The organism is Methylotenera mobilis JLW8 (assembly GCF_000023705.1).
Taxonomy (GTDB): domain Bacteria; phylum Pseudomonadota; class Gammaproteobacteria; order Burkholderiales; family Methylophilaceae; genus Methylotenera; species Methylotenera mobilis.
This window is the reverse complement of the sequence record NC_012968.1, coordinates 1,960,830-2,018,500: the sequence shown is the minus strand read 5'-3', so window position 1 is coordinate 2,018,500 and position 57,671 is coordinate 1,960,830. Positions and strand designations below refer to the sequence as shown.

At 42.5% G+C, this 57,671-nt stretch carries 56 protein-coding genes and 2 tRNA genes (2 of these 58 cut by a window edge); 24 read left to right on the top strand and 34 right to left on the bottom strand.

Going from position 1 to position 57,671, the window contains the following annotated elements:
- The 5 genes from MMOL_RS09355 to MMOL_RS12330 form a co-directional block, all read right to left on the bottom strand.
- On the bottom strand, positions 1 to 477 hold the 5' portion of the coding sequence (locus MMOL_RS09355) for a PD-(D/E)XK motif protein (RefSeq protein ID WP_187287222.1). Its footprint begins 435 nt before the window's first position; only the first 477 of its 912 coding nucleotides appear in the window; it begins with the start codon at positions 475 to 477; its stop codon lies beyond the left edge, outside the window.
- A 22-nt stretch (positions 478 to 499) separates the two neighbouring features.
- Complete coding sequence (locus MMOL_RS09350) at positions 500 to 3,154, bottom strand: Z1 domain-containing protein (RefSeq protein ID WP_015832783.1); 2,655 nt, start codon at positions 3,152 to 3,154, stop codon at positions 500 to 502.
- Positions 3,151 to 4,581 carry an ATP-binding protein gene (locus MMOL_RS09345; protein ID WP_015832782.1) on the bottom strand — a complete coding sequence of 477 codons (1,431 nt, stop codon included), beginning with the start codon at positions 4,579 to 4,581 and terminating at the stop codon, positions 3,151 to 3,153. Before MMOL_RS09345 ends, MMOL_RS09350 begins: the two co-directional genes overlap by 4 nt.
- A 520-nt stretch (positions 4,582 to 5,101) precedes the next feature.
- On the bottom strand, positions 5,102 to 5,218 hold the full coding sequence (locus MMOL_RS12335; RefSeq protein ID WP_420794746.1) for a DUF4113 domain-containing protein: 117 nt from the start codon (positions 5,216 to 5,218) through the stop codon (positions 5,102 to 5,104).
- Between the two features lie 165 nt (positions 5,219 to 5,383).
- Positions 5,384 to 5,560, bottom strand: a complete 177-nt coding sequence (locus MMOL_RS12330; RefSeq protein WP_148207863.1) for a DinB/UmuC family translesion DNA polymerase — start codon at positions 5,558 to 5,560, stop codon at positions 5,384 to 5,386.
- A gap of 34 nt (positions 5,561 to 5,594) precedes the next feature.
- Between MMOL_RS12330 and MMOL_RS09330 the strand changes: the two genes are divergently transcribed.
- Together MMOL_RS09330 and MMOL_RS09325 are read left to right on the top strand one after the other, a co-directional pair.
- A protein-coding gene (locus MMOL_RS09330; protein ID WP_420794735.1) for an IS3 family transposase occupies positions 5,595 to 6,733 on the top strand; the annotation gives its coding sequence in 2 pieces (ribosomal slippage) (positions 5,595 to 5,850 and positions 5,850 to 6,733; 1,140 coding nt in all).
- A gap of 104 nt (positions 6,734 to 6,837) precedes the next feature.
- The gene (locus MMOL_RS09325) at positions 6,838 to 7,107 is read left to right on the top strand and encodes a thioredoxin domain-containing protein (protein ID WP_148207862.1); all 270 of its coding nucleotides are present in this window, start codon (positions 6,838 to 6,840) and stop codon (positions 7,105 to 7,107) included.
- Between the two features lie 81 nt (positions 7,108 to 7,188).
- On the opposite strand, the gene MMOL_RS09320 is transcribed toward MMOL_RS09325, so the two are convergent.
- The 14 genes from MMOL_RS09320 to MMOL_RS09255 form a co-directional block, all read right to left on the bottom strand.
- Positions 7,189 to 7,812, bottom strand: coding sequence for an SLATT domain-containing protein (locus tag MMOL_RS09320; protein ID WP_148207861.1), 624 nt, complete (start codon positions 7,810 to 7,812; stop codon positions 7,189 to 7,191).
- Between the two features lie 189 nt (positions 7,813 to 8,001).
- Complete coding sequence (locus MMOL_RS09315; protein ID WP_015832776.1) at positions 8,002 to 9,468, bottom strand: reverse transcriptase domain-containing protein; 1,467 nt, start codon at positions 9,466 to 9,468, stop codon at positions 8,002 to 8,004.
- A 316-nt stretch (positions 9,469 to 9,784) separates the two neighbouring features.
- Positions 9,785 to 9,861: transfer RNA gene (locus MMOL_RS09310), tRNA-Met, on the bottom strand.
- Between the two features lie 155 nt (positions 9,862 to 10,016).
- A complete protein-coding gene (locus tag MMOL_RS09305) occupies positions 10,017 to 10,478 on the bottom strand; it encodes a chemotaxis protein CheX (RefSeq protein WP_015832775.1) in 462 nt (153 codons plus the stop codon).
- The gene (locus tag MMOL_RS09300) at positions 10,471 to 10,845 is read right to left on the bottom strand and encodes a response regulator (protein WP_015832774.1); all 375 of its coding nucleotides are present in this window, start codon (positions 10,843 to 10,845) and stop codon (positions 10,471 to 10,473) included. Before MMOL_RS09300 ends, MMOL_RS09305 begins: the two co-directional genes overlap by 8 nt.
- Positions 10,842 to 12,974, bottom strand: coding sequence for an ATP-binding protein (locus tag MMOL_RS09295; RefSeq protein WP_015832773.1), 2,133 nt, complete (start codon positions 12,972 to 12,974; stop codon positions 10,842 to 10,844). Before MMOL_RS09295 ends, MMOL_RS09300 begins: the two co-directional genes overlap by 4 nt.
- Positions 12,975 to 13,642: 668 nt before the next feature.
- The gene (gene ychF / locus MMOL_RS09290; protein ID WP_015832772.1) at positions 13,643 to 14,728 is read right to left on the bottom strand and encodes a redox-regulated ATPase YchF; all 1,086 of its coding nucleotides are present in this window, start codon (positions 14,726 to 14,728) and stop codon (positions 13,643 to 13,645) included.
- Positions 14,729 to 14,871: 143 nt separating this feature from the next.
- A complete protein-coding gene (pth, locus tag MMOL_RS09285; protein ID WP_015832771.1) occupies positions 14,872 to 15,447 on the bottom strand; it encodes an aminoacyl-tRNA hydrolase in 576 nt (191 codons plus the stop codon).
- Between the two features lie 122 nt (positions 15,448 to 15,569).
- The gene (locus MMOL_RS09280) at positions 15,570 to 16,178 is read right to left on the bottom strand and encodes a 50S ribosomal protein L25/general stress protein Ctc (protein WP_015832770.1); all 609 of its coding nucleotides are present in this window, start codon (positions 16,176 to 16,178) and stop codon (positions 15,570 to 15,572) included.
- 72 nt (positions 16,179 to 16,250) lie between these two features.
- Complete coding sequence (locus tag MMOL_RS09275) at positions 16,251 to 17,186, bottom strand: ribose-phosphate pyrophosphokinase (protein ID WP_041928824.1); 936 nt, start codon at positions 17,184 to 17,186, stop codon at positions 16,251 to 16,253.
- 128 nt (positions 17,187 to 17,314) lie between these two features.
- A tRNA-Gln gene (locus tag MMOL_RS09270) sits at positions 17,315 to 17,391 on the bottom strand.
- Between the two features lie 13 nt (positions 17,392 to 17,404).
- A complete protein-coding gene (gene ispE, locus MMOL_RS09265) occupies positions 17,405 to 18,283 on the bottom strand; it encodes a 4-(cytidine 5'-diphospho)-2-C-methyl-D-erythritol kinase (protein WP_015832768.1) in 879 nt (292 codons plus the stop codon).
- 62 nt (positions 18,284 to 18,345) lie between these two features.
- Positions 18,346 to 18,957 carry a lipoprotein insertase outer membrane protein LolB gene (gene lolB / locus MMOL_RS09260; RefSeq protein ID WP_015832767.1) on the bottom strand — a complete coding sequence of 204 codons (612 nt, stop codon included), beginning with the start codon at positions 18,955 to 18,957 and terminating at the stop codon, positions 18,346 to 18,348.
- A 41-nt stretch (positions 18,958 to 18,998) separates the two neighbouring features.
- Positions 18,999 to 20,774: a tetratricopeptide repeat protein gene (locus tag MMOL_RS09255; RefSeq protein ID WP_015832766.1), complete on the bottom strand. Its 1,776-nt coding sequence runs from the start codon at positions 20,772 to 20,774 to the stop codon at positions 18,999 to 19,001.
- Between the two features lie 351 nt (positions 20,775 to 21,125).
- Here MMOL_RS09255 and MMOL_RS09250 point away from each other — a divergent pair, with 351 nt between their 5' ends.
- The 5 genes from MMOL_RS09250 to mutM all read left to right on the top strand — a co-directional run bounded on the left by MMOL_RS09250 (position 21,126) and on the right by mutM (position 26,184).
- Positions 21,126 to 22,061 (top strand): ABC transporter ATP-binding protein, encoded by a 936-nt coding sequence (locus MMOL_RS09250; RefSeq protein WP_015832765.1) that lies wholly within the window; start codon positions 21,126 to 21,128, stop codon positions 22,059 to 22,061.
- Between the two features lie 87 nt (positions 22,062 to 22,148).
- A complete protein-coding gene (locus MMOL_RS09245; RefSeq protein WP_015832764.1) occupies positions 22,149 to 22,895 on the top strand; it encodes an ABC transporter permease in 747 nt (248 codons plus the stop codon).
- A gap of 14 nt (positions 22,896 to 22,909) precedes the next feature.
- Positions 22,910 to 24,295 (top strand): GldG family protein, encoded by a 1,386-nt coding sequence (locus MMOL_RS09240; RefSeq protein WP_015832763.1) that lies wholly within the window; start codon positions 22,910 to 22,912, stop codon positions 24,293 to 24,295.
- Positions 24,296 to 24,382: 87 nt separating this feature from the next.
- On the top strand, positions 24,383 to 25,279 hold the full coding sequence (locus tag MMOL_RS09235) for a DUF4340 domain-containing protein (RefSeq protein WP_015832762.1): 897 nt from the start codon (positions 24,383 to 24,385) through the stop codon (positions 25,277 to 25,279).
- An 89-nt stretch (positions 25,280 to 25,368) separates the two neighbouring features.
- Positions 25,369 to 26,184, top strand: a complete 816-nt coding sequence (gene mutM, locus MMOL_RS09230) for a bifunctional DNA-formamidopyrimidine glycosylase/DNA-(apurinic or apyrimidinic site) lyase (protein ID WP_015832761.1) — start codon at positions 25,369 to 25,371, stop codon at positions 26,182 to 26,184.
- Positions 26,185 to 26,238: 54 nt separating this feature from the next.
- On the opposite strand, the gene MMOL_RS09225 is transcribed toward mutM, so the two are convergent.
- The 6 genes from MMOL_RS09225 to MMOL_RS09200 form a co-directional block, all read right to left on the bottom strand.
- Positions 26,239 to 26,517 carry a GIY-YIG nuclease family protein gene (locus MMOL_RS09225; protein ID WP_015832760.1) on the bottom strand — a complete coding sequence of 93 codons (279 nt, stop codon included), beginning with the start codon at positions 26,515 to 26,517 and terminating at the stop codon, positions 26,239 to 26,241.
- Between the two features lie 26 nt (positions 26,518 to 26,543).
- Positions 26,544 to 28,007 carry a high affinity choline transporter 1 gene (locus MMOL_RS09220; protein WP_015832759.1) on the bottom strand — a complete coding sequence of 488 codons (1,464 nt, stop codon included), beginning with the start codon at positions 28,005 to 28,007 and terminating at the stop codon, positions 26,544 to 26,546.
- 167 nt (positions 28,008 to 28,174) lie between these two features.
- The gene (ubiB, locus tag MMOL_RS09215; protein WP_015832758.1) at positions 28,175 to 29,725 is read right to left on the bottom strand and encodes a ubiquinone biosynthesis regulatory protein kinase UbiB; all 1,551 of its coding nucleotides are present in this window, start codon (positions 29,723 to 29,725) and stop codon (positions 28,175 to 28,177) included.
- A gap of 3 nt (positions 29,726 to 29,728) precedes the next feature.
- Entirely contained in the window at positions 29,729 to 30,364 is a 636-nt protein-coding gene (locus MMOL_RS09210) for a ubiquinone biosynthesis accessory factor UbiJ (RefSeq protein WP_015832757.1), read from the bottom strand.
- Positions 30,364 to 31,104: a bifunctional demethylmenaquinone methyltransferase/2-methoxy-6-polyprenyl-1,4-benzoquinol methylase UbiE gene (gene ubiE, locus MMOL_RS09205; protein ID WP_015832756.1), complete on the bottom strand. Its 741-nt coding sequence runs from the start codon at positions 31,102 to 31,104 to the stop codon at positions 30,364 to 30,366. Before ubiE ends, MMOL_RS09210 begins: the two co-directional genes overlap by 1 nt.
- A gap of 13 nt (positions 31,105 to 31,117) precedes the next feature.
- A complete protein-coding gene (locus MMOL_RS09200; RefSeq protein ID WP_015832755.1) occupies positions 31,118 to 31,498 on the bottom strand; it encodes a gamma-butyrobetaine hydroxylase family protein in 381 nt (126 codons plus the stop codon).
- Between the two features lie 201 nt (positions 31,499 to 31,699).
- Between MMOL_RS09200 and MMOL_RS09195 the strand changes: the two genes are divergently transcribed.
- On the top strand, positions 31,700 to 33,664 hold the full coding sequence (locus MMOL_RS09195) for a dynamin family protein (protein WP_015832754.1): 1,965 nt from the start codon (positions 31,700 to 31,702) through the stop codon (positions 33,662 to 33,664).
- Between the two features lie 112 nt (positions 33,665 to 33,776).
- Here the strand turns inward: MMOL_RS09195 and rpoH are convergent, their stop codons facing one another.
- Entirely contained in the window at positions 33,777 to 34,634 is an 858-nt protein-coding gene (gene rpoH / locus MMOL_RS09190) for an RNA polymerase sigma factor RpoH (protein WP_015832753.1), read from the bottom strand.
- 372 nt (positions 34,635 to 35,006) lie between these two features.
- Complete coding sequence (locus MMOL_RS09185) at positions 35,007 to 36,056, bottom strand: NAD(P)-dependent alcohol dehydrogenase (protein ID WP_015832752.1); 1,050 nt, start codon at positions 36,054 to 36,056, stop codon at positions 35,007 to 35,009.
- Positions 36,057 to 36,524: 468 nt separating this feature from the next.
- On the opposite strand from MMOL_RS09185, the gene MMOL_RS09180 reads away from it, so the two are divergent.
- The 6 genes from MMOL_RS09180 to MMOL_RS09155 all read left to right on the top strand — a co-directional run bounded on the left by MMOL_RS09180 (position 36,525) and on the right by MMOL_RS09155 (position 41,237).
- Positions 36,525 to 38,735: an OsmC domain/YcaO domain-containing protein gene (locus MMOL_RS09180; protein ID WP_015832751.1), complete on the top strand. Its 2,211-nt coding sequence runs from the start codon at positions 36,525 to 36,527 to the stop codon at positions 38,733 to 38,735.
- 93 nt (positions 38,736 to 38,828) lie between these two features.
- A complete protein-coding gene (locus MMOL_RS09175) occupies positions 38,829 to 39,167 on the top strand; it encodes an ArsR/SmtB family transcription factor (RefSeq protein WP_015832750.1) in 339 nt (112 codons plus the stop codon).
- Entirely contained in the window at positions 39,167 to 39,652 is a 486-nt protein-coding gene (locus tag MMOL_RS09170; protein WP_015832749.1) for an ArsI/CadI family heavy metal resistance metalloenzyme, read from the top strand. Before MMOL_RS09175 ends, MMOL_RS09170 begins: the two co-directional genes overlap by 1 nt.
- A gap of 5 nt (positions 39,653 to 39,657) precedes the next feature.
- Positions 39,658 to 40,311, top strand: coding sequence for an aquaporin (locus MMOL_RS09165; RefSeq protein ID WP_015832748.1), 654 nt, complete (start codon positions 39,658 to 39,660; stop codon positions 40,309 to 40,311).
- Complete coding sequence (locus MMOL_RS09160) at positions 40,308 to 40,781, top strand: arsenate reductase ArsC (protein ID WP_015832747.1); 474 nt, start codon at positions 40,308 to 40,310, stop codon at positions 40,779 to 40,781. The genes MMOL_RS09165 and MMOL_RS09160 overlap by 4 nt, the downstream gene beginning before the upstream one ends.
- Before the next feature lie 240 nt (positions 40,782 to 41,021).
- Positions 41,022 to 41,237 carry a glycine zipper 2TM domain-containing protein gene (locus tag MMOL_RS09155; RefSeq protein WP_238524372.1) on the top strand — a complete coding sequence of 72 codons (216 nt, stop codon included), beginning with the start codon at positions 41,022 to 41,024 and terminating at the stop codon, positions 41,235 to 41,237.
- Positions 41,238 to 41,398: 161 nt separating this feature from the next.
- Here MMOL_RS09155 and MMOL_RS09150 read toward each other — a convergent pair whose 3' ends face one another.
- From MMOL_RS09150 to epsA, 7 genes are all read right to left on the bottom strand, one after another.
- Entirely contained in the window at positions 41,399 to 41,887 is a 489-nt protein-coding gene (locus MMOL_RS09150; RefSeq protein WP_015832745.1) for an arsenate reductase/protein-tyrosine-phosphatase family protein, read from the bottom strand.
- Between the two features lie 261 nt (positions 41,888 to 42,148).
- On the bottom strand, positions 42,149 to 42,427 hold the full coding sequence (locus MMOL_RS09145; RefSeq protein WP_015832744.1) for a ubiquitin family protein: 279 nt from the start codon (positions 42,425 to 42,427) through the stop codon (positions 42,149 to 42,151).
- Positions 42,428 to 42,432: 5 nt separating this feature from the next.
- On the bottom strand, positions 42,433 to 43,617 hold the full coding sequence (locus tag MMOL_RS09140) for a WD40/YVTN/BNR-like repeat-containing protein (RefSeq protein WP_015832743.1): 1,185 nt from the start codon (positions 43,615 to 43,617) through the stop codon (positions 42,433 to 42,435).
- A 426-nt stretch (positions 43,618 to 44,043) separates the two neighbouring features.
- The gene (locus tag MMOL_RS09135) at positions 44,044 to 44,670 is read right to left on the bottom strand and encodes an FxDxF family PEP-CTERM protein (RefSeq protein ID WP_049764486.1); all 627 of its coding nucleotides are present in this window, start codon (positions 44,668 to 44,670) and stop codon (positions 44,044 to 44,046) included.
- A 133-nt stretch (positions 44,671 to 44,803) separates the two neighbouring features.
- On the bottom strand, positions 44,804 to 45,172 hold the full coding sequence (locus MMOL_RS09130; RefSeq protein WP_015832741.1) for a VanZ family protein: 369 nt from the start codon (positions 45,170 to 45,172) through the stop codon (positions 44,804 to 44,806).
- The gene (locus tag MMOL_RS09125; RefSeq protein WP_238524371.1) at positions 45,162 to 46,490 is read right to left on the bottom strand and encodes an undecaprenyl-phosphate glucose phosphotransferase; all 1,329 of its coding nucleotides are present in this window, start codon (positions 46,488 to 46,490) and stop codon (positions 45,162 to 45,164) included. Before MMOL_RS09125 ends, MMOL_RS09130 begins: the two co-directional genes overlap by 11 nt.
- Before the next feature lie 83 nt (positions 46,491 to 46,573).
- The gene (epsA, locus tag MMOL_RS09120; protein WP_015832739.1) at positions 46,574 to 47,365 is read right to left on the bottom strand and encodes an XrtB/PEP-CTERM-associated transcriptional regulator EpsA; all 792 of its coding nucleotides are present in this window, start codon (positions 47,363 to 47,365) and stop codon (positions 46,574 to 46,576) included.
- 372 nt (positions 47,366 to 47,737) lie between these two features.
- On the opposite strand from epsA, the gene MMOL_RS09115 reads away from it, so the two are divergent.
- From MMOL_RS09115 to MMOL_RS09070, 10 genes are all read left to right on the top strand, one after another.
- Positions 47,738 to 48,265 carry a cyclic nucleotide-binding domain-containing protein gene (locus MMOL_RS09115; protein ID WP_015832738.1) on the top strand — a complete coding sequence of 176 codons (528 nt, stop codon included), beginning with the start codon at positions 47,738 to 47,740 and terminating at the stop codon, positions 48,263 to 48,265.
- A gap of 13 nt (positions 48,266 to 48,278) precedes the next feature.
- The gene (epsL, locus tag MMOL_RS09110) at positions 48,279 to 49,460 is read left to right on the top strand and encodes an XrtB/PEP-CTERM-associated polysaccharide biosynthesis outer membrane protein EpsL (RefSeq protein ID WP_238524370.1); all 1,182 of its coding nucleotides are present in this window, start codon (positions 48,279 to 48,281) and stop codon (positions 49,458 to 49,460) included.
- A gap of 173 nt (positions 49,461 to 49,633) precedes the next feature.
- A complete protein-coding gene (locus tag MMOL_RS09105; RefSeq protein WP_015832736.1) occupies positions 49,634 to 50,650 on the top strand; it encodes an EpsD family peptidyl-prolyl cis-trans isomerase in 1,017 nt (338 codons plus the stop codon).
- 89 nt (positions 50,651 to 50,739) lie between these two features.
- Entirely contained in the window at positions 50,740 to 51,534 is a 795-nt protein-coding gene (gene epsE / locus MMOL_RS09100) for a polysaccharide export protein EpsE (RefSeq protein WP_015832735.1), read from the top strand.
- A 34-nt stretch (positions 51,535 to 51,568) separates the two neighbouring features.
- Positions 51,569 to 52,999 carry a chain length determinant protein EpsF gene (gene epsF, locus MMOL_RS09095; protein WP_015832734.1) on the top strand — a complete coding sequence of 477 codons (1,431 nt, stop codon included), beginning with the start codon at positions 51,569 to 51,571 and terminating at the stop codon, positions 52,997 to 52,999.
- 11 nt (positions 53,000 to 53,010) lie between these two features.
- The gene (gene epsG, locus MMOL_RS09090; protein WP_015832733.1) at positions 53,011 to 53,898 is read left to right on the top strand and encodes a chain length determinant protein tyrosine kinase EpsG; all 888 of its coding nucleotides are present in this window, start codon (positions 53,011 to 53,013) and stop codon (positions 53,896 to 53,898) included.
- 3 nt (positions 53,899 to 53,901) lie between these two features.
- Positions 53,902 to 54,813 (top strand): exosortase B, encoded by a 912-nt coding sequence (gene xrtB, locus MMOL_RS09085; RefSeq protein WP_015832732.1) that lies wholly within the window; start codon positions 53,902 to 53,904, stop codon positions 54,811 to 54,813.
- Positions 54,810 to 55,490, top strand: a complete 681-nt coding sequence (gene epsI, locus MMOL_RS09080; protein WP_015832731.1) for an exosortase-associated protein EpsI, B-type — start codon at positions 54,810 to 54,812, stop codon at positions 55,488 to 55,490. The genes xrtB and epsI overlap by 4 nt, the downstream gene beginning before the upstream one ends.
- Positions 55,491 to 55,524: 34 nt before the next feature.
- The gene (locus tag MMOL_RS09075; protein WP_015832730.1) at positions 55,525 to 56,772 is read left to right on the top strand and encodes an MATE family efflux transporter; all 1,248 of its coding nucleotides are present in this window, start codon (positions 55,525 to 55,527) and stop codon (positions 56,770 to 56,772) included.
- On the top strand, positions 56,744 to 57,671 hold the 5' portion of the coding sequence (locus MMOL_RS09070) for an O-antigen ligase family protein (RefSeq protein ID WP_148207859.1). 455 nt of this gene lie beyond the right edge of the window; the window shows 928 of its 1,383 coding nt (coding positions 1-928); the start codon lies at positions 56,744 to 56,746; the stop codon falls past the right edge of the window. The genes MMOL_RS09075 and MMOL_RS09070 overlap by 29 nt, the downstream gene beginning before the upstream one ends.

Sequence of the window (57,671 nt, the reverse complement as noted above, 5' to 3'; positions counted from 1 at the left end):
ATCTTGTTTATCAAATTCAGGCCCAACCCAAGAAATTATAGCTGATTCAATATTTAATTCTCTTGAAAGATAATCTTTCAAAAAAACCAACTCTGAAAAAAGCCCCATCTGCAATTCCACAGACATTACGTTGCTATGGCCTTTTCTTAATAGCTCCTGCCATCTTTGTAACCGAACTTCAACACCAATTATCATCGCATCATTATTTTCATGCTGCTCTATAGACGAAATTAAATCCTCACAAATTTTATTAAATATAGGGGCATCTTTTATATCATTTAGCAATAAAATTAATTCACCAGTACCCGTTGAGTTTCTTTTAATTAAATCAATTCCGTTCAAGCTAATTGACGTCTTAACATTAGCAAATTCAGATCTTGATTTAATAAATATCCCACAGCGACCTTCCAGGTCAGTTATCCAATAGACATTATGATTTGTAATGGTGCTTATTCGCCGACGAGAGGATTCTGGCATACCCTCCCAGGGTAACGTAAGGTTAGTCATCAGAATCCTCATCAATTAAGTCATTAATGTTTTCTAGATATACTTTATTAATTTTTAACTTTACTGTTTTTTCAGTTCCACTATTAATCCCACCAGGGAAGCTAATGCCAAAAGCAGCAAACGTATTACTATTTCCAACCGGAAACTCATTACTATTTTGTAGCAGATGTAACATTAACAAAGGCTTATTCATTTTCATCCGAATGTCTTTGCGTTTGCTGCCAAGACTTTTTGCAATCTCAGGCTCAAGTACAATTGATTCAGCAGAACCAGATGACACTTGACGATTCAGAACTTCATAATGATCACCTTTGGGATCTAACTGTCGTTTTTCTTTATTTATTTTTATAAATTCATTGACCTGAAACTCTTCTCCTTCCCCACTATATAAAGCAACATCCCAATATGAATCTATATCCTCTACATATTTCAAAATAAACTTAATAGGCATTCTTGTTCTGAAACCTAACTCATCATTAACATCGTAGAAATTAAAATTTGTTAGCAAGTGTAGAATTAAGCTCTTATTAACATTTTTCCAAAGAAAACTTTTTCCTTTATTTTGATATTTATTATCAATATTTATCTTTTTAAGAGTGGATACAATTAATTCTATGTTTTCTTTTGACTGCTCTTCATTTTTTATCAGCCATGCAGTTTCTTTGGAATGCCCATCCAATTTCATTTCAAAATAAATATCTTTGGCATTTTTTTGTTTATTTCTGGCCGTTACCTGCAAGCCACTGTCAGGATGGTATTTAACTGCTAATCCAAACTGCTCTGGGGTCATTTGTTCTGCTGACATTCGTTTGAAGTCATCTATTAAGTCTTCAGTTGCTTCAATAATTTGACCAAAACTTTCAATTGAAAGGTCTGGTAAATAGATTTTACATAAGTCCTCATAACCTGTTCTGTAACCAAACCACCTACCCATTTGCATCAAGGTGTCATAAAAAATTGTATTCCTGAGGAAATAGCTAATACTCAAACCTTCAAGTGTGTAACCCCTAGACAAACTAGTTCCGCCGATCACAATTGCATTCGTTGGCATGTCTTTTCTATACACAAGCGGAACAGTTGTACTTTGATGCACCTCGCGAACAACTACATTGGAAACTAGATTTGTAAGCGTTATTAATACCTCTTCCCATTCAAACTCTTGTTTGCTTAGATAAATATCATAAGTTTTTTTAATATCTGAGATTAATAAACTTTGTTGAGAAGCATCTGGTAATTTTCCGTATGATTTAACTTCCCGTTTAATTTGACTCAAATAGCTCTCTACTAAGCTACTAAGGCGTTGGTGAACATTGGTGAACCTTGATGCATGAACCAGCATGCTGTTATGCATGCTTCCCTGACCACGTAAATAACGTATGGCAATATTCAATAAGAAGTGTCTTGTGGCATCTTTTAAGCTTTCAGGTAAACCTATGACATACCAATCTTTTTTATGTTTTTGTGGGAAAGTTTCTAAATAATCATCTATAGAAATTAAGTTTTTTCTCTCTGGATCCAAAAATATTTTTCTAGCCCCAAAATAATTTGTCGGTGCATCTAGTGCATATATGAAATCTCGGGGAAATAAGTCCTTACCAAGCTCATCATGACCTACCTGATGGTCAATAAAAATATTTGCATATGGTGTGGCGGTATAAGCTACATATGCACTTTTCTTAAATAAACTAATAAGCTTTCTGATTCTCTCATTAATTTTTGTTGGATCATTTTCTTCTTTCGTATTTATAGATGCATAATCTGATTCATCGTCGATAACCAACATGGAGTGCTTGGCAATTTGGTTTTTATATTGTTTTTCTAACCATCCAATTACATTCGATAATGTTTTTGTATTTTTTTTAATTACCAAAAGAATTGGTGCTTTTATATTATCAAAATTTAATCCTTGAGCATTTTTATCTGCATCTTGCTTATTAAAATCTTTCTCCTTAGTCGTTAGACTAATAGGTAATTTTGTTCTATTTACATTACCAATTCCAACGCCTACTTGTTGCCCCATGTCTTGACCGACAAAAGATTCATTAAGTCTTTCTTGTGTTTGGTCACGTAGATTGTTCATTCCGCCTGCAATTACAACAATAAAGTTGTATCCTGCGTCAGCAGCTTTACAGATTAAAGCTGAGTAATTACCAGTTTTACCTGATTGAACATGCCCAACAACCATCCCATACCTACTAAACGTGTCAATAGATGGGTCTTCTATATTGTCCATTACAACATCAGTGTCTTTATTTATGGTTTTAATTACCTCATCATTTAGAGTGTTATTAAGATAGTTTTCATAACGATCCCAATAAAAACTATCGCAAGTTTGCTTTGCCTTACTCGTCCACCAATAAGGGTCTCTGTTTATTTGGGATGTATCCTTTATTAAGAATCCTTCAGCCATTTTGACGTCAAATTGTGTCTCAAGCTCATACTCCATCCTTTCCCAATCACTATTAGAAAGCTCTTGTAAAATAGATTTGTCAGCAAGAAATTTTGCAAATATTTCAAGACCTAGCTGATTTATCAGCTTTTTAACTGAATCTATCTCATTTCGAATAAGACTGTCAGGAATTGGCGCAGGTTGTTTTCTTAAGTTGCCAAAAATAAAATCTTTAATACGTTGGTATGAATTATTCATTTCTCTAAACCTAATAAATTGTTATGTTTTTTTAAAACTTCCGTTTTTAGTAATAACGAGATTGCGTCTTGGTCCAAATTCATTCCATTTATAATTTCAATGAGTTTGTAAATATCATTTTCGGCTATAAGTTCATCTTGTTTTATAGCGTGTGGGTTTTGATTCAATTGCGCCTGGATAGCATCTAGTGGTAGATAGGCCTGTACTCCCTTTAAATAAAGAATTAATAATTGACGGGCATCTTCATTTAGAGAAATTAGGATACTTTGAAGGATTGGATGTTCTAAATCCAATATGAAACTAATGGAATCTGACTCGGGCTTTAAAAGCCAAAAATTTTTAGTTGTTTTATCTTCAATTTTTTTACCTCTTCCTGTAAATGGTCTAGATCCTTTCTCAGTTACTTGAGCAATAATTCGTTTCAAATCGTCCCTAATAATACCGACTGGCTTTGCAGTTGATTTTTTTATATCAATACCCCAGTAGGTGTCTTGGGTATTTGATATATCTATGCGAATTCGAACTAGTTTATGGGCATCACTCATTTTATGAAGCCCCCACCAAGTGCCATAAATTAATAGTCTATTACCCCTATACAGATAAAAGCCTTGTGATTTTGTATAGCCGTCTTCAGTTGCATATCTCTCAAATTCTTGCTGGGAGATTTTAGAATGATGAGGAAGAATATAGGGTTGTATTGCTACAAATTCGTCGAAAACTTTAATTTTTTCTTCATTAATTTGTTGCGTTGCATTATGAGTTACATTAAATGGATTAAAGGGTTCCAGTGAATGATTGTTGATGGAAATTTTAAGCTTTTTATTTCCTGTAGCTTCCATAAATCTATGGAAAACTAATGATAGATGCGAGCGCAATTTGTCAATTAAAGAACTGAATTCGAAACCTTCTATCCTATCCAAATCCTCCCAAATCACTAGCGTTCCACTTTGTGATTTTTTCAACAAATCAAATGCCGGCAATTTTCCATAGGAGAATAAATCAGGTGTAAGTAAAAGCCATTCATTTTTTTTTGAAATGAACTCAAGATCCCACTGCCTAATATTTATAATCTCATTTTTTTTAGATGCAACTGTGAGTTTCTTGCACTGGGAAAAAGATGCCGTTTTGAGACCAAGGCCAAATCTACCTAAATCTCTCTCTGAGCGTTCAATTAATGGGTGTTGCGTTGCTAATCTCATCGCTTCAATTAGTTCAGCTTCATCCATTCCGTCGCCATCATCTAGAATGCATACTTTGTTTTCTGGGTATTGAAGTGCGAAAATTTCAACATTCTTGCAATCTGCAGAAATGCTGTTGTCAACAATATCGGCTATAGCAATTTCAAAGTTATAGCCGATATCTCTTAGTGAAGTTATTAAGTTGGCAACATTAGGATTTACAACCGTTGATTCATATATATCGTGCATCCTTGCTTATTCCTTTTTATTTTTACGATACTTCTGAAAACTCTGATTATGAAATATTCAGATAAGGTGTTTTTCTTAGAGGATTTATTTTTACTGATTAATTCATATTTATTAGGCCATGTTTTTATATTTTTACTCTCTTGAATAATAGAGACTTATTTTTTCAGTTCGATAGTAAACCTATTTAATTTTGCTTTCCACTATGATTGTTTAGTTGATAGTCAATTCTCTTGTATAAGATAAATTTTTAAGAAATCAAAAATTAAATAAGCATAGCTTTTGGACTCTTACATTAATGATTACGACATCCGATTATTCAGCTATTTACGCTAATCTGAAAAACATCAAAATCCTATTGCATTTCACTTGCGTTTCTATTGCATTTCATTAGCCGATAAATGTTAAATTAGTTAACTAATTCATGAACCTACAGATAAAACGCAATAGGATGTAATTTTTTACTGATTTTTTATTAAATTTGTCCCATTTATCGTCATTATTTTACAATCACCAGTTGTTCTCAGTCAGACGTATAACTTGGACTCTTATTCTCCTGCCGCATCCTCCACGGTCTTTTGAATCCCTCTCTTGCAAGCTTGATAGATTCTTTTCCCATCTTACGGTTAATGCTATCCATCGTCTGCATCAGCATAGCGGATTTGTCTGATATTTCCGTCTTGGTAAACATATCCATCTGCGCACCAGTTATCGGCACAAGTTCACTGAGCATTACACATGCCTTTGCGTAGTTGTAATGGGATCTGTAAAGCTGTTTTAAGGCCCATAGCGCGACGTTTGCAAGCTACCTGCTATCATACGTTGGACTAGGTAATGGCACCGTCATGCCGCTGCTATAGAACGCCTCATCCAATTTGAATGGGCTGGTTCTGATATAGACATACACCGATCCAGCCACTGATTGCTGACGTCGCAGCCTTTCAGCAGCTCTGCTTTGGACTTCCCAGAATTTAGTAGACATTCAATAATGTCGAAACTGAACTGGAGAGTAGTAAATGAGAGGTACCAGATATACAGCTGAATTTAAGGCTGAAGCAATCAAACAAATCACTGAGCGCGGCCATGGCGTCGTTGAAGTATCAAAGCGCTTAGGTGTTTCAGATAAAAGCCTTTACGCTTGGCTTAAGCAAAGCCAACAAGACGATCTACCAAACGCAAAAGACCTCGTTGCGCTCAAACTAGAACTGCAACGAATGAAGGCAGAACTCAAGCGCACCACTAAAGAGCGCGACATCCTAAAAAAGGCCGCCGCGTACTTTGCCAAACTGTCCGATTAAAGTACGCATTTATTGACCAGCATCGTCAGCAATTTCAATTGATCAGTATGTGTCGAGTATTAAAAGTACATCGTAGCGGCTACTACGCATGGAAATTAAAACCACTATCTAATAGAGCGATAGAAGACTCTGCATTGCTGATTGAAATCAAGCGATCATACGAAGATAGCTACGGCATTTATGGCAGCCCACGTATTCACTACGACTTACGAGAGGCTGGCATTAAGTGTAGTGAGAATCGTGTCGCTAAAATTATGCGCAATGCCAAGCTCAAATCCATTCGAGGCTATCGTAAACCACGCTATAAATCTGGTATACCATCTGTAGCATCACCCAATAGGCTTCAGCAAGTGTTCACGGTATCGCAACCTGATTTAGCCTGGGTGACGGATATTACTTATATTCGCACCTATCAAGGCTGGTTATATCTTGCTGTGGTGATTGATCTGTACTCTAGATCAGTGGTGGGTTGGTCAATGAAGTCTACGATGGCAACGGAAATAGTACTAGATGCGTTAACAATGGCGGTATGGCGACGGAAACCAAAACAGTCCGTGATTATCCACTCCGATCAAGGTAGTCAGTTTGGTAGCGATGACTTTGTGAGATGGTGCAAAGATAATCGTCTAGAACCTAGCATGAGTCGTCGTGGCAATTGCTATGATAACGCGGTAGCAGAGTCCTTCTTCAGTAGCCTGAAGAAAGAGCATATCAAACGTAAGATTTACGTATCGAGAGAGGAGGCTAAATCAGAGATATTTGAATACATCGAAGTGTTTTACAATCGTAAACGTCGGCACAGCCATCTAAATCAAATGAGCCCGATGATGTTTGAGAAATTACAAAACGGAAACTAATAAACGTCTACGATATTCTGGGAAGTCCAGTTCATGCTAAGAGTCCAGAGTTGCCCATAGGAACCTCTACTCCACCTATCAGAATGCATTATAAAAGAAAGAATTTGAGATTTGAATGGATACTAGATGCACAGTATTTATATTCAATGTCAGCAATTGCTCGTATAGGTGGAACTAACCGCTACATAATATACTGCTTGGTGAGAACAGTAACTCAGAACGATTCAGGTGAAATTTTAATAAGTGGTAGTCCTTATTTGATTGCACAACCGACAGCATATATCCATAAAAAACCTGATATAGCTTATATTAAAGAGTATGAGAAGTATGTAGAAAAGGGGCTGGTGGATGAGGATGGCAACTTATATGTATAAATATCTATCTTTTTTAAACTAACACTGAATCGTAATTCTCTTCATGAGTGATATTTAAATACCCCTATTAAATGTAGTCAACTACCATAAGCCATAGAGAATTAGAAATGGTAACGCCAGTAGAATTATATATAAACCATTACAAGCAAAATGCCACCTTATAATAGCCAGTACTCTCTCAGTGGTGGTAAGGTTAAATGGAGTGCTAGATTCATTTTTGTGATGAGCTCTAAAATACAAATCGTCGATAGGCTCATGATTTGGATTGTTCCCGTTAGTAAGTGTTTCGTAGGCTTGGCGAACTCTTGTAAGTAAAGCTGCTAACTCTTGTGAGTTTAGTCCTTCGGATAACCCTTGTTCTAGTTGCAATCTTTGATCTTTAATATCATTAGCATTTTCGAATAGTTGTTCTGACTTCAAGGAAAAGTCACTAGCCCACTCAATCAAGCTAATAACTATAATAAATACCGCACCAACTACAGAAATAAAAGTTAAATGATTATCCAAATCAGGACAGATATCACTTAGTTTATATATTTTCTGAAAAACTGTAATAGCAATTAAATATATGGACAAAACAGAGATTGAGAATACAGACATAGTGTTTCTGTATTTCATTCTTCGTTGTGCATTAAATCGTGCACCAGATGTTCTCCACATTTTTGTGCAAAACTCAGCTACTTGTTCTTCAATAGTTTTTTTCAATCAATAAACTCAACTTAAATGTGGGGAATCGAAATAAATCAGTGTAATAATCTCTCTAATTTGCATTTTAATCAATTCAATGCATAGAGGTTTTTGCCTTAGGCTAGGTGTCTTGTTAACCACCATTGGTCACTGCCACTCTTTACTTAAAGAGCTGTTCTAAATAGTTAATTTAGAACCGACACCCCACTAATATAGTGTAGCATCATCAGGTTCAAGGTCAGAAAGATTTTTATTTTTGTAGTATATAAAAAGCTCACTTATTTCGCTTTCATCATAAGAGCGATCAGGATTCAGTCGTCCACGTTCACTTAAGAAAGCGATTTTTTTCTCATTAGTATCTAAAATATCATAATTATTAATGTAGCCTCTTTGAGGTGAGTAACTCATTTCATAATATGTACGAACTAGCCGCTTCAAAGATTTGGGTGGCTTATTATTAAAGTCATCAAGTCTCGAAAAGAAACCACTAATTGCATTATCTAATTTAGTTAAGAGTTCGAGATCTGTAATTTCTGAAAAATAAGCGACCCAACCATATTTTTTTTGCTCACTGATTGCACCAGTGATTCGTTCATTTAACTCTAATAAAAATATTCCTTTAAGTAAATCTTCTGTCAAATACTTGAATTTATTTAGTCTATAACTTTTGTTGTGCAAATAATCGCTAAATTTGCCCACAATTGATTGTAGAAATCGTTCCACTGTGGATTGTCTAACCGAAATTTTAGGGATTTTGAATAAATAACCTAAATAACCAAACTCTTCTGATAACTTACTAAAATGAGTTTTTCCAGAGCCTAGGGGGTGAATTTGCAAACCCAACAGATTCAATTTTGATTCAATAATACTTTTTACATTTTCAGCATCATTCGACTTATGAATAACAAGAATGTCATCAACATATCGGAAATAATGATTTGAAACTTTACGAATTTCTGTATCAAACTCGCTTAAATATATTGCAGCTAAAATATTAGAAATAGCTAAGCCTTGCGGAACACCTTTTTCAGTTGTGAAATCGTCTAAGTTTTTATTGCGATAATTTCTTGGTACTATTGGGTTACTTATAGCAGACAAAATAAGCTTTATAACTTTAACTGATTTGATTCTTTTTTTTAAAATTTCCAAAAGAATATTACGGTCAATTTCATCGTAAAACCCTTTTATATCGCATCCAAATACCATAACTTCTTCATCATTTGCTTGGTAATTAAGTTGCTTAATTTCTCTAGAAATTTTATGGATTAGAGTGTTCGCTCTAGTTTTTGGTACACAGTCTGGAAAAATGTGAGCTAAAACATCTTTCAACTGGTTTAAAACTAATCTGTCTCGTAGGGTTGGTATTCCAATAAGTCTTGGCGACTTACCCCTTCCTTTTAGCTGTAAGACCTCAGCATATGGGGAGAATTTATATGTGCCACTCAAGCACTTTTTATTTATAGTTTTCAGGTGATTTACAGACTGTTTTTCAAACTGAGAACCATTTAACCTATCAATTCCCTTTGCTTTTGAGTCTTTGAACTTGTTATCAAATATCTTCTTTAGCTCAATTTGACTGAAGTAAACTTCAAGCAGTTTTGATGGAGGTAAAGTCTCATGAAGTTGGGAGCCGTTGAAAAAATATTTTTTATTATCAATTTCTAAGATTTGCATTGTTTGCCTTGTTTGCAATTAATACCTACTCAGATGATTGTCTTTCTTATGAAGCGAAAAGTAAACCATGCAGGTTTATTAAAGACTATTTGAGCACAGGACTCTAGTCCTTAGGCTCTAAATTTTTGAGAGTTTTATGAGCTGAAAAAATTATTTTGAAGAGATTTTGATAGTGAAAAACTAATAATTTGATATAAAAATGATGAATTAAATTACTTAAATCCATGTATTTTTATTTTCTGCCGTTGCCCATATGTTGCCCATAGTATTTTGGGGCAAACAAAAAAAGGCTCCCATCGCTGGAAGCCCCGTAGAATGGTGGTGAAAGAGGGACTTGAACCCTCGACCCCAGGATTATGAATCCTGTGCTCTAACCAGCTGAGCTACATCACCTTGTAAACTGTTTGCTTTAATTTCAGCAAGGCCGCAATTCTAGTGTTTTAGTGGTGAATTGTCAAAAGTAGTTTTCACTTTTTTACGTTATTTTTGATAATTAGCTGTTTAATTTGTAGCCTGCTTGCTTTTCATCTCGCGGTTAGGTGTTTGCATTAGAATTTTCTTGAAATGTCTACGATGAGTGATGCGCTGTAGTGCTTCCATTTAATAATGATCACGTAAGCATATGAGCGCGCTTGTTGCGCTAAGTTTTCAGATAGATTTGCTATTTTTTCTGGGATGGAGATCACCATGTTTTCGCCAAAATATTTCCGTGCATTGCCGGAGATGGTGTTGGCGATTTCGCCTACGACATCGAGCAGGTTCTCTTCTGATTGGTTAGTTTCTTTCATCACCGTTAGCAGGTGTCGCAACATGGCACTGGGTGCAGAGAAGTAGAGTGCACCTTCGTAGCCATCACTCACTTTGATTTTTCCGGTGTAGTCGTTCATTGGAAATGCGCTTTGCGCAAGGTAGGCTACTTTAATGGCTGCGGCTTCTTTGGTTGCTTGTTTGAAGTAGTTACCAATGGCTTCAATAAAGACTTCAATGTCTTTTTCGCTTAAGTCACTCATTTTCTTTTATTAGCTCCAGTATCGCGTTAACGAGTTCTTCATCCGTAAATGGTTTATATAGGAAGCCATTGGCGCCATTTTTTAGCGCTTCAATCGCAGTGGCTTTGTCGCTAAGCGCAGAGATGATGAGGATTTTGATGTTAGGGTCAAACTCAACGAGCAGAGCGGTACATTCCACGCCATCCATTTCCGGCATGGTGAGGTCCATGGTGACAATGTCTGGGCGCTTTGCCACGCATAGTGCAAATGCATCGGTGCCATTGGCTGCGGTACCAACAACTTCGATAGGCGGAAGTTTTGAGTCTGCAATAATTCTGGAAATTCTGCTCCTGATAATATTGGAGTCATCGACTATCATTAATTTCATATTACGGCCTCTGTCGAATTCAGGTTGATAGATGGTTTAGCGTGCTTGGAAATACGGAAGGCGAATTGTGTAAATACATCGGCTTTGGTGTCTATTTTTAGCTCGCCACCAATTTCATTGATAAGCGATTGCACTAAATCCATACCTACACCGCGGCCCGCATCTTGATCGACGCTGCTGGCGGTTGAGAAGCCTGGTTCAAATAATTTGGCGACAATTTCCTTATCGGATAGCTTGTGTACTGTGTCACTGGCGTAGCGCCCTGAGGTAAGCATGGCAGCGCGGATGCGGTTGGGAACAATGCCTTGGCCGTCATCACGCACAATAAAATCAATAATGCCCTCCTGATTTATGCGGGTGGTGATAGATATTTCGCCATGTGCTGATTTTCCTTGTGCCAGCCTAATGTCAGTTGACTCTATGCCATGACAGATAGCATTACGGATTAGCTGGATGCCAATCTGTTGCAGTTGATGCACGGTTTTTGTGTCCATTTGGTCTAGTAACGCTAGCTCTAAGTTTAGCTGCACGTTCTTATTTTGGCTTTGACTTACCTGTTCTACGAGGCGCTTTAGGTTATTAGCAACATTGGTAGAGATAGATTGAGGGGCGCTTGGGCTGTTGTTGGCCTGGTGGTGTGCCTGCATGAAGTCTACAATCATTTCAATTTGTGTAATTTGCTCAAGCAAGGCGCTTAACATTACCGGTAGACTTAAAATCTCTTGGGCATCCCATTCGTTCTTGTTGCGTAGCGATACCAAGTGCTCTTCAAATTGATGCGCTAGCGTTTCAATGGCCTGTAAGCCTATGGCCCCAGACTCACCTTTAATGGCATGGATGATGCGGAAGCATTGATTCACCATATCACTATGCGTAGCAGCGCGTTTATCTGCATTGGCTAATACTTCGTTAATCACATCTAAACTACTGTGTGCCTGCGTCAAGAATTGGCGCAGTTGGGTGATGTCGGCTTGCAGCAAGGCTTTCAGCAGATCGAGATTGATGCTGGATTGACCCTTGAGCTTAGTTAGCTCCTCACCCTGCGTTACTTGCTCGGTTACGTCTTGCACCGTTACTAAGAGGTGCAAGACTTGTTTATTCTCTACCACGCGGTTGAACTGGAAGCTAAGGTAGCGTGGCGATGCGTCGTCTCTTGTTTGTACCTTTACCTGCGTGAGCGGGTTAAGGCTTAGCATCAAGCTCTCTTTTACCTTGTTGCCAAACAGTAGCTGTATGTAATCTTTGGAAGAAGTGAAAATGTCATCGGAAACCAGTTGCTGCAGTATGGGCATAAACGGCATGTTTGCGCTTACTTTATGCTGCAATATTTGTTCAATAGAGCGTGAAATCTGGCTACCAACTGCGAGTTCATGGTCTAACAAAAACAGACCTTCTTTAACGGTATTGAGAATCTCGGTAGTTTCGCGCTGTGCTTTTTCAATCTCGCCATCGGCAGCACGCAGCTTGCGTAGCGCGTTGAACACAATATTGGCAAACAGTAACAGTGATAATACCAATGCAATTGTTTGAATCAGTTGCAAATGACTGGCTTTGGTTTTGGTGTTTTGTTCTAGTTGCGTCGTCAGGTTGTTCATCAGCTTTAGCAGCTTCAGATTATTTTCACGTGCATAATCTGTGGCAAGGTCTAGCCGTGTTTCGTCTATCACTCGGCTTAGTATCACTGACTCCAGCAGCTTTTTGTAGGGCTGCCAGATAAGCAAGGCATCATTCACGGCCTGAATAGAGGCAGTATCAGTTACTTTAGGTAGGAATACTGGTTTCTCGTTACCACCCATGACCGTGCCGCCGGTTTTAAAGGCATTCAGCGTAGTGTCAAACAGCGTACTGACTTTTTGGAGCTCTTCCATATTTTTTGCATCAAACTTGCCCTGTGCTGCATCGACCTGAATTGACAGCAATACTTTTGCGGTGCGTTGTGAGAGCATGCGCTGCCGACCTGAAAGATTGATGGAAACGGCATCGCTATCTAACGTAGATGAGGTGTAGAAGTTAAGGCCAAGCACTGCCAAGTTAAATACCAGAAAGAGAGTGACGGCCAATATAATGCCGCGGTATTTGTTCAACGTACCTAGCTGCCTCTTTTGATTATACGTACTGTTGCTGGACATGCCTGCTCCTTATGCAATGGTTAAAATATATTTGGTAATGCAGCTCACCGTGCTAACGCAGAATTGAAGTTATGTTTATGAAGCTATCTATATAGTGCGGATTTTTCACTTCAGTTAATCGTGTTTGCTTCATCCCATGTTTTCGTTAAATCTAAATACTTAAAGTGCCAACAAAAAAGGCGTCTTCCAGGCCAAGTGATATCTCAGCCAGAAAGACGCCTTTGTCTTAAATTTATTACACTCAAGTTTTGAGCCACTTTGATGTCGCCATTGACATCAGTGTTTATCTGTAAAGCGATTTACATACCCACGCATTGAGTTTGTAAATGTTGTCGCAGTATTCACAATTGTTATATGTGTCTGCATATGTTGCTAAAAGCAATAGCCGTGCCACGGTTATGGTTGTGTGTAACCTAATGATATTTAATGTTAATTTCTATGAATTATTTTATTTTTGCTGGATGAGTATGTGCTTGTATGCACAAAGACGGTGCAATAGCACGGCTAACTACAAGGTGTCGCTACGAAAATATAGCGATAATAGTAGTTGGTAATGGCGGTGATTGGGTGCGTAGGTTAGAGGAGTGCAGGGTGACGTACTTGAGCCATGAGTGTCTGTGTCGGTTAACACATGCACTCATGGCATGATGGTGTAATACGTTGAATCTTTATACGTTAAATCTAAAGTGCATCACATCGCCATCTTGTACGATGTACTCTTTGCCTTCCAAGCGCATTTTACCGGCTTCTTTTGAGCCTTGCTCGCCCTTGTTTTTCACGTATTCGTCATAGGCAATCACCTCTGCGCGAATAAAGCCACGTTCAAAGTCGGTGTGGATCACGCCAGCTGCTTGAGGTGCTGTTGCGCCTTTTTTAACGGTCCAGGCGCGAACTTCTTGTACGCCAGCGGTAAAGTAGGTTTGCAAACCAAGTAAATCATAGGCAGCGCGAATCACGCGATTTAGGCCTGGCTCGTCTTGGCCTAGCTCAGCTAAGAATTCTACTTTGTCTGCGTCATCCAGCTCAGAAATCTCGCCTTCGATTTTTGCGCAAATACACACGACTGGTGCGCCTTCAGCTTTGCCTAATGCGACAACTTTATCTAGGTAAGGGTTGTTCTCAAAACCTTTTTCATCCACGTTAGCGATGTACATTACCGGTTTAACTGTAATTAGGCAGAGTGGTTTGATGATGTTGAGTTCATCAGCATCTAAGCCTAAGGTGCGCACTGGTGCGCCAGTATCTAAGTGTTTTTGGATTCTTTCACATAAGCCAGCAAGTGCAATCGCTTCTTTGTCACCAGATTTAGCTTTTTTGCTTTCACGTTGTAATGTTTTTTCAACGGTTTCCATATCGGCAAGCGCCAACTCGGTGTTAATCACTTCAATATCAGAAAGTGGATCTACCTTGCCCGCAACGTGCACCACATTGCCATCATCAAAACAGCGCACTACGTGAGAGATCGCATCTGTTTCACGGATGTTAGCTAAGAACTTGTTACCTAAGCCTTCACCTTTAGATGCGCCGGCTACTAGGCCTGCGATGTCCACAAACTCCACAATCGCTGGTTGTACGCGCTGTGGTTTTACTATGTCAATCAATGGTTGCAGGCGGGTATCTGGTACCTCAACGATGCCAACATTAGGCTCAATGGTGCAGAATGGGTAATTTTCGGCCGCAATCCCAGCCTTGGTAATTGCATTGAATAAGGTTGATTTGCCTACGTTAGGTAAGCCTACGATTCCACACTTCATATTTTTCCAATCATCTTTAACGCAAGCATTGCGTTGTATTCGTATTCATCGATTCGCCGTATCTTTAGCGCTGTCTTTTCTAATATGATTTACGCTTTTTTTGCATAAAATATAAATATAAAACAGCTGCTTAGGTAAGGTGACTATTTCTTTGTGTGCAATTTTAACATGGCGCTATCAAATTCGCCTTTAAGCATTAAATCTACTAATTTACAGCTGTCATAAATGCTATCGTCAATCACATGCTGTTCATCTTTAGTGGGTGCTTTGAGTACAAAGTTAACCACTTCATTTTTTGAGCCAGGGTGACCAATGCCTACGCGTAAGCGCCAATAGTCTGCTGTGCCTAACGCTGAATGTATATCGCGTAACCCATTGTGGCCGCCGTGGCCGCCGCCAAATTTCATTTTAATACTGCCTGCAGGTAAATCTAATTCGTCATGAATCACTAAAATTTCTGCAGGTGATATTTTGTAATAATTAGCTAGTGCGGCAACTGCCTTGCCACTTGCATTCATAAAAGTGGTGGGTTTGATCAGCCAGCTGTCTGCGGTTGGGCTTAACTTGCCAGCAAAGCCAAAGAATTTAGCATCAACTGCCAATTTGCTATTGGTGGCCGCCGCTACTTGGTCTATCCACCAAAAACCTGCATTATGGCGCGTAGCTGCATATTTTTCGCCAGGATTACCTAGGCCTACAAATAATCTAATTCCGCTCATATAGTGACTTTAAGTTGGTGCATCGTGCATTTTTGCATAGATGCAATTTAGTTTGCACCTAAAAAAAACGCGCACTTTAATCAAAAAGTGCGCGCTATTTAGCTAGCTTACGTAATGAATACTTAAGCTTCTGGTGTTTCTTCAGCAGTTGCTGAAACGCTACCGCGTGTTTTAGCGATAGAAGCTACAGCTGCGTCATCACCGTGTGCTAATTGCACAAACTCAACACCTTTTGGTAGTTTGATTTGTGACAAGTGGATTGATTGACCCACTTCTAAAGCTGAAACGTCAACTTCGATAAACTCTGGCAAGTCTTTTGCCAAGCAGCTTACGTCAGCTTCAGTTTGGATATGAGCAACAATACCACCACCTAATTTAACACCTGGCGCTGCATCAGCGTTAGTGAAGTGGAATGGCACTTTAACGTGGATTTTTTCAGTTGCACTAACGCGTTGGAAATCAACGTGTTGAATTGTGTTGCGCACTGGGTGCATTTGGAAATCACGTAATAGTACGCTTTCTTTTTTACCTTCGATAATCAGCGTTAACACTGAAGCATGGAAAGCTTCGTGACGGAATTGTAAGAACAATTCTTTTGCGTTGATTTCTAGTGGGTATGCATCTTTACCACCACCATATACTACACCAGGCACAGAGCCAGCATGACGTAGGCGGCGGCTCGCACCCGTACCTTTAGCGTCACGTTTTACTGCATTGATTTCAATAGCCATTTTACTACTCCTAAATTTACTGCTTTACTACAACGAATCTGCCTTCCGCGACCAGAAGACAGGGTGAAATACTTAGTCCATAAACAATGAGCTTACAGAATCTTCACTGCTGATGCGGCGAATTGTCTCTGCCAGCAATGCTGCTGCGCTCAATTGACGGATTTTTTTACAATTAATGCTATCTGCTTGCAATTGAATAGTGTTGGTAACAACTAACTCATCCAACTCAGAATTCATAATGCGTTCTGCGGCGCCACCAGATAAAACTGGGTGGGTTGCATACGCTACTACTTTTACTGCACCATGCTTTTTCAATGCGGCAGCAGCTTCACATAGTGTGTTGGCTGTATCAACCATGTCATCCATAATCACACAGGTACGGCCAGCAACATCACCAATGATGTTCATCACTTTAGCGACGTTTGGTTTTGGACGGCGTTTATCAATAATCGCCAAGTCTGAACCTAGCTGTTTTGCACATGCACGTGCACGCACAACACCACCAACGTCAGGAGAAACCACTACTAGGTTCTCATGTTTTTGCTCTAATAAATCAGCCAATAAAATTGGTGTGGCATAGATGTTATCTACTGGGATATCAAAAAAGCCTTGGATTTGGTCTGAGTGTAAATCCATCGTCAATACACGGTTAACACCAACGCCGGTCAGCATGTTGGCAACCACTTTAGCGGTAATTGCAACGCGAGCAGAACGTGGACGACGATCTTGTCTTGAGTAACCGAAATATGGGATAGCAGCAGTAATACGGCCAGCAGATGAGCGACGTAGCGCATCCACCATGACCATTACTTCCATTAAGCTGTCGTTAGTTGGGTGGCTGGTCGATTGCAATACAAAAACATCGCGACCGCGTACGTTTTCAAGCAACTCAACCATGACTTCGCCATCGCTAAATTTACCTACATGCACTTGGCCAAGATTAATGCCTAAGTGTTTTGCAACTTGCTGCGCGAGCTCTGGGTTGGCGTTGCCAGTAAAGACCATCATGTTGCCGTTAGACGCCATTCGATTTCCTATCGTGCTGGCTTATCAAGATTGTCCAGCTAACTAATAAAAAAAACTCACTAAAAAATAAAAGCGTGTAAATCAAATAATCTACACGCTTCTACAAAATTTGGCTGAGGAGGAAGGATTCGAACCTTCGCATGCCGGAATCAAAATCCGGTGCCTTAACCAGCTTGGCGACTCCCCAATATTTAACCAGTTTATTTACACAGTAAAGGGTGCTGATTTAACCCTTTTGCAACAAACCCAAAATATTCTTTCGGTTTTTGTTGGTAAATCCTGTTCGCAGTTTCTGCGTCATTTACTTCTAAAAACACCGAAGCACCTGAGCCGCTCATTCTAGCATCTCCGAATTGTTTTAGCCAGTCTAAACTCGCTTTTACTTCAGGGTAGATGCTACAAACTACTTTTTCCAGTTGATTTATAAATTCATCGTGTATGTTTTTACCCGCTGAATTTTCAGTGCTTAATTGCGCTATCCCTGAAAAGGCCGCTATTGTCTTAGGAATCGTATCCTTTGTCAATTGCTTATTAGCAAAAATTTGTGCGGTTGATACATGTACATTAGGCGTAAGCACCACATAATAGGCATCATGCAGCGTAAGTGCTTGTAATTGTTCACCAACGCCCTCTGCCCATGCATTGCTACCATAAATGAAGAAAGGTACGTCTGCGCCCAACTGCAATCCTAGCGTTAGTAGTTCTTCGCGGGGCAGGTTAAGCTGCCAGCGCTGATTTAAGGAAAGCAGTACGGTTGCTGCGTCTGAGCTGCCGCCACCTAAACCGCCGCCCATGGGGATTTTTTTATCGACCAATATCTCGGCCCCTAGCTGGCAGCCTGTGTGTTTTTGCAATAATAGGGCAGCACGCACGCATAAGTCTTGTGCTTCTGGTACGCCAGCTACATCGTTCACGCGTTTAATGATGCCGGTATTGGTGGTTTTGATGTGAATGGTGTCGTAATAGTCCAGTAATCTAAATGCGGTTTGTAGTAGATGGTAGCCATCGCTGCGTTGCCCCACGATGTGTAAAAACAAATTAATTTTGGCTGGCGCTAAAAAAGCTTCAAAGTCGTGCATGGCTATGGTTGTGAGTGCTTGAAAGGTAGATTGATATTAAAAGGTGTTAAGTGGATGGCTGTTTAGTTGGTGATGTTGTTCCAGTTTTCTACCAGCAGCTTAAGGTTAACTTGGTCACTTTTCAGAAATATCTTACCCGGTAGCCAGTAGCCATTTTGTTCGGTGTAGTTTGTGAACTCAATTTTCCAGCCGTCTTGCTCTAAGGTGGTGAGTAAGCCTTGCTCATCCCATGTGCTGGCTTGAATTGGGCTGCTTGAGGGGCGGCCTAATGACCAGTCGGCTAATCCTGTGAGTGGTAGTGACCAACCTAAAGCATTATAGGTGAGCGTTTCTGCATTGGCTGCAGATACTTGTTTGCCATTGGCATCGATAAGCGTGATTTGATTGCTGGATTTGGTAATTTGCGCCACCTGGCCGCCGAGCGGTGAATAGAGCGCGATATTGTCGTTGGCTAATGTGTGTTGCCATTGTAGGCCGCCAGAAAATCCCTTGCTATTGGTTTGTACGCCGATTCTGCCCTGTAGCGAGAATTGCTGGATTTTGGCATTGCGCTGTAAATGTGCCTGATTACGTATCGACGAATCTGTGCTCATGGACACTCGCTGCGGCGTGCTTGCGCACGCGGCTAATAAAGTGACCATGCACAGTGCTAAAAAGTGGCGGGTTGGCGGCATTTGCATCGCTAGTGTAGTTTGGGCTGCGGCTACGCTGGCGCTTAGGATTTAAACTTGTTTGCAGTGGTTAGTAGAATTTCGTTATCCGGATCTGCAGTCAAGGCGTCGCTCCATACTTTCTTGGCTTTCTCGAACTCGCCTTTTTGCCATAATACTTCCCCTAGATGCGCTGCAATCTCAGGGTCTGGGTTAATGCGGAATGCCTGCTCCAGATATTGTATGGCTTTGTCTAGGTTGCCTTTGCGGTAATGCGCCCAGCCTAGGCTGTCTAGCATGTAGTGGTCATTCGGGGCAAGCGTTAATGCCTTTTCAATTAAATTGATGGCTTCTTTTAGCTTAATGTTACGGTCGGCAAATGAGTAGCCCAGCGCATTGTAGGCAGCTGCAAAATCTGGTTTTTCTGCAATCGCTCTACGTAGTTCTGACTCCATGACGTCAAATTTAGCTAAACGCTCTGCCGCAAGAGCGTAGTCGTAAACCAGCTCTGGCGTGTTAGGGAGGTTTTTTACCGCTTTTTCTAGCAGATCAAAAGCTTCCTGATTGCGCTTGTCTTTAGCAAGTAAAGCGGCTTGGGCTTTAATTACTAGGATTTGTTGTTCCACATTCAGGTCTTCTAAATTGTCTAACAGCTCAATCGCTTTATCTGTAGATTGCGTGCGTGCAATCAGATTGGCTAAATTAAACTGTGCCTCAAGATAACGTGGCCCGCTTGATACTTTGTTATACCAGGACATGGCGGCTACATCGTGTTTTTGCTTTTCAGCGGTTTGCCCCAGGTAAAGGTAAATCTGGTCAGTATCTTTAAAGTTGTGGGCAATCGCTTGTTTAAAGTCCTTTTCTGCTTCGTTGTAGTCGTTAGTTTGAAAAGCCAGCAAGCCCACAATGGCGTAAATTTCAGCACCGTTGTTTTCTGTTGATTGCTTAGCATTCTCTAAAATAATCGGAAACTCGGCTTTGGCTGCGGCATATTGTTTCTGATTCACCAGGATTTTTGCCAGATTAATGCGAACCTCGTTTGCATCTGGCTGCACTTTTAAATATTCATAATAAAAGGCTGTCGCTTTAGCGGGGGATTGGCGAAATAGCACCTGGCCTTTTAGCAAGGCAACAATAGTCCAGTTTGGGCGTGACTCTTCAGCTTTTGCCAATGCATCTAATGCTACGCTATCTTGATTAGCCACGTATGCAGCTTGTGCAATGGCAAAGTTTGCCTCTGCTAGTTCAGGGTAGGGTTTGGCAAGTGATTGGATCAGTTTTAATACCGCGTCCTTATCTGGGCTGCGGTTTAATAGCGAGTTAATAAATAAAAAGCCACCGGCTCTGGTGTCTTCTTTTACCAGTAATTGCGCCAAGTAAGGCTCTGCTTCGTGTAGGCGACCCGTTGCAATCAGCATCTCGGTCATGGCTTGCTGTGCTTCTGTTGATGCCGGGTCTAGCTCAGCCCAAAGCTTTACCGCAGGGATAGCCAAACTTGGAATGTTGGCAAATGCCCCGATTTTGGCTGCGCGCTCGGCAAGGCGAGGATCTTGCTCGGTACGTGCCAAGTCGTAAAAAATTGCGCCAGCGGTGCCGACCTCACCGCGTTGCCCAGCGACCTCTGCGACTAGATACTTGTATACAAACTCTGCGCTGAGTGTTTTTTCGGCTGGGCTGGCTGGCTCGTTGTTGGTCGCCAACGTGTCTGATTGGTAGCGATTGGGGGTGTTGCTGGCGCAGCTGCTTAGTCCGAGCGCAAGTAAGCACAAAGTAACATTTACCGCGGTAGAGATTGCAGAAGTTTTTTTCAGCGGCATGTTCAAATCTAGTTTTTTCGTCATCAGTGTATGTGAAACTGTTTTATAAAATGGATCGATTTAGTTATATAGTAAATTACGCGTTTATAGATTGCATTAACTTTAATAAGATTCGCTCAATATTTATGCTGTGTGGCAGCGAGCCTTCTGATATTTAGCTTAAACACTGTATCATGCTTCGTTGCTTCTTAGTCCGTGACAGCGACTGCAAGTTCCGACATAATTACAGGTTGACTATAACGCAAGTGAAATGAACTGTCGCCTATAGATTCGAACCTATAGATTTGTTTTATCTGGGTCAGACTTTTTATGATGTTTTTATAAAATTGGTAGTAACCGTCTGTATTTAAACGAATGTTTTAAAATTGAGTACCTATGAATAATTTTACAGTTGAGGCAATTGAGCTTACGCGGCTTTATGGAGGTCGCGAAGCAGTAAGTAATGTAAATTTCACCTTAAGTAAGGGCGAGGTTTTGGGGTTCTTAGGCCCCAATGGTGCCGGTAAATCTACCACCATGAAAATGCTCACTGGCAATCTGGCGCCTAGCTACGGTAGTGTCAAGATTTGCGGTATCGATATGATGGAAAATCCAAAAGAGGCGAAAGCCTTGATTGGTTACCTGCCGGAAATGCGCCCCCTATATAAAGAGTTAACTGTTGATGAGTACCTAACGATGGCGGCCAGGCTGCATCGCGTGAGTGCTAAAAATATCAAAAAGGCCGTAGAAAATGCGAAAGAGCGTTGTGGTTTAACGCATATGAGCAAGCGCCTGATTGAGAACTTGTCCAATGGTTATCAGCAACGCGTAGGGATTGCACAGGCGATTATTCATAGCCCGATGGTGGTGATTCTGGATGAGCCAACCGTGGGCTTAGACCCAATTCAAATTCGTGATATTCGTACCTTAATTCGTGAGGTTGGTACGGATCATAGCGTGATTATCTCTACACACATTCTGCCTGAGGTGGAAATGGTGTGTGATCAGGTGCAAATCATTGATAAAGGTAAGTTGGTTTTCAACGGCTCAATTGATGTGCTTAAGCGTCAGCGTGTGGGTAATAAACTGTTGATTGGCTTACGCAATCCGCCTGCGATTGAAGAAGTTCTAAGAATATCAGGCGTTTCTGAGGCTGAAAGTTTAGCCAATGGTTTGATGCGCGTGCGTTATGCCGAAAGTACTGAGCCAGCCGAGGCGATTGTACAAGCTGCAGTGCAACAAGGCTGGGGTTTATATCAAATTGCACCGGACCAAACCAGCTTGGAAGACGTGTTTATGCAGTTGACTTATCAAGAGCAACTTGCTGTTTAATCAGCAAGTTATGCACTATACCGCTGTTTAATTTGGTTCAATCGAGTCACTTTTCAGTATAACAATCGGGTATTTAAGGTTTTATTTATGATTATCAATGTCGCAAGAAAAGAACTTAAAAGTGTGTTTGCCTCGCCAATGGGCTGGGTGATTTTATCGCTGCTGATGTTTGCTTTTGGCACGCAATATTTAAATGCAGTGAATGATTACTTTGCCGTGATGTCTGGAGCAATGCGCCCAGCTGAGCGTACCGGCGTGACCCAGTTTGTTGGTCAGTCTGTGTATGGTTTGGCTTCATTTATCATGTTGTTTGCAGTGCCGCTGTTGTCTATGCGACTGATTTCTGAAGAGCGCCGTAGCCAAACCCTGCCATTTTTATTCAGTGCGCCGATTTCACTGACGGAAATTGTGGTCGGTAAGTTTGTAGGCTTAGTTGCGTTTTTAAGTGTGTTAATTGTGTTTATCGCGGCAATGCTATCTACGCTGAACATTTGGGCTGACATTGACTTTGGCTTTTTGTTAGCTAACTCACTGGGCTTGCTGTTGATGGTGGCGGGCTTTTCTGCGCTGGGTATTTACTTCTCAAGCTTAACACAGCAGCCGGTGATTGCAGCAATCCTAACCTTTATTGCGCTGTTTGCATTGATGATGCTAGACCGCTTTTTTGGCGACGACCCGACCAATGTGCTTGGCAGCTTATCTCTCACACGACACTTTCAATCATTTGCCAGTGGTTTGATTGATAGTGCAGATATCGTCTATTTTATTTTATTCGCAGTGACATTTTTAACCTTAACAGTGCGTCGCCTAGATGCTGACCGCTTACGTGGTTAATTGGAATTTCTAACATGAACATTAATCGTAAATTACGTTTTCAGTTATTAGTACAAAACTGGTTTTTTGTCGTACTGTTTTTAATGCTGGTGGTGTTGCTAGGGTATTTTGCTAGCCAATACCGCACTGCCAAAGATATTACACAGGCTAACCGTAATATTCTGACGCAGGGTAGTGTGAACGTGCTCAAGCAAATGAAAGCACCGGTTAACATTACCGTGTATGCCACCAAAGATGATGCATCAAGCGGTGATGTGTTCCGCAAAGGGATTGTGGACTTTGTGGCACGTTACCAACGCGATAAGCATGATATTCGCCTGAAATTCGTGAACCCATCTGAAGAACCTAAGCTCGCGCAAGATGCCGGCGTGAAGGTGGATGGTGAAGTGGTGGTGGAGTACCAAAAACGTACTGAGCATATTACACCGCCATTTGCCGAGCAAGAGTTCACCAACTTACTGGTGAGATTATCACGTACTAATCAGCAAGCGATTATGTACTTGGATGGTCATGGTGAGCGTAACTTACTGGGCGTTAAAAACCACGATTTAGGTGAGTTTGGTAAGCAGTTGGAAAGCAAAGGCTTTAAATTTGCCAACCCAGACTTAACCATCGCACAGTCTGTGCCACGTAATGGCGCTATGTTGGTGGTGGCTAGCCCGCAAGTGGATATCAGCGACATTGAGGCGCAAAAGATTAAGGCCTACCTAGAAGCCGGCGGTAACTTGTTGTGGTTGCTAGATGATAATGACTATAAAGGTATGCAAGCGGTTGCCGACTACTTAGGTCTGAGTGTGTCGCCTGGTGTTGTGCTAGATATGGCATCCGCCCAATACGGTGCAGATGCCCGTGTTGCTTTTGCCAGCCTATATGGTGAGCATCCTATTACCACCAACTTTATGTTGCGTACCTTGTTCCCAGAGTCACATGAGGTGAGTGCAGTAGGTACCGACGATAACGGCTGGAAAGTAAGTAAACTGGTTGAGGTGGCACCGAATGGCTGGCTTTCTGCTGCAAAACTGGCAAAAGGTGCTAAGCCTGTGTTTAATGAAAAAGCAGACAAACGCGGCCCTATCAACGTGGGTGTTGCCTTGGAGCGTATCTACGGTAAAAAAGGCCAGCGTGTGGTGGTAATGGGTAATGCTAACTTCTTATCGAATACCTTTATTACCAATGGTGGTAACCTGGACTTAGGCATCAACATCGTGAACTGGTTAGCTGGTGATGACAATCTGATTACGATACAGCCTATGCCACTAAAAGACATTAACGTTTCTATTCCGGATACCGATCAAGGTCGCTTGGTTGCTTGGACCGTGTTTCATGGCTTCCAGTACTTTATCCCGCTGGGCTTCATGCTCGCTGGTTTTTACTTCTGGTGGAAACGCAGAAGAGCTTAATCTGGCAGCGCTTAATGTAGGCGTGCTGAATTAAGCTAACTATTTAAATGTGTTATTGCGGAATGTATTGTTGTTTAAGGGTGTGACATGAAAAAACGTTGGTTATTGAATCTAATTTTGCTTGCGGTCGTTGCGGGTTTAATCACATTTTTATATGTACGCCCTAAAACTGCAGTCGATGCAAAAAAAGAGTACGAAGTTTCGCCATATAAGCTGGCAGAGTTTAATGCGATTGGCATTGAGTTCCCGGCAAAAGCACCAGTGACGTTTGAGAAGGTGGATAAATACTGGCGCTTGACTGCACCTTACAAAACCCGTGCTGACCAGTTATCCGTGCAACGTATTCTAGCGATTGTGGCGGCTAAAAGCCCTGAGAAAATCGTATCAGACGATATGGAAAAATTTGGCTTGGTTAGCCCTGCGTTTAAGCTAAAGCTGTATAGAGATAAAGACAACGTAGAGGAGTTTTTATTTGGTACCCACAGCCCGCTTACCGATGAGCAGTATATTGCGCATAAAGGTACGGTTTATTTAATCCCTAATTCATATGCAGAGGCAGCCTCTACGCAAGTGATTGAAATGGTGGATAAAGCACCATTGAAACCTACCGAAAAGGTGGCTGGTTTTGACTTTAGCCGCCTCGAGCAGTGGGAAACGTCTAGATTGAATCTAGATTTAGTGAATGGTCAATGGAAGGTTTCGATTAAAGAGGCTAAACCATTACAAAATGAAATGAACGAATGGGTAGATTACTCATGGGAGCATACGATGGCAAAATCAGTGGAGTTATACACGCCTGATCGCAAAGCGGTTTACCCTTCATTTGAAATTAAACTAGCCGACGGCAGTAAAGTGCATTTTGATAAGGTACAAGAGTCGCCTGATTTAATATTAGCTCGTCCGGATGAGGGCATTATGTATACCTTTCCATCCGACTCTGGTTTTGTGATGCTGAACCCGCCTATCAATGTGCCAAGTAAGTAATGTGAGACGGTAGTACACTTAAATTTTGAAGCTTTAGAAGATCCCCCACGGTGCTTGCATGTGGGGGATTTTTTTAGGAATGAACCCATATGCCAGAACTCCCAGAAGTAGAAACCACACGCTTAGGATTACTGTCGCTTGTAGAGCAAACGGTTGCACAAGTAGTGATTCGCAACCCATCTTTGCGTTGGCCGATTCCTGATAATCTGGCAGATTTGTTGCAAGGACAAACTTTAAGGGCGTTAACGCGCCGTGCTAAGTATATTCTTGCGCATTTTGATCACGGGGTTTTATTGCTGCATTTAGGGATGTCTGGGCGTATTTGCCTGTTGGCTAAAAATGAAACAGCACAAAAGCATGATCACTTTGATCTTGTATTTACCGATGGCCAAGTGCTGCGTTTGCGAGATCCACGCCGCTTTGGTGCTGTGCTGTGGGCTGGTGAGCACTACACGCAGCATAAGCTGCTTAGCGTGCTGGGGCCAGAGCCGTTAGATGATGCGTTTACCGGCGCTTATTTGCAGCAGCATATCCGTACCCGTACCGCTGCTATCAAAACCACGATTATGGATGGTCATTTGGTGGTTGGCGTGGGTAATATCTACGCGAGTGAGTCTTTGTTCCGTGCCAGAATTAATCCAGCGACGCCAGCTAATAAACTGAACCTGCGGCAGTGTGAAACGCTAGTGGCAGAAATTAAGGCGACTTTAAGTGATGCGCTGAAAGCCGGTGGTAGTAGCTTGCGTGACTTCTTTGGCACGGATGGCAATCCGGGCTATTTCCAGCAGCAGTACTTTGTTTATGGTCGCACCGGAGAGCCGTGCCGGGTATGCGGTAAGCATATTTTAAATATCAAGCAAGGGCAGCGCTCTACGTTTTATTGTGGCGTATGTCAGAAGCTCTAATGTGTTGATGGGTACGTGTTTTAATTGATTTGAAGCGTTGTGTTTTTATTATGATCAACCCTTAAACTTTGGCCATTTGTTGTAACCAATCTCAGGATTGTTCGCGTTGTGCTCTAAGATTAGCCGTGACTCTATTTGATTTACTTCTTCGGTGCTTTCTGACTCAAAAATGACTTGTTTTCTGATTGTAAAGTCGCGCTGCTCTTCTTCAGAAAAGTCTTTTTTAACAGATTCACTGTTAACGCTACCAAAATAAGTAAGCGTGTTGGTAAGGTCTTTACCAATATAAATTTTCCCATTTGGGTATGTTATTTTGTAGATAACTTTTTTCATGCACCAGTGCTTAAAGTGTTCAGCGGCTAATGCTGCCTTGCCGCATGCTCGTGTAAATAGCCCGCTGGTTTTTCTGGGCTTCCGCCAATTTTTTGCGGTAAGAGTGAACCGATAATCATGGCTAACACACTCACACCTAAGCCTATCAGTTGTGGCGGTACTAGGCCAGCCTCACCGATCAGCACTTCGATCAGTACCCAAGTGCTAATACCACCGATGATGGCAGCCAGCGCACCTTGTGAGGTGGATCTTTTCCAGAACACGCCAAAAATAAGCGGAACAAATGCGCCAGCCAGAGTGATTTTATAGGCCGACTCTACCATGCCAAAAATCGAACGCTCCGAGTTGAGTGCGTAAAACAGCACGCACATACCAAAGCCGAGCAGGCAAAGGCGCATCACCCTCAGGAAGCCTTTGTCACTTAAGTGTGGCATATAGCCTTTTACGATGTTTTCTGCAAAAGAGACAGATGGCGCTAACAGTGTGGCGGATGAGCAACTCATAATGGCTGACATCACTGCACCAAAGAAAATAACCTGAGCGAGCAGTGGCGTATGCTCTAACACCAAGTAAGGCAGCACGCGTTGCGAGTTTTCTACCACCAGCGCGCCATAGTGTGCTGGGTCTATCAATGTGGCAGAGTAGGCAATAAACATAGGCACGAAGGTGAAGCAAAAGTACACCGTAGCACCTAGCATAGAGCCCCACAGTGCAATTTTTGCACTCTTGGCAGAGGTAATGCGCTGAAATACGTCTTGTTGCGGGATAGAGCCTAGCATCATGGTTAGCCAGCCGCCGAGGAAGGTCAGCCACACCCAGATATCTGCACCTTTAGGGAAAAAGTCTAGTTTACCTGCTGCACGTGCGTGTTCAATGACCGGAGTAACGCCGCCTGTCATGTCAGAAACAATGCTGCCTATGTATAGTAAACCGCCTATGACTACGATCATTTGTACAAAGTCCAGTACCGCTACGGAGAGCATGCCGCCAAATGTGGTATACGTCAGCACTATGGCCGTACCAAGTATCATGCCCGTATCTTCACTAACCACGCCATCGGTAATAATGTTGAAAATAAGACCTAACGCCTTAATTTGCGCGGCCACCCAGCCTAGATATGAAATAACAATGGCAATCGTGGTGAGCACTTCTACGGCACGGTTGTAGCGCATGCGGTAAAAGTCACCCAGCGTGATAATGTTGAGCTTATAAAGTTGGGTGGAGAAGAAAACACCGGCGATCATCAAGCACATACTGGCGCCAAATGGGTCGGCAGCGACACCATTTAAGCCTTTAGTGACAAAGGTAGCCGATACGCCAAAAATTGCCTCTGCACCAAACCATGTGGCAAACACAGTTGCAACTACCACTGGCAGTGGCAGGTGTCGCCCGGCGACCGCGTAGTCTTTGGTATTTTTTACGCGCGTGGCGGCCACTAAACCTATGGTGATAGAAACTAATAAGTAGACGACGACAAACCAAATCAGCATAGCAGAACCCTAAAGTTTTATCTTTAACATGAGCGATGCCATGAGTATCGCTTTCAGGCTGTCAAATGTCAGGTGTGTGGCCATAATCGGGTGAGTAGCTATCATGATGCTGTTGAACTGTGCGTAAATTAAAAGCGGTTGGTTAATAAAACGGTTAGTGAGTAAAACTAGTGAATAAAGTAAGTGCCGATGACCAACAATACTTCTACCAGTGCCAATACGACAATGGCAATCACCAATCGTTTTTGCCATGTGGCTTGTAACTGCTGTGCTTGCACCAATTGCTCTATGGATGCACGTAATGGCACATCCTGTTCGGCCTGATTGGTCTGTGTTAAAAACTGGTGTGCCAGCCTTGGCATTTGCGGCATGCTCTTAATAATATGCGGCAATTCGTTTTTAAAGTTCTTAAGCATAGAACGCCAGCCGATTTGCTCACTCATCCAACGTGTTAAAAACGGCTGCGCACTTTTCCATAGGTCTAGATTCGGATCTAGTTCACGGCTTAGGCCTTCAATGTTAAGTAGTGTTTTTTGCAGCATAATCAGCTGTGGCTGAATAATGACCCCAAAGCGACGTGCCATTTGAAACAAGCTCAGTAGGGTACGCGCAAAAGAAATATCTTTTAATGGTTTGTTGAAAATTGGCTCGCAAATTGCGCGTACTGCAGTTTCCAGTTCTTCGCGCTTGGTGTCTGCCGGTACCCAGCCTGAATCAATATGCGCTTGTGCAACATCGCGATAATCGCGGTTGAAAAAAGCCAAAAAATTACGGGCAAGGTAGTATTTATCTACTTCGTTTAACGCGCCCATGATGCCAAAATCCAGCGCGATATATTTACCGTCATCCGCAATCTGAATGTTGCCTGGGTGCATGTCGGCATGGAAGAACCCGTCGCGGAATACCTGTGTGAAAAATATTTCTACACCATCTCTTGCCAGCTTGGATGTATCAATGCCTTTGGCGACCAAGGCGTCACGCTGGCTGATCTGTGTGCCGTACATGCGCTGCATCACCATCACCTCTTTACGACACCAGTCCCAATGTACATCTGGCACGATAAGCATGGATTTATCCGCGAAATTACGCCCGAGCAAACTGCAGTTTGCGGCCTCTAAGGTCAGGTCTAATTCGCTTTCAGTATGTCGAGCAAACTCGGCCACAATTTCACGCGGTTTTAAGCGTTTAAATTCAGCAGAGATGCTTTGCAGCACTAAAGCAAAGGTGTCCATGAGCAGCAAGTCGTGCGCAATGGTTTTTTCGATATTTGGCCTTAATACTTTAACGGCAACCGGCTCACCATGCGGGAGATGTGCAAAATGCACTTGCGCTACCGAGGCACTGGCAACCGGTGTTTCATCAAACTGTGAGAAGCGTTGCGCGAGCGGTTCGTTAAATGCTTGGGTGATAATATTTTCCACTTCAGCAAAGCTAAATGGTGGAACTTGGTCTTGAAGCTTGGCTAGTTCATCAGCAATATCTGCCGGGATTAAATCGCGACGGGTGGATAGCATTTGCCCGAATTTTACGAAAATGGGCCCCAGTGCTTCTAAGGCTAGCCTTAGTCGTGCGCCACGCGGCGTGCTGGTGTTGCGCCAAAACAGCAGTATGCCTATGGTGGATTGCAGCGGTTTAAGCTTGCTGTGGCTGAGGATGAACTCATCTAAGCCAAAGCGCAGAGTGATAAAAATAATGTAAAAAAGCCGAAAAATCCGCATAAATTATTTAACGCTATCTGTAACTTGGTGTTGTGGGGTCGCGCCGGCGTCGCTAGTGCTTGCTTCTCGTGCTTTGGTAAGCTTTTGCAGCCGCTTCTCAAAGCGCTCTACGTCTGAACGCAGGTGGTCAACGTCATGGTTAAATTGATCCACATGCCTTTTTTTTGCGAGTATAGGCTTTTCTTCTTGCCAGTACTCACTGAGCATGCTGGCAAAGTTAACGCTGGCATTTTTCAGGCTTTGTGCTGAGCTTCTGGCGAAGTTGCCGATTTTATTAGCTGGTACATCGCCTACCAGCTTGCTTAAGTCATCTTCATAATCCCAATGCAGGTGAGATAGCACTTTGGCTAATGCTGTTGCCAGGTGGGTGTCGCCCGTCACTTCAATTTGCAGTTTGGCTGCTTCATCTTTAGCCAGTAAGCGCGGCAGTAAACTGGGGGCGATATTGATGCTGGCATCGGGGATATTGGTCTCGCCCGCCATCGCCAGGCTGCCGTCTTCTAAAATTACCAGTGTGCTGTGAACGGGGGCAATGGTCACGCGTACTGACTTACCGGCAAACGGTTGCAGTAGGCTGCAAGCCCACGTATTTTGTGCAATCAGATGTTGCAGTATGTGTGTGCTAAAGCTTTTGAACATCAGGTTTTATAACCCTTGTGCAAGGCCACCACGCCGGCTGCCAAATTGTAGTAATCTACCTTGCTTAAGCCAGCATCTACCATCATTTGCTTCAGTGTTTCTTGGTCCGGGTGCATGCGGATAGACTCAGCTAGGTATTGGTAGCTATCTGCATCTTTTGCCAGCAGCTTGCCCATGATAGGCAGCAGTTTGAATGAATAAACATCATAGGCTTTAGATAAGGGTTGCCATACTTTTGAGAACTCAAGCACCAGCAGGCGACCGCCTACTTTGAGTACGCGCTGCATCTCAGCTAATGCTTTATCTTTATGCGTCATATTGCGCAGGCCAAAAGCCACGATTACGCAATCAAAATATTGGTCAGGGAACGGTAGTTTTTCGGCATCACACTGCATGGCTGGTACGTTTAGGCCCGCATCCAGCATGCGGTCACGCCCCACGCCTAACATTGATGCGTTGATGTCGGTTAATATGACTTGACCTGTCGGGCCTACTTTTTTTGCAAATAGCTTGGATAAGTCGCCGCTGCCGCCGGCAATGTCGAGCACTTTGTCGCCGGGGTTCACGCCGCTTACGCTCACCGCAAAACGCTTCCAGCTGCGGTGCAAGCCGGCCGACATTACGTCGTTCATTAAATCGTATTTGTTGGCAACTGAGTGGAATACCTCAGCTACTTTTTTTGCCTTTTCGGTCTCAGCAACAGTTTTAAAACCAAAATGTGTATTTTGCTCGGATGTCATTGCAGTCTATTCTTTAAGATAAGTTCTTGCGTGTATGCCCAGCAGCGCTTAATTTACCTAGATATTCTATCCAGAGTGATTCGTAGTTACGTGCTAGATCGTATAAGTAATCCCATGAGTACAGACCAGTGTCATGGCCGTCAGTAAACACCAGCTTTACTGCATAATTGCCTACAGGGAGAATGGCTGAAATGTTGACATCTTCCTTACCAACTTGCAGTACTTCCTGACCGTGTCCGTGACCACGTACCTCTGCGGACGGTGAGTAAACGCGCAGGAACTCGCAAGACAGCATGCATTCGGTATTGTTATCAAATTTAATTTCCAGCAAACGCGACGCTTGATGAAGTTTGATATCAATTGGGCGAGGTGCATTTTGTGTATTTTCGCTCATGGCTTGCTTAACTTCGTTAAAAAATAAGATGATAACAGAATGAGTTAGTTTGCTGATAATCTACGACACAACCGTTCATATTTAATAATTAACCGCTTGTCTGAATCATTTTCAGATATATAGGCAATCGAGCACAGATTTATTTGCAGATTGAATTAACAGTGATAAAGTAATGCTACCTAAAAATGGTTTAGGACCATCATGGCAGATAATAAATTAGCACATCATTTTGAAGTATATTCCCAGTGGCGCAAGGCGCTAGTTGACACAATTTGTGACTACCGCAGCTGGTTAAATGAGCAAGAGCTCAATGATGCGCAAGTTGATCAGCGAATTCAACAGTTGCTGGATAGATTACGTGAAGATAAGTTGAATGTTGCGTTTGTGGCAGAGTTTTCACGTGGTAAATCTGAGTTAATTAATGCAATCTTCTTTGCAGGTTATGGCACGCGCCTGTTGCCTTCTAGCGCTGGTCGTACCACCATGTGCCCAACCGAGTTGCTCTACGATAAATCCAAACCAACATCAATTATGATGTTGCCGATCGAAACTCGCCTGTCTGATGCTACCACCTCTGAATATAAGCGTTATCCGGATGAGTGGAAGACAGTTACCTTTGATGTGGATTCAAACGAAAGCATGGTCAGTGCTTTTAAAGAGGTGAGCAGCACTAAAGCGGTTTCTCTGCAAGAAGCTGAAAAATACGGGCTGTATGACCCCAATAGCGCAGACGATGCGCTAAACATTAATAAAGACGGCACGATTGATGTGCCGTGCTGGCGCTACGCTATGATCAACTTCCCCCATCCTCTGCTGGAGCAGGGCTTGGTCATTCTAGATACCCCTGGCCTGAATGCGATTGGTACCGAGCCTGAGCTTACCCTTAATATGTTGCCTAATGCACACGCGGTGCTGTTTATTTTGGCGGCAGATACCGGTGTGACTAAGTCTGAGATTGATGTTTGGCGACAATACATCAGCGGTACACGCTGGAAGCAAAAAGGGCGCCTAGCGGTATTGAATAAGATTGACGGTTTGTGGGATGAATTAAAAGACGAAGCCGAGATTCAAGCTGAGCTTACGAAGCAAATTAAAACCAGTGCTGATTTGCTAGGTTTGGACACGAACCATATCTATCCAGTATCTGCACAAAAAGGTTTGCTGGCTAAAGTAAATAGCGATGAAGCGTTACTGGAAAAAAGCCGTGTGCTTGAGTTGGAAAGAGCGTTGTCGAATGAGCTGATTCCAGCCAAAAAAGAGATTGTGCGCGATAACACGCAAAATGAAATTGAAGACCTGATTGCTAACTCTCATGTGATTTTGGATGCAAGGTTCTCAGGTGTTAATGACCAATTGCTTGAGTTGCGTGGATTACGCGGTAAAAACGAAGACGTAGTCGAACACATGATGAATAAGGTCAAAGTTGATAAAGAAAACTTTGAGCAAGGTTTACAACGCTTTCAGGCATTGCGCAGCATCTTCTCTCAGCATACCAATCGCTTGTTTACCTTGTTGGGCATGGAGTCACTAAAAGCGCATGTGCATAGCACACGCCAGACGATGGTGGATGCCAGCTTTACCAAAACCATACGCCAGGCGATGGATAACTTCTTCAGTGAGTTGAAAACACGTTTAATTTCATCTGATGTACAAATTGATGAAATTAAACAAATGATGGACGTGATGTACGAGAAGTTCTCAAAAGAGCACGGTCTACGTAAATCTGAGCCGCCAGCATTTACGACTTTGCGCTATCAAAAAGAACTTTCTAAATTAGAGCGTGCATATAAAGAGCAGTTTAATACCGCGTTTAATATGATTGCACACGAAAAAATGACGCTAACCAGCAAGTTCTTTGAAACCTTGGCTAGCCGCGTGATTCATGTGTTTGAGGTAGCTAATCGTGATATTGAAAACTGGTTAAAAGCAGTCATCGCGCCTATGGAGTCTCAAGTGCGTGAACACCAGTTGCAGTTGCGTAGGCGCTTAGAAAGTATTAAGCGCATTTATAAGGCGACAGATACTTTAGAGGACAGGATTGCCGAGTTAGAGGCGATTGAGCGTAGTATTCAGGCGCAGCTAGACGATTTGAATGTACTGCGTATGCATATGCGTAATGCACTGGCATTTGAAGCAGAGCCATTGGCGACTGCGGCTGCTGCCTAGACGGTTAGTTAATAAAAAAGGCTGCGTGAGCAGCCTTTTTTATTGCTTGAAACCGGGTCGTTTTACTTTAGATATAGCAAGTTAGATATCGCAATTTAGTCTTAATAGCGATTTAACGACTCGCTAACATCAATGTTTTCATCTTCAACATCGCTTTTTGCTCAATTTGTCGAATGCGCTCAGCCGATACACCAAACTCATCTGCCAGTTCGTGCAGCGTTTTGCTGGCATCTTCCTGCAACCAGCGTGCTTCTACCACACGGCGGCTACGCTCATCCAAATGGTTAAGTGCAGAGGCCAAGCCTGTGGTTTCAGCCATTTCAAACTGTTTGGCTTCCAGCGCTTCAGGTGGCGTTAAGCTCTCGTCTTGCAGATAGGCAATTGGGCTGTAATGCTCTTCGCTGTCGTCATCAATGTTGCTTTCTAATGAAATCTCATGACCATTGAGGCGAGACTCCATTTCCAGTACTTCTTCTGGTTTTACATTCAGCTCGCGTGCAATATGGTCAATCTCACTGGTCTGCATCGTGTTGATGCCAGTTTTCATACTACGTAAGTTAAAAAATAACTTGCGCTGAGCCTTGGTCGTAGCGATTTTAACCAAGCGCCAGTTACGTACGATGTATTCGTGAATTTCTGCTTTAATCCAATGCATAGCAAATGACACCAAACGCACACCACGTTCAGGGTCAAAGCGTTTTACTGCCTTCATCAGGCCGATATTGCCTTCTTGGATTAGGTCGGCTTGTGGCAAGCCATAGCCCATGTAGCCGCGAGCGATACTCGCTACCAAACGTAGATGTGAAACAATCAACTGGCGCGCAGCCTCAAGATCATTTTCTTTTTTGAATCGGTTAGCGAGCGTAAGCTCCTCTTCAGCCGATAAAATAGGATAAGCTTTGATCGCTCTAGTGTATTGATCTAGACTGTCAGCTGCCGTTAATACAGGTACTGTTAAAGCATTAGTCATTCGTACTTACCTCTCCTTGATGAGTCATTTTAGCACTCTACGTTCGAGAGTGCTAGTGTAGGAAAGTTCAAACAGAATATCTGTTTAGTGACATTAAAGTTGGTAACGATTTTATTGAAGTTGGTTACTTCCTGGCATTGAAGTTGTTTACCAAATATTGCCAAAGCATTCTGGACTTCACCCGCTTGAGTAGACGTTTTCTAACTTCAACTTTGTAACTTCTCAAACATCATCGTGCTCAGTTGATTAAGATGGCTGTGGATCTGTTGGTGAAAACCAAAAACCCTCCATTATTGATAGAGGGTTTTTAGCTAGGGGGTTTCAATTTTCAGAATTATCTTACCAACAACTATGGCGAGATCTGTGCAGATGCTAAGCCTTCAATGTTGCCATATCAATCACAAAACGATACTTTACGTCGCCTTTGAGCATGCGCTCGTAAGCCACATTGATATCTTGAATTGCGATGATTTCGATATCAGAAGTGATGTTGTGTTCAGCACAAAAATCTAACATTTCTTGGGTTTCTTTAATGCCACCAATTAACGAGCCGGCAATTTGTCTGCGTTTAAAGATTAAACTGCCAATATTCGGTGAAGGATGTGCATGCTCTGGAACACCATTCAAGCACATTGTGCCGTCACGCTTTAATAACTCGGTAAATACATCTAAGTTATGTGCCGCAGCTACTGTGTTTAATATGAAATCAAAACTATTGAGATGCGCCTTCATCTCATCAGGGTTTTTAGAAATCACTACTTCGTCTGCGCCCAGTCGTTTTGCATCTTCAACTTTATTACTAGAAGTTGTAAATAACACAACGTGCGCACCCATGGCATGGGCAAGTTTTACTGCCATATGACCAAGACCGCCTAACCCAACAATACCCACTTTACTTCCAACACCTACTTTCCAGTGTTTTAATGGAGAGTAAGTCGTAATACCTGCACATAGCAAAGGTGCTACAGCAGCCAAATCCAGCTTATCTGAGATATGCAGAACAAAGTGTTCATCAACCACTATTTGGTTTGAGTAGCCGCCATAAGTTGTTTTTCCAGTATGTTTGTCAGGGCTGTTGTAAGTAAAAACTTCATGATCGCAGTATTGCTCTAGGCCATCTGCACAATCCGCGCAGACTCGACATGAGTCAACTAGGCATCCTACGCCAGCCAAGTCTCCTACTTTAAAAGTTTTAACCTCAGTACCTACACTCGTTACTCGACCAACGATTTCATGTCCTGGAACTACAGGATAGACAGAGTTTTGCCATTCATTCCTTGCCGTATGCAAATCTGAGTGACAAACACCACAAAATAAGATCTCTAGCTGCACATCTTTAGGACCAACTTCACGTCTTTCAAACTGAAAAAAAGATAATGGCTCTTTAGCAGAATGCGCTGCATAACTAATTGCTTTTGTCATTGACTACTCCTTTTAATTTACTAATCAACCATCATTGCTATATTGCTTTTACATTCGAAAACAAACAGAAATGACTATCCAGATATGAAATTCAGCCTACTCATCAAATTGAGTAAAGCTCATATTTATAAATCTATTATCCAGCAAGATTGGTAGTCAAATTATGGAATAATGGGGAATTAATAATTCCCCATTGTGGATTAAAGAAACATGCAAAATAAGCTTTAACCATTAAACTCTGTGATTATTAGGCATAGCTAAACTGTGAATTGCTCACCATCTTGTCCACGACTTCAATATACAAGTGAATCGCCACTAGTTTGTAGACGCTAATCAGTCGTTATATTCTAGATAACTTAGTATATGCGAAAGACTTTGTGCAAAATACCGATGTATTACACAGCGTAGCTGTTGTGAGGGATAATAGCGCCCACATCATTTTTTGCAATATTTTTGGAATTATTCCCTATGGAAATCAAGGTCAATTTTCTCGATAAGCTACGTTTGGAAGCTAAGTTCGATGACTTTACGGTGATTGCCGATCAGCCTATCCGCTATAAGGGCGATGGCTCGGCACCCGGTCCCTTTGATTACTTTTTGGCTTCGTCAGCGTTGTGTGCGGCTTATTTTGTGAAGTTGTACTGCAACACGCGCAACATTCCGACTGAGAATATCCGCCTATCGCATAACAATATTGTTGATCCGGAAAATCGCTACCAGCAGATTTTCAAAATCCAGATTGAACTGCCGACCGATATTTCTGAAAAAGACCGTATCGGTATTTTGCGTTCCATCGACCGTTGTACAGTGAAGAAAGTGGTGCAAGCCGGCCCCGAGTTTATCATTGAAGAGGTTGCGAATTTAGATGCCGATGCGCAGGCCTTGCTGACGGTGAACCCGACGACCGACACACAGACGTATATCACGGGCAAAGACTTACCATTAGAACAAACCATTGCCAATATGTCGGGAGTATTGGCTGCATTGGGTATTAAGATTGAAATCGCTTCCTGGCGCAATATCATTCCTAATGTGTGGTCGCTGCATATTCGTGATGCACATTCACCGATGTGTTTTACCAATGGCAAGGGGGCTACCAAGGAAAGCGCGTTGGCGTCGGCCTTGGGCGAGTATATCGAGCGCCTAAGCAATAACCATTTCTATGCTGGATCGTACTGGGGCGAAGATATTGCCAATGCCGAGTTTGTGCATTACCCGAACGAGCGCTGGTTTAAGCCTGGACGTAAAGATGCGTTGCCGAAGGAAATTCTCGATGAATACACGTTGGAAATCTACAATCCTGATGGCGAATTACGTGGCTCTCACCTGATCGATACTAATTCCGGCAATGTGGAGCGTGGTATCTGTTCGCTACCCTTTGTACGGCAGTCGGACGGCGAGACGGTTTATTTCCCGACTAACCTAGTTGAAAACCTTTACGTCAGCAATGGCATGAGTGCCGGTAACACGCTGGTGGAGGCGCAGGTTCAATGTCTGTCTGAGATTTTCGAACGTGCAGTCAAACGCGAAATTCTCGAAGGTGAAATCACCTTGCCGGATGTGCCGCAGGAAGTGCTGACGAAATACCCTGGCGTGGTAGCTGGGATTAAAGGTCTGGAGGAGCAAGGCTTCCCCGTGCTGGTCAAGGATGCCTCGCTAGGCGGGCAATATCCAGTGATGTGCGTTACTTTGATGAATCCACGCACCGGCGGTGTGTTTGCTTCATTTGGCGCGCACCCAAGTTTGGAAGTCGCGCTGGAACGCAGCCTGACTGAATTGTTGCAAGGCCGCAGTTTTGAGGGCCTTAATGATTTGCCACAGCCTACCTTTGCCAGCGAAGCGGTGACGGAGCCGAATAACTTTGTCGAACACTTTATTGATTCCAGCGGCGTTGTGTCTTGGCGCTTTTTTAGTGCTCAGTCGGACTATGAGTTTGTGGAATGGGATTTTGCTGGCCAAGGTGAAAATGCTAACACTGAAGAAGCCGCGACTATGTTTGGGATGTTGGCAAACATGGGCAAAGAAGCTTATGTAGCGGTATATGACCAGCTAGGCGCGACTGCTTGTCGCATCTTGGTGCCAGGTTATTCGGAGGTTTATCCGATAGAAGACTTGGTATGGGATAACACCAACAAGGCGCTATTGTTCCGTGAAGATATTTTGAATCTGCATAAGCTGGACGATGCTAGTTTGGAAGCGCTACTGGAGCGTTTAGAGACTAACGAGCTGGATGATTACGGCGATATTGCCACCTTAATTGGCATAGAGTTTGACGAGAATACGGATTGGGGTCAGCTCACGGTGTTGGAGTTGAAGCTGTTGACTCATCTCGCCTTGCAGCAATTTGAGGAGGCGCATGAGCTGGTAGGTGCTTTCTTACAGTACAACGACAACACGGTTGAGCGCGGATTGTTTTACCAAGCCATGAATGTGGTGCTGGAGGTGTTGCTGGACGACGAGTTGGAACTTAATGACTACGAGGTCAACTTCCGCCGCATGTTTGGTGATGAGCGGATGGACGCGGTGTTGGGCTCAGTAGACGGTAGTGTGCGCTTTTATGGCTTAACGCCAACCAGTATGAAACTGGAGGGCTTGGATAGACATCAGCGCCTAATCGACAGCTACACAAAGCTGCATACGGCGCGAGCTAAGATGGCAACGGTCGACCTCTGCCCTTAAAGTCACCCCAAGCGGACACTTATTAAATCTGGTTTTAATATCTACTCAATAAATGTATTTGATATATTTCTATATTTATGGAAATATAGATGGATGGATAACAAATCTGCAGTAATACTTCTCTCATCTATAGCGCAAGAGGCACGATTAGATATCTTCCGAACTTTGGTTCAAGCCGGTAGTGCTGGTTTGTCAGCGGGTAGTATTGCTGACAAGTTGAACATTCCTAACAGCACGCTATCGTTTCACTTAAAAGAGTTAAGTTATGCGGAGTTAGTTAACTCACGCCAAGAAAGCCGATTTATTTACTACTCAGCCAACTATCAGATGATGAATAATTTATTGGCTTATTTAACCGAAAATTGTTGTGTGGGTGAGCAAGCATGTTACCCAGACACAAGTTGCGACACTACACAAAAGGAGATTAAGTAATGAAACGTATACACCTACATATCTCTGTTGATAACTTAGCTAAAAGTATCAGTTTTTACAGCACACTTTTTGGTGCTTCGCCAACTGTAGAAAAAATTGACTATGCGAAATGGATGTTAGATGACCCATTAGTTAACTTTGCAATTAGCCAACGCGGTGCAAAAACAGGTTTAGATCATATTGGTATCCAAGCTGAAAACAGTGATGAGCTAGCCGAAATAAAAAACAGATTAGAAACAGCAGACATGGACATGCTAACGCAGGAAGGCACCACTTGCTGTTATACAAAATCAGACAAGCACTGGGTGCAAGATCCTTCAGGTATTGCATGGGAAACTTATCACACCCTCGAGAGCGCACCTACTTTTAACAACAATGCAGATGGAACTATTGAATCTGAGTCTGCTTGTTGTGCACCAACGTCGCAGAGTATTCAATTTATAAGTCGTATAGACAAATCAAAAAATTCAGATTTAGCAAAGTAATAAAAATGCAAATTACGTTTACTCAAAGAGTCGTAGCCGAATTTATAGGCACAGCCCTGTTGCTGGCAATCATTACAGGATCAGGCATTATGGGCGATACGCTTAGTGCAGGGAACGCCGCTGTAGCTTTGTTAGGTAACAGTATTGCCACTGGTTGCGGTTTATATGTTCTCATCAGCCTGTTAGGGCCAATATCAGGCGCACACTTTAATCCTGCAGTGAGTTTAGTGAGTTGGCGTCACGGTGAGCTGACATTAACTCAAACCCTTTCTTATATTGGCATGCAAGTAACAGGGGCAGTAGTTGGTGTCTGGCTTACGCATGTGATATTTGGCATGGATGTACTACAAACGTCTACGCATGATAGAAGTGGGCTACATCAAATGCTAAGTGAGTTAGTTTCTACATTAGTTCTGCTCAGCGTCATCAAGATTGGTGTGAAAAATACGCCTGAGAAAATTCCGATGCTCGTTGCGCTCACCGTTACCGCAGGTTATTGGTTCACATCCTCCACCTTCTTTGCTAATCCAGCAGTGACTGTCGCTAGAAGTTTGACTGATACTTTTGTTGGGATTGCACCTGTTGATATCGCGGGATTTATTTCAGCGCAACTCGCAGCGGTCTTGCTTATGTCGCTATTGATTGGAAAAAATAAATGAACATCCTATTTCTTTGCACCGGTAACTCTTGCCGATCCATCATTGCTGAGGCAACTTTCAACCACCTAGCACCTAGTGATATGCATGCCATGAGTGCAGGTAGCCAGCCTACCGGGGAGGTTCATCCTCGATCAATCACTCTGCTAAAGGCAAAAGGTATTGCAACAGAGGGCTACTCAAGTAAATCGTGGAATAACTTACCAGTTACGCCTGATATCGTGATTACGGTATGTGGTAATGCTGCCGGGGAAACCTGTCCAGCCTATTTAGGTAATGTATTAAGAGCACATTGGGGCGTGGATGATCCGGCAAAGGCAACGGGCACAGAGGAGCAAATAAACGCTAGCTTCGAGAGTGCGTATCAAATCTTAAAAGCCAGAATTGAAGCGTTCCTAGCATTAGCCCCAGAAGCGATTAAAGACCACAAAGTGCTGAAATCAGAGTTGGATAGCATTGCAAGCATAGTTTAATTGATCATGTTTTTTTAAAGGCTATACTGCTTTTATCACTTTAAATTTTATCGTCGTATTCCCGCCTGATTAGGCATGGCTTATTGGCGCTAAGCCTCTGGGTTACAGCGGCGCTCGTTCGTATTGCTGTTTTTATGGCAACTAAACGCACCTATCACCCTCTAACCTGAGTTGACGCATGATTCAACACTACTGTCGTTGAGTAAAACAAACAGAAAGTGGGGTATCAAAATGAAAACCATGAAAAAAACCGTTATGTGTTCATTATTGGCTATTGCCCTTCTGGGGATGGGCGGTTGCAGCAGTATGTCTACACGAGATAGAAACACTGCCATCGGTGCTGGTGTAGGTGCATTGGGCGGTGCTGTGCTTACTAATGGTAGCGCCTTAGGCACAATTGGTGGGGCAGCAGTTGGCGGCATTATCGGCAACCAAGTCAATACGAAGAAGAGATAAGCCCTAATCATTAGCCCAATCCTAAATTTTTCATTCACTTCGTGAGTTAAAACATTTAGTGACTCATCCAACACAGTTGCTGGATGATGGCTTTTTCTGGCCGATTTAACTGTAAATATTTATTTTAAACAAACAGTTATATGGGCGTGCCGGCGTGTAATCTATTGCCATTTATCCATTTCAATGTCTAATTTAATTTGATTTAAATGGGCTAGCGGTAATTGGGTGAATCGGTCTATCTTATTTTGTATAGATAGAAATGCTGCTTTAAAAACCTCTTTTTTACCCTCGAATGAGCCCTTGTGTAAGGTGGGGTCGTCAATCTCCCAATGCGCTTTTAGTGCGTCGTCTAACCATGTCGGCAAATGCTGATTGATAGAGCCATCGCCCAAAGTAATTAAAAAATTAATTTTAGGAGCATCGTGGTGTGAAAACTCATGCAGGTTTTTACTTCTCAGGTTGCTGATAGGATAATTGACGTTGTTTATTTGCTCTAGAGCGTAACGGTTTACAACACCCAACGGCTGCGCGCCTGCACTGTACGCCTTATAAACGCCATCACCCATCGTGTTGAAGAGGGCTTCAGCCATAATGCTCATCACTGAGTTATTTTTGTCTAAAACTAGCACATTGTAAGTTTTAATAATCATCTTCGTTGGTATGCTGACTCACTAGCGGTTTATAAATCACTCACAAAAAAAAGAGCGCTATGCGCGCTCAGAGGAGGAGTGGAGATAAGCTTTGTAGGCGGCATAATAATTGGCATTTGTTTCAGATTTATGAAGTTTAATTGACAACGATTAATTCAACTAGCTATCAAATCAGCCAGCTATGAAAAGTTTGTGCCGTAAATTAATCAGATATTTTGACTTCAGCCGACTAGTGGGTGATGTGCGCGTTTTTTGTTGCTCTCAGCCGCCGCTTAGCGCCTGAAAAATATAAACAGTTGCATCATCCGGTACGCGATCGGATAGATTTACTTTATCAATCACGATGTTGTGATTGATAGAAATGTTCACATGCCGGCGCAGGGCCCCATGATCATCCAGCACGTAATCGCTAAAGCCGGGAGCAATTTCGTTGATTCTCTGCAACACTTCGGCAATAGAACTGGCTGGTACGTTAATCACTTGGTTCTTTAGGTGCGGGAAGAACCGGTAAAGGTGCTGCGTCATTTCAACACGTGCCATGATATTTAGCCAAATCGTACTGAATATATGGGCGGAAAGTTGCTGCCTAAGCATTGCCATGTTTCACCACGGTCTTCTGACAGATAAACATTTCCCGTGGTGGTGCCAAAGCATAGATAATCGCCAGATACATCAAGCCCATGTCGCAGTACGATGTCGTAGGCGTTATGTTGCGGCAGGCCTGTTCTAAACGTTTGCCATGTCTGTCCGCCATCGGATGTACGTGCGACGAATATGCCGCCATCAATTGCCATACGCGCTGAGTCTGCACTGGCCGGTACTACCCATGCGGTATGACCGTCATGCGCATCGGCGGCAATGGCGAAACCAAAGTTTACTCCCAGCTCGGGTATGCTGACTTTTTTCCAGCTTTTTGCACCGTTATCGCTGTAAAAAATCCCACAGTGATTTTGCTGCCATAGATGTTCCGGCTGCTCTTTGCAACTAGTCACGAAATGCGGGTCATGCCCCCACTCTGATTCAGGGTCTGGCATATAGTCATTCAGCATGCCACGGCTCCTGCTTTGCCAGGTTTGGCCGCTGTTAGTGCTTTCGATAACGCCCGCAGTGGATACTGCCACATAGAGATGGTTTTGATTGTGTGGGTTAACAATAATTGAGTGTATGCCAGGCTCGAATATGCCGTAATCAATACTCGCCGGCGTGCCATTCCATTGGTTTTCAGAGGTTGCATCACCAGCGAACAAGTCACCACCGCGGCTAGGGTGGTTCCATAGTGGTTTATTGAGCTCCCAATTGTCACCGTCATCATTGCTCACAAACAAACCGCCGGGGATAGTGCCTGCGTATAGCCTGCCTGGTTGCTTGGCGCTGCCAAATGCAATATTCCAGATTTTAAGCAGGGATGCGTTGGCATATTCTGGTTGCGAGGATGGTGACTCCGGGTTGAAGTCTGGGGTGGGCAGGTATTTCACGATATACCGCGCGCCTTGGGGATATTTGAGAGAGGTTAGGTCGGCCCATGTTGCTCCGTCGTCGCGAGAGCGAGATAGCTTGGGCCCCCAGTGTCCATGATCTAAAGATGCCCATAAAGTACCATCGCGCGGGTCTCGTGCTGCGTAACAGACCGGAATGCCCGCATGGGCGATTGGGCGTGGTCGCCAGTCAGCGTTGATGCGGTCAAAGATGATGGTGCCCTTGCGAGTGCCGAGTAAAATCAAATCAGACATTGAATTACCTCCTCACTTACACTACTTCATTCGAAATATATAACTTTAGAGACAGCGCTGAGCGCAATAAATTGTAATTCAAAAGCAAGTGATAGGGAAAAATTACATATGAAGTGAAATGAAATCCTCAGTGGGAGGGGCTGTCAGATATAACCCATAATTAAAGTAGGGAGCCCCCATTAAAGAGCTAGATGACCGCTGCTTAATTACCTAGTTTTATATTTACACGTGGTTAGTTACTTACCATCGAGTCTGTTGTTCATCTGATACCCTTCGTTACATTTTTTCTATTCTGATTTTGTCATGAAGATGCGTTTATCAAAAAATGCTGAAGTCCAAGAGTTGTCATTAATGTATTTGCGTGAGATGTAATAAAAAAGCCCTGAAAATTAGGGCTTTTTATATGCGGGACAGGTGACGGTAGCGTTATAGTGCGCGACGACGACGTGCTACAAAACCAATTAAACCTATACCGACTAACATCATGGCATAGGTGTTAGCTTCTGGCACGGCAGATACGCTTACATTGTCCAATGAACCACCATAACTATCACTTTGACCAACAGCAGTGAACATCAACTTAGTATTGGAGCTAACTGCAGTAAATGTATAGGAGTAGTTTTCCCAAACGTTGCCTGTGTTGGCAGCGCCGTTACCCGTTGCAACACCTCCAACAATATTGCCTACATTTAATCTAATACCATTAGAGCCGGTGCCAACACCTTCTCTTGGCGAGTATGCAAAGTTTAGGCTATATGTTTGCCCTGCGGTTGTATTAAGATATTGCCAGATAGAGCTATTTCTAGTGGTGTCTAGCTCTACATAGTAGTTACCATCCAATGCCACACCAGCAACGTTGTTGCGTATTTCAACGCCATTGTTGGCTACTGACCAGCCCGGCAGGCTAGAAAGAATATCCCAACTGTTAGTTAATGGGCTGTGAGGAGTAATGTCTTCAAAGCTACCATTAACAACTAGATTGGTTGTCGTGGCTTGTGCTGAAAAAGCCACTGTTGAAGCAAACATGGCGGCTAATAGCGTAGTAGTTTTCATATTCTTTACACCCGTAAAATAAATCATTCAAGATTTCACGGGCAAATATTAGCATTGCGAGCGATTCGTCCCAATAGTCCGATGAGACTAACTCAATAGGGTGGTTGGATGTATTTTGAGTGCTTTTAGATGGTTATTGAAGGGGTGGTAGTAATCTTTTGCGAAACATAGGTATAAGCAGTGCTGCAATACAGATGCCGACGGCATCCGCAATAAGATCATCAAATCCAGGGTGGCGGCCAGGCACGAATATCTGGTGGATTTCATCCGCAATACCTAGTGTTATTGTGCCCAATATAATGATTGGGATAGATAGTCTGGTAAATGCCAATCCAGCTAAAGTTGCAGTCGAGCCGTAAAATAATAAATGCACGACTTTATCCCATGGTGGTGGGAATAGTTTGCCAGATCCCGGTTGATGTCCACCAATGAATAGTGCGGCGGTCAATGTTATTAGGAGAATCAGCGCTACTGTACTGACTCTCTTTGCGTTAATACGCACTTTTTTGGCCTTTGAAAAATACTACCCAAACAGTTTTGAAAATAATGTATAAATCTAAGCGCGTACTCCAGTTGCGTAGATACTCAATGTCATAGTCAATGCGAGCTTGCATCTTGTCCAAGGTCTCGGTCTCGCCACGCAATCCGTTAACTTGTGCCCAGCCGGTAATGCCGGGTTTAACTTTATGCCGAATCATGTAACCTGTAATGAGTTTCCGATACATTTCGTTATGCGATACCGCATGGGGACGTGGGCCCACAATGCTCATGCGCCCTTGCAATACATTTACAAACTGAGGTAGTTCATCTAATGAAGTTTTTCTGATGAAATTACCAAACTTAGTAATACGTTGATCATTTCTTGTGGCTTGTGCAACATGCTCGCCATTGTCACATGTAGTCATTGAGCGAAATTTGTAGACTAATATTTCTTCACCATCTAGACCATAGCGTCTTTGTTTAAAAACAATCGGACCAGGTGAGCTTAGTTTGACCCCGACAGCAACTATTAGTAATAGCGGTGAAATGAGCAATATAATGATTGAAGTAAGTAGTATGTCTGTAATCCGCTTGATTAAACCATTGATTCCTGTAAACGGCGTTTCACGCACTGCCACTATCGGCATGCCATTAATTTCGCCGATTTTGCTTTGTATCAAGTCCGTTAGAAATATGTCTGGTACAAAATAAATAGAGGCGGTGGTATCTTTTAGTTCGTCCAGTAATTTGATAATACGTGGCTGGCTTGCCATCGGTAGCGATAAATAAATGACATTAATTTGATTCTCTTTAATGTAGGCAAGTAAGTCATTGAAGTTGCCTAAAATAGGATAGTTCAACTCTGTTGAATGCCTGTCGATTTGGCGATCCTCAAAAAAGCCCATCAGCTCAGTGAGGTGATATTGGCTCTCTTCTAACTTTTTGGCGAGATGAATGCCTCTAGTGTTAACACCTACAATCACAGCACGTTTGGTTTCACCTTGTAATTTAACAATGGTAGGGGCGAATGCTTTTAGTAAGATTGCACCAATAATTTGTACAATTGGCGTGATGGTCAACCATGCAATTATTGTGTTGCTGTAAAAGTCATCAATATAGCCGGTGACTATTCCTAGAGATACCAAAATGGTCGTTAATATAAACCATGAAAAGAGCAGCTTTCTGGCGGACTCCATCATTGATTGTTCAATTTTTGGGTTGCTTGGGTAAGTAAGCGAGAAGGCAATAATTGATAAAATCAGGTAGGTTGGGTGTAGATGACCCTCAATGATAAAAGCTGAGCACCACAAGGTAAGTGCTGCCAGCACGGGGTCCATCATAATCTCTATGATTTGGAGTATGTTGTCTCTTGATAAAGCGATGCCAGATAGTTTGTTATTTGTGAAGTTTGTTTTTACAGGCATTATTGAGTCTGGTACATCCGATTAAATTGCGTTACAGCTTGCGCTCGATTAAGTACGTCTAGTTTTTTGAGTATGCGCTGCATGTGATTTTTCACGGTAAAGGAACTGATGTCAAGAATTATCCCGATTTCCTGGTTCGTTTTTCCAGCTTTCACCCACTCCATAATACTAATTTCTCTCTCCGATAAAATGCCGGTAACTTGATTGTCATCGATAGTTTTTTCTGGCTCTACTTCTGGCAGTTGTTCAGGCAAGTGCTCAAGTTGCCTGAGCGAATTGTCTATAAACGGTAGTAGCATGGTGAGGGACTTCTTATAATTAGATGAGTTATTTGTTTCGCTACTTAAAAAAACATATAAACAATCATGCCCCCCCCTGAGATCTTTGATGCCGTGAATATGCGCAGATTGCATGGTACTTAAGTTAATATTTGCTTCGTGATGAGCAATTTGGTGGTCGTGGAAAATTCCCTTATCTACATTCATGGTAATAGGGGCTTTTGAATGGTGCTTCCAGTATTGAAATAAGTCCGTCATCAGGTTGGTGAGGTCCGTACTTGTTACCTTACCTGTTCTTACGCCGGGCAATAACGAGACAATGTCCACGTATAGAATCCCTAATGTAAAATCCCCCCAAGCTGCAATCATTACTTCATGTTTGACGAATCTTTGAAATAAGTCACCTTGTAGCCATAGCATCAAATCAAGGTGAGAGTTTAAATGCAGGCATTGGTACATCAAAGTATTTAAGTCGCCGTGACGACGATCGCTCAAAATTAAACCTGTATCCATTAGTTTTGCCGTATTGTTTTAATAAACTTTGATTGGGACGATTGCCAACTTACCTGTCAGGACGGTATGCAAATTTTGATTATTTGATGAGTGTTAAAATGTAATTACAAGTTTGGATCATTGTATTTATATGAATAACTTAAATTGGCCATAAATGCTTCTTTAGCATGGTTAAAAATTCTAATTTTTGTATAACTCAATAACTCTCAGTGTAGATGGTATATGTATTTATAATGGATGCAATAGTCCAATTAGACTATTGTAAATTCTTATCCAAAACGCGTAACCTCCCATAATGTAGTGATAGGTGGGTAAAAAAGCTGTAAATAGCTGTTGATGACAGTGTGCTGATTGAAAAGTTGATGGAATGTAATGGCGAAAAATTTTTTACATAATTACCCGGATTTACTTTGCTTAGGCAAAGCGGATCAGTACGTAGATGAAATCTGCGACATGTTTAACCAAAATAAAATTTTTGGCGGGTTTGACTATGATGAAGCCAAGATTCTATGTGGTTATATGCAATGTTATGCAGCTCCTAGAGGCTATAAGGTAATGAACGAGGGTGATGAAGGTGACTTTATGCTACTGGTGCTGAGTGGCGAGGTTGTGGTGAGAAAGAATATGGATGGTATGGATAACCAGTACCTGGTTGAGGTTAAAGCGGGAGGCGTAGTCGGAGAGATGGGGTTTGTTGACAGTAATGTGCGATTTGCTAGTTGTGTTACCACCATGCCCACGGATTTTGCTGTGATGACTAGGGCTACTTTGAACGACCTGTTGCTTCAGCATCCGCGTATGGCGAATAAGTTGCTCTTGAAATTACTTCAGGTCATGGGCGCTCGCATACGTGAGACTGTTACACGTCTCATTCCCGAGCACTTCGGTGTTACAAAATGATGTTGGAGCTGATTTGATAACAAATTTACTTAGCAGCAAACTAAAGCTTGTCTTGTTTGCTGTTTTCTTCTCGCCTGTTCTTGTTTTCGCTGATGAGCAGGATGTGTTTAACGTGATTGCGGGGGTTAACCGTCAATATGATAACAACCTGTTTCGCACATCCGCATCAGAACAATCAGACCAGATAACAACGAGCTTTGCTGGTATTCGTGTTGATAAACCTTATTCGCTACAGCGCTTTAAGTTTGATCTTACGCAAACAGCCTACCGTTACCAAAAAGCTGATTATCTTGATTTTGATGCAACGGAATACAAAGCTGCTTGGCTATGGGCGTTAACGCCTTATTTAACGGGTAATTTATCTGCCAATCGCGCGCAGTCTCTGAATAGTTTTACAGATTACACTAATCAGAAGCTGCAAAATATCCGCACTACGGAAACACGGCGCTTTGATGCAGATTGGTCCCCATATGGCAATTGGCATTTATTGGCAGGCCTAACGCATTACACATTAGAAAATGGTCAAGTATTTCAAGCCGAGTCTGATTATACGCAAAACTCAGTAGATGCTGGGGTTAAGTATGTTTACCGATCAGGTACGACTACTAGCCTGATTATGCATGATAAAAAAGGTGTCTACGATAATCGCGCACTAAATGCTTCCAACTTAAGTGATACTGGCTTTGATGAGCGTGAGGTTGAAGCTGGTCTTAATTGGATTTTATCTGGCAAATCGCGTCTGGATGTTAAAGCATCGTATGTGGATCGCAATCACGACCACTTTTCTCAGCGTGATTACGCACGGCCGGCTGGTAGTGTGATTTTTGTTTGGACCCCTACTGGCAAAATAAAAGTAAGCGTTAATGCCTCTCGTCAGGTTGCTAGCTTTCAAACTAACTACAGTAGTTATACAACAAGAGATACCTTGATGTTATCTCCAACTTGGGCGATTACTAACAAAATTAATATACAGGCTAGCGCCGGCATTGCTAGGCGTAGTTTTGACGGCCAAAGCGTAGTCGCCAACACTGATCGCGAAGACACAGAGAAGTCTGTAAGTTTGGGTGTAAATTGGACGCCGTTACGCAGTGTGACTATAGGTGCTAACTTGCAGCATAGCAAGCGTGACTCATCTCTGCAAAATTTTGACTATAAAGACACAGCCGCATCAATCTCCTCACAGTTGTTTTTTTAGAGAATCGTTGCGTTTTTATGTTTGAGTTTATGAACAATAGTCCAATTGGGCTATATGCATGGGGTTGATATAAAGTAAAAATAGCCGAGACATGCAATCAAGACTTAAATTTTGATTTCTGAAATATTTTCATCACTTCAAAGTTTCTTGTCGTTATAAATGAGGAAAAACGGATGCAAGAACTAATCGAGGCCAAAAAGCAGGTGTTAGCGAATATGGGAAGTGCTAATATTCGAATGTTTGCGCTTGTTGTGTTGGTTGCAATGGCACTGCAAATGACTGCCTGTAATAAAAAAGACAATAGCGCTGCTAGAGCGAGCCAAACCATTGCGCGTGTCAATGGCGATGAAATTACCGTGCATCAGGTCAATAATGAGTTGCAACGAGCGAATGTCAAGCCAGAGCAGCAAGAGGCTGCAGCAAAACAAATCGTACAAGCGTTAATTGATCGTCAAGTGCTTGTGCAAGCCGCGATTGATGCAAAGATGGATCGTAATCCGCGTGTTGTGCAAGCCATAGAAAGCGCAAAAGCGCAAATTTTGGCTCAAGCTTATATAGATGAAAAATTATCTCAAGTGGCTAAGGTAACCGTTGCTGATATTGCGCAATATAAGACCACACATGCGGATGTTTTCGCAGACCGTAAAATGTACTTGATGGATGAGCTGTCACTACCATTAGATGCGTATAGTGCTGAGCTCAATGCGGTTGCGGACAAGGCTAAATCTATGGCTGAAATTATGCAGTGGCTTGATGAGCATGGCGTTAAATACAACCATCAGCAGGTTGCACATGCCTCTGAAACGCTACCGTCACCGTTGCTAGCTGAGCTTAGTAAAATGAAATTACAGGATATTATTTTTATCCGCGCTCGGCAAGGTAATGTTATTGCGCAGATTTTGCAGATTAAGAATGCGCCTGCAGCGGACGATGATACAAAAAAACAAGTCGAGCAATTAATCATTGCTGAAAAACGCAAAGCTATCATTGAGGCTGAAATGAAGCGGTTGCATGAGGCAGCTAAAGTAATTTACTTGGATAGAAAGTTTGAACCAGCTGCGTTAAGTGATAAGCCACCAGCCTTTAAAAAGCCTCAGATAGAAACTGCTGAAGCGGTTTCTACGCCAAAGTCAGAGTCGGCAACAAATAAGCCAGCTGCAAATATTGAAAAAGGCTTATCTGGGCTTTAGCCACAATGCAAAAGTTAAATATGGGCAATATTATCTCTATGAACCCCTATTTTGATAATATAGCTTTACATGAACATATAAGGAATAAGATGCGACACCTAGTTATTGGCATTATGGCGTTATGCTTGAATTTGATGCTGCAACCTGTAATGGCGGCGCAATCATCTTATCAATTAGGCGCGGGTGACGTACTCAAAATTGGCGTGCACAATAATCCTGACTTATCACTTGATACCCGCGTCTCTGAAGCTGGTGTGATTTCATTTCCACTGATTGGCGAGGTGTCTGTTGGTGGTTTAACAACCAATGAAGCTGAAAAGAAAATCGCATCAATGTTAGCAAGTGGCGGTTTTATCATGCAGCCGCAAGTGAATATCTTGGTGATGCAATTTCAGAGCGCTATGGTTTCCGTGTTGGGTGGCGTGAACAAGCCGGGGCGTTACGCACTTGAGCGCTCCACTAACTTAACAGAAATTTTAGCTATTGCTGGCGGTATTGCCCCCAATGGCGCTGATACTGTAGTGCTAAATACTGTGCGTGAAGGCATGCCTGCGCATATTGAAGTTGATATTGATAAAGCCTTACGTAAAGGCACAGATGAAGCTAGTGTGGTGCTTTTAAGCGGTGATGTGATTTACGTATCTCGTGTACCTTTAATCTACATTTATGGTGAAGTACAACGCCCAGGTACTTTTCGCATGGAGCGTGATATGACCGTGATTCAAGCGCTAGCGCAAGGCGGCGGCCCAACAATTCGTGGTACGCAAAGAGGTATTAAGTTGCATCGCCGCAACTTAGATGGGGATGTGATGGAGTTTAGCCCTGACCTCACTGAAAAAGTGCAGCCAGATGATGTGCTATATGTAAAAGAAAGCTTGTTCTAGGTATTGCTTAATTGAAAGAATCTACTTCTATATTATGAATTTCTCGCAGTTTTTATTAATTCTTAAAGCGCGCTTTAAGATTATTTTACTAACATTCGTTACCACTGTGACCATTACATTGGTGGTTAGCCTGCTGATTCCTAAATCTTATACTGCTACCACTTCGCTGATATTAAATTATAAGGGGATGGATCCTGTTACAGGGATTGCGTTGCCGGCCCAATTGATGCCTGGCTACATGGCTACACAGGTAGATATTATTACTAGCCAAAATGTGGCGGTAAAAGTAGTGGATGCGTTAAAGTTTACCAACAGTACGCAAGCACAAGCGCAGTTTCAAGAGGCGACTCAAGGTCGGGGTGATATTCGTAACTGGTTTGCTGGTTTGTTACTAAAAAAATTAGATGTGCAGCCTTCACGTGAAAGCAGTGTGATTGAGTTATCTTTTACGGGTGCAGACCCAGAGTTCGCAGCAATTGTCGCTAATGCATTTGCCGTAGCTTATCAAGAAACCAGCTTGCAGCTTAAAACGGCTCCGGCACAAATCGCATCTACGTATTTAGGTACGCAAACCAAAGTGCTGCGTGAAAATTTAAAGGTTGCACAAACTAACCTCTCAGCTTACCAACAAGAGAATGGTATCACCAGTGGTATCGAACAATTTGATGCTGAAAGTGCAAAGCTCAATGAGCTTACTGCACAACTGGTCGCTGCACAAGGCAACGCTATTGAAGCATCGTCGCGTCAGAATGGTACACGTGGTAATGCTGAGCAGTCACCAGATGTTGCAGCAAATCCCTTAGTGCAAAGCCTCAAGGTGCAAATTTCCAGTACAGATGCGAAGTTAGCCGACATTGCACAGCGTTTGGGGCAGAACCACCCACAGTATCAGTCTGCAAAGGCAGAGGCTGATAAAATTAAATCAGAGTATCAAGAGGCTCTGCGTAACGCTACGGCTAATGTTGGCGGCACAGCTCGTATTCATCAGCAGCGTGAAGGTGAGCTGCGCGCACAAGTGGCTGCGCAAAAGACAAAAGTGTTAGCACTTAATCGCACACGCGACCAATTGGCGCTGTTGCAAAAAGACGTAGATAACGCCCAGCGTGCTTTAGAGGCAGTAAATCAGCGCTTTACGCAAACTAGCTTAGAAGGCCAGGGCAATCAAACTGATGTGGGTATTTTGAATCCAGCTGTACCGCCTATTAAGCATTCAAGCCCTAAAACGCTGGTTAATCTAATTCTGGCTATATTTTTAGGGACGTTGTTAGGTGTAGGTTTTGCGTTGTTAGCCGAATTGCTGGATCGTCGAGTGCGCTCTGCAGATGATATTCAAGAGGGGGTTGCGATACCTGTGCTTGGTGTTATTGTGAGTGATAGCTTGGAGCAGCCACGCCGTCGACGCTTTATCCCACTCTTGCGCTCTAGCAAGACCAAAAATTCCAATTATTTAAGCTTCAAGAACTAAGGCAGGGTGCTATGACAGAAACGTTGAATCTAACAACTAGCCTCAAAGAAACACCTACGATGTTGAAGCGAGATACAAGTATTGGCCGCTTGTTATTAGAGCAAGGCAAAATATCGCCAGTAGATGCTGAGCGCGTGCTGCGCTTACAAAAAGATAAAGGCATTCGCTTTGGTGATGCCGCACTGAAGTTAGGCTTAATTACTGATGCGGATATTAGCCAGGTGCTCGCGCAGCAGTTTGATTATCCTTATTTACAGGCTGGTCAAGGCGACTTCAGTCCAAAGTTGGTTGCAGCTTACATGCCATTTTCTCCACAGGTGGAGGCACTACGAGCTTTGCGTAGTCAGCTAGTGTTACGCTGGTTTTCTGAACATGGCACGATGATCGCGATTGTTGCCACGCAAGCTGGTGATGGCAGTAGTCATACTGCAGCTAATCTGGCAGTCGTTTTTTCTCAACTCGGTGAAAAAACCTTGCTGATTGATGCCAATATGCGCCAGCCAAGGCAGCGTGAGTTATTTAATCTGCAAGAAAATCGTGGTTTATCCGATATTCTAGCTGGCCGTGCTACTAAAGAAGAGGTCATTGTTCGTATTGAGTCTTTTATGGGGCTTTCAGTCTTAGGTGCTGGCACGTTGCCGCCCAATCCGCAGGAGCTGTTAAGCCGTAGTACGTTTAGAGAGCTACTCGCAGGAGTGGGTAATGAATACGATATTGTCATTATCGATACCCCGCCAGCAGATAACAACGCAGATTTTCAAGCTATTGTGGCCCGCACTGGCGGTGCTTTATTGGTTTCTCGTAAGCATAAAACCAAATTGGCTGATTTAGTAAATCTGACAGACCAAATTAAAAGCATAGGTGCACATGTTGTGGGTGCTGTGCTCAACGAGTATTAATCAATGCAAATTAACGCACTGGCTAGGCGTTATATCTCAATCGAGATGCTGGAGTGGTGGCCAGTGCTGTTGGGATTGTTTGTATTGTTGGTTCCAACTGTTTTAGGGCTTGCCAATGGCGTTTGGCAGAGTGATGATCAAGCGCATGGTCCAATAGTATTAGTTGTCGTGTTGTTTTTAACTTGGCAAAAGCGTGCGGTTTTTTATACAAACACAGCACACCCAAGCCGCATTAGTTTGATATGCGGTTGGCTACTCTTGTTGTTTGGTTTGATCTGTTATGTGATTGGGCGCTCGCAAGATATCCTAATGCTTGATATTGGGTCTCAGATATTTGTCTTGAGTGGTATTTTATTAATTACACGAGGTGTTTCAACGCTCAGGGCCCTATGGTTTCCATTGTTTTTTATATTGTTCATGATTCCGCTGCCGGGGTTTTTTGTTGATGCAGTGACATTGCCCATGAAAATCGCTGTATCCATTGTGGCTGAACATGTACTTTACTGGTTTGACTATCCAATTGCCCGTAATGGGGTGGTGTTGCAAATAGGGCAATACCAATTGTTAGTGGCAGATGCTTGTGCCGGTATGCATACGTTGATTTCACTCGAAGCACTTGGCTTATTGTATCTTAGCCTTGTAAAACATGATTCTTTGTTCCGCAATATCACATTGGCATTGCTTATTATTCCGATTTCATTTGCGGCAAACGTTACCCGAGTAATTGTGCTAACGCTGGTGACTTATTATTTTGGTGACGCTGCGGGGCAAGGCTTTGTGCATGGTTTTGCAGGCTTGCTGTTATTCGTTGTAGCTTTATTGTTAATTATGCTTGTGGACTCTCTGCTGCAGTATTTATCTAAATGGTTTGGTTCTACATATTTAGAGCGTAGCAAAGGTTGTATGTCTCAATGAGTGAACGCGTCTGGAGAAATGCGTTAATTGCACTGTCATTAATCATCGCAATGGTAGTTGCTGTCGTCATGCGGCCTACCTATCGTATGGCCGATCATGGGGAATTGGTCGTCATCGAGGAAATGATACCTAGCCAATTTGGCGACTGGAAAGTTGAACAGTCAAAGACTGCTCAAATTATTAACCCGCAGATTAAGGAAACATTAGATAAAATCTACACCCAGACGCTGTCGCGTACATACGTGAACAATAAAAACCAGCGTGTCATGCTTTCAATTGCTTACGGCCCTGATCAGAGTGACGTTACGGCATTGCACTACCCTGAAGTTTGTTATCCTGCACAAGGTTTCCAGGTTGAGTCTATAGCCCAAGCTAAACTGGATACAGACTTTGGCGATATAAGAATTAAAAGGTTGGTTACATCCAATAACACAAGGTCTGAGCCGCTCATTTATTGGACTACTGTGGGTGATAAAGTCGTACGTGGTGCTAGGGAGGCTAAGCTGGCTCAATTGCAATACGGGTTTCAGGGCATCGTGCCAGATGGAATTGTTTTTAGAGTGTCGTCAATATCGTCCAGTGCTGAGGAGGCCTTCTTGTTACAGAAGTCATTTGTGTCCGCCTTGGTGAAGAGTTTGTCAGCAGAGGACCGAGCCAGAGTTGCGGGATTGCATTAAATCAGCGTGTCAATAAAGTTGTACTTAGATATTTATGAAAAAACTTAAGAAACTACACCAATCACATACGGTAAAGAATAGCTTGATTTATACCAGTGATTTTATTCTGCAAATTGTAGTGTTGGCTGCCTATGCCGTCCTTATTTCTAGAGAGCTTGGGCCAGCTAGCTATGGAGTTTTTGCTTCAATCGCTGCGTTGTCAATTATTGGCAGTATGTTTGCTGGCTGGGGTTGTGATCAAACCCTGATTAAAAATGTGTCGGCTAACCCCGATGGTTTTAGACAAAACTTAGGTCATGGTTTATTGCTGATTCTACTTACTTATCCAGTATTGTTAGCAGTGTTATACGGTGCTGCTTATTTGGTAATTCCTAATAATGTTGTCAGTAGCTTGTCTATCGTATTATTTATTACTGTAGATTTAATATTTACAAAGATTTTGTTTCTCACAAAAGCTAGCTTTGCTGTGTTTGAGCGCGCAAAAAATCAGCTAGTCATTAACCTGGTGACGACATCGACCAAGTTACTTTTCTTGCTATTAGCGCTCAAGGTGTCTGACGGCTTTAATTTGAACCAATGGGCATTCTGGTATTTTATAAGTGGTCTGCTATCAGCCTCTTTTGCATTGTCATATACCATCAAACATTTAGGGCTGCCAAAATTTAGCGGCTGCACTACGGAGTTTGTTTTAGGTTTTCAGTTTTCTATTGAGCAGGCTTCCTTAGCATCTCTTAAGGATTTAGATAAGCCGATCATCGTTGCCATGTTAGGTGCCGAGCAGGGCGGTCATTTTGCAATTGCTTTCAGATTGGTCGATGCTGCCAGTGCCCCAGTTAGAGGCATACTTTATGCGCTTTATATTAAATATTTTAAGGTAAGTTACGTGAGTAAAAAGGATAGTGTGGCACTGTCATTAAAAGTGTTGCCATATCTCACAGTTGTTTCACTTATCGCAGCCGTATTAATTTATTGCTTGGCATGGACTATCCCAATTTTGCTTGGTGATCAATATCAGGCAGCTGTTGTGATTGTTCAGCAGTTATGCTTATATCCACTGCTTTTCGGTTTGTTTGGCACTAGTATGGATTTGCTCCGAACTATAGGTAAGCAGTTTGCACGAACTGTTATTGTGATTGCCTCATCAGTGATTACTTTGCCGATTCTTTACTTATCTTTAAGTCAATTTGGAATGTTAGGCGCAAGTTTTTCTAAGCTAATTGTGCTCGCTATTTTTGTGGTAGCTGGGTGGCTAGTTGTTTATAAAGCTAAGCTCACATTTTAATTTTAGTTCAATAGCGGTTGGTGTCCCAGTTGTAGTTAAAACCAATGCATCTAGTTCTCTTAGAGGCCACATACTTACGATGATGTTAAGCTCACATGTACAGTTTAAAACCCAACCCCCTAAGGAGGCATCACTTAGGGTCTTGTTGCTTGTGCTCCTTTATACATGGGTCATTTATTTTTTATTGTCTTTTACATCAGGCGCTTATAAGAATATTAATGCCGAAGTTGCCGATGGCACATTTAGCAATAAACTATTCTGGATTTCAGTTTTTATATATGCGCTATATTTGTGGCAAATGCGCAAAACTTATAAACTCTATAATTTAAGTTGGCATATTTACTTATTAATTATTTATATGGTGCTTGCCGTACTCAGTGCTTTCTGGAGTGATGTGCCACTCATCAGTTTAAGGAGGTCACTGCAGCAGGTTATGATGATATTTTGTTTGTTAACACCTTTTTTGCACGGTGTGAATCGAACGTTAATCCTAGATAAAGTATGCCAAGTGTTGGCCATATTTATACTTATTAATGTGGCACTAATACCAGTGTTCGGGATTGCTGATTTTGGGTATCGAGGAATTTGTCCGCAAAAGAATATATTAGGTCAGATTTCAACAGTGGCTTTTTTCTTCTGCAGTTATGCCGCAATAGCTAAAGTGGGCGTGTTAAGAAAAGGCTATGTTGCTATCTCAATAATGGCAGTTGGTTTGTGCTTAATTAGCAACTCCAAAACATCTCTAGCCCTGCTAGTCTCTGTACCAGTTCTATCGTTTGTGCTGATTCAGTTTGCAACTATTGAAGACAACTTAAAAAGAATAGCTTGGTTGTTTTTTATCATCATCACAACATATCTTATATATGCTGCTTCGATTCTGATTCCTTTTGATATATACG

Bases quoted from the DNA above. Each gene is read 5' to 3' on its own strand.
- MMOL_RS09185 (WP_015832752.1), bottom strand. From the start codon at position 36,056: ATGACAAAAGCAATTAGTTATGCAGCGCATTCTGCTAAAGAGCCATTA.
- MMOL_RS12330 (WP_148207863.1), bottom strand. From the start codon at position 5,560: ATGTCTACTAAATTCTGGGAAGTCCAAAGCAGAGCTGCTGAAAGGCTG.
- MMOL_RS09350 (WP_015832783.1), bottom strand. From the start codon at position 3,154: ATGAATAATTCATACCAACGTATTAAAGATTTTATTTTTGGCAACTTA.
- epsF (WP_015832734.1), top strand. From the start codon at position 51,569: ATGAATTTCTCGCAGTTTTTATTAATTCTTAAAGCGCGCTTTAAGATT.
- ubiE (WP_015832756.1), bottom strand. From the start codon at position 31,104: ATGACATCCGAGCAAAATACACATTTTGGTTTTAAAACTGTTGCTGAG.
- epsI (WP_015832731.1), top strand. From the start codon at position 54,810: ATGAGTGAACGCGTCTGGAGAAATGCGTTAATTGCACTGTCATTAATC.
- MMOL_RS09250 (WP_015832765.1), top strand. From the start codon at position 21,126: ATGAATAATTTTACAGTTGAGGCAATTGAGCTTACGCGGCTTTATGGA.
- MMOL_RS09315 (WP_015832776.1), bottom strand. From the start codon at position 9,468: ATGCAAATCTTAGAAATTGATAATAAAAAATATTTTTTCAACGGCTCC.
- MMOL_RS09075 (WP_015832730.1), top strand. From the start codon at position 55,525: ATGAAAAAACTTAAGAAACTACACCAATCACATACGGTAAAGAATAGC.
- MMOL_RS09165 (WP_015832748.1), top strand. From the start codon at position 39,658: ATGCAAATTACGTTTACTCAAAGAGTCGTAGCCGAATTTATAGGCACA.
- MMOL_RS09150 (WP_015832745.1), bottom strand. From the start codon at position 41,887: ATGATTATTAAAACTTACAATGTGCTAGTTTTAGACAAAAATAACTCA.
- MMOL_RS09275 (WP_041928824.1), bottom strand. From the start codon at position 17,186: ATGATGGTCTTTACTGGCAACGCCAACCCAGAGCTCGCGCAGCAAGTT.
- pth (WP_015832771.1), bottom strand. From the start codon at position 15,447: ATGAGCGGAATTAGATTATTTGTAGGCCTAGGTAATCCTGGCGAAAAA.
- ubiB (WP_015832758.1), bottom strand. From the start codon at position 29,725: ATGCGGATTTTTCGGCTTTTTTACATTATTTTTATCACTCTGCGCTTT.
- MMOL_RS09235 (WP_015832762.1), top strand. From the start codon at position 24,383: ATGAAAAAACGTTGGTTATTGAATCTAATTTTGCTTGCGGTCGTTGCG.
- MMOL_RS09135 (WP_049764486.1), bottom strand. From the start codon at position 44,670: ATGAAAACTACTACGCTATTAGCCGCCATGTTTGCTTCAACAGTGGCT.
- MMOL_RS09225 (WP_015832760.1), bottom strand. From the start codon at position 26,517: ATGAAAAAAGTTATCTACAAAATAACATACCCAAATGGGAAAATTTAT.
- MMOL_RS09255 (WP_015832766.1), bottom strand. From the start codon at position 20,774: ATGACGAAAAAACTAGATTTGAACATGCCGCTGAAAAAAACTTCTGCA.
- MMOL_RS09175 (WP_015832750.1), top strand. From the start codon at position 38,829: ATGGATAACAAATCTGCAGTAATACTTCTCTCATCTATAGCGCAAGAG.
- ispE (WP_015832768.1), bottom strand. From the start codon at position 18,283: ATGCACGACTTTGAAGCTTTTTTAGCGCCAGCCAAAATTAATTTGTTT.
- mutM (WP_015832761.1), top strand. From the start codon at position 25,369: ATGCCAGAACTCCCAGAAGTAGAAACCACACGCTTAGGATTACTGTCG.
- epsA (WP_015832739.1), bottom strand. From the start codon at position 47,365: ATGGATACAGGTTTAATTTTGAGCGATCGTCGTCACGGCGACTTAAAT.
- MMOL_RS09295 (WP_015832773.1), bottom strand. From the start codon at position 12,974: ATGTCCAGCAACAGTACGTATAATCAAAAGAGGCAGCTAGGTACGTTG.
- MMOL_RS09180 (WP_015832751.1), top strand. From the start codon at position 36,525: ATGGAAATCAAGGTCAATTTTCTCGATAAGCTACGTTTGGAAGCTAAG.
- rpoH (WP_015832753.1), bottom strand. From the start codon at position 34,634: ATGACTAATGCTTTAACAGTACCTGTATTAACGGCAGCTGACAGTCTA.
- MMOL_RS09200 (WP_015832755.1), bottom strand. From the start codon at position 31,498: ATGAGCGAAAATACACAAAATGCACCTCGCCCAATTGATATCAAACTT.
- MMOL_RS09280 (WP_015832770.1), bottom strand. From the start codon at position 16,178: ATGGCTATTGAAATCAATGCAGTAAAACGTGACGCTAAAGGTACGGGT.
- MMOL_RS09125 (WP_238524371.1), bottom strand. From the start codon at position 46,490: ATGATGGACCCCGTGCTGGCAGCACTTACCTTGTGGTGCTCAGCTTTT.
- MMOL_RS09145 (WP_015832744.1), bottom strand. From the start codon at position 42,427: ATGGCACGTGTTGAAATGACGCAGCACCTTTACCGGTTCTTCCCGCAC.
- MMOL_RS12335 (WP_420794746.1), bottom strand. From the start codon at position 5,218: ATGGATAGCATTAACCGTAAGATGGGAAAAGAATCTATCAAGCTTGCA.
- MMOL_RS09345 (WP_015832782.1), bottom strand. From the start codon at position 4,581: ATGCACGATATATATGAATCAACGGTTGTAAATCCTAATGTTGCCAAC.
- MMOL_RS09300 (WP_015832774.1), bottom strand. From the start codon at position 10,845: ATGAAATTAATGATAGTCGATGACTCCAATATTATCAGGAGCAGAATT.
- MMOL_RS09105 (WP_015832736.1), top strand. From the start codon at position 49,634: ATGCAAGAACTAATCGAGGCCAAAAAGCAGGTGTTAGCGAATATGGGA.
- xrtB (WP_015832732.1), top strand. From the start codon at position 53,902: ATGCAAATTAACGCACTGGCTAGGCGTTATATCTCAATCGAGATGCTG.
- MMOL_RS09305 (WP_015832775.1), bottom strand. From the start codon at position 10,478: ATGAGTGACTTAAGCGAAAAAGACATTGAAGTCTTTATTGAAGCCATT.
- ychF (WP_015832772.1), bottom strand. From the start codon at position 14,728: ATGAAGTGTGGAATCGTAGGCTTACCTAACGTAGGCAAATCAACCTTA.
- MMOL_RS09115 (WP_015832738.1), top strand. From the start codon at position 47,738: ATGGCGAAAAATTTTTTACATAATTACCCGGATTTACTTTGCTTAGGC.
- MMOL_RS09160 (WP_015832747.1), top strand. From the start codon at position 40,308: ATGAACATCCTATTTCTTTGCACCGGTAACTCTTGCCGATCCATCATT.
- MMOL_RS09170 (WP_015832749.1), top strand. From the start codon at position 39,167: ATGAAACGTATACACCTACATATCTCTGTTGATAACTTAGCTAAAAGT.
- MMOL_RS09195 (WP_015832754.1), top strand. From the start codon at position 31,700: ATGGCAGATAATAAATTAGCACATCATTTTGAAGTATATTCCCAGTGG.
- MMOL_RS09210 (WP_015832757.1), bottom strand. From the start codon at position 30,364: ATGTTCAAAAGCTTTAGCACACACATACTGCAACATCTGATTGCACAA.
- epsE (WP_015832735.1), top strand. From the start codon at position 50,740: ATGCGACACCTAGTTATTGGCATTATGGCGTTATGCTTGAATTTGATG.
- MMOL_RS09140 (WP_015832743.1), bottom strand. From the start codon at position 43,617: ATGTCTGATTTGATTTTACTCGGCACTCGCAAGGGCACCATCATCTTT.
- epsG (WP_015832733.1), top strand. From the start codon at position 53,011: ATGACAGAAACGTTGAATCTAACAACTAGCCTCAAAGAAACACCTACG.
- lolB (WP_015832767.1), bottom strand. From the start codon at position 18,957: ATGCCGCCAACCCGCCACTTTTTAGCACTGTGCATGGTCACTTTATTA.
- MMOL_RS09220 (WP_015832759.1), bottom strand. From the start codon at position 28,007: ATGCTGATTTGGTTTGTCGTCGTCTACTTATTAGTTTCTATCACCATA.
- MMOL_RS09240 (WP_015832763.1), top strand. From the start codon at position 22,910: ATGAACATTAATCGTAAATTACGTTTTCAGTTATTAGTACAAAACTGG.
- MMOL_RS09155 (WP_238524372.1), top strand. From the start codon at position 41,022: ATGAAAAAAACCGTTATGTGTTCATTATTGGCTATTGCCCTTCTGGGG.
- MMOL_RS09245 (WP_015832764.1), top strand. From the start codon at position 22,149: ATGATTATCAATGTCGCAAGAAAAGAACTTAAAAGTGTGTTTGCCTCG.